49 protein-coding genes and 1 tRNA gene (1 of these 50 running past the window's edge) are annotated in these 57,671 nt (G+C 72.1%); 31 read left to right on the plus strand and 19 right to left on the minus strand.

Annotated elements, in window-relative coordinates; translation table 11 throughout:
* Positions 1-2,560 (plus strand): hypothetical protein (locus tag DEI98_RS15660; protein WP_220037089.1); only part of this gene is annotated, 2,560 nt, incomplete at its 5' end.
* 99 nt (positions 2,561-2,659) lie between these two features.
* Here DEI98_RS15660 and DEI98_RS15665 read toward each other — a convergent pair.
* Complete coding sequence (locus DEI98_RS15665; RefSeq protein ID WP_181438061.1) at positions 2,660-3,946, minus strand: glycosyltransferase; 1,287 nt, start codon at positions 3,944-3,946, stop codon at positions 2,660-2,662.
* A gap of 138 nt (positions 3,947-4,084) precedes the next feature.
* On the opposite strand from DEI98_RS15665, the gene DEI98_RS15670 reads away from it, so the two are divergent.
* Positions 4,085-6,571: a glycosyltransferase gene (locus DEI98_RS15670; RefSeq protein WP_071405761.1), complete on the plus strand. Its 2,487-nt coding sequence runs from the start codon at positions 4,085-4,087 to the stop codon at positions 6,569-6,571.
* Positions 6,568-7,314: a polyprenol monophosphomannose synthase gene (locus tag DEI98_RS15675; protein WP_111029478.1), complete on the plus strand. Its 747-nt coding sequence runs from the start codon at positions 6,568-6,570 to the stop codon at positions 7,312-7,314. The genes DEI98_RS15670 and DEI98_RS15675 overlap by 4 nt, the downstream gene beginning before the upstream one ends.
* Positions 7,315-7,564: 250 nt before the next feature.
* On the opposite strand, the gene DEI98_RS15680 is transcribed toward DEI98_RS15675, so the two are convergent.
* Positions 7,565-8,851: an O-antigen ligase gene (locus tag DEI98_RS15680; RefSeq protein ID WP_128780653.1), complete on the minus strand. Its 1,287-nt coding sequence runs from the start codon at positions 8,849-8,851 to the stop codon at positions 7,565-7,567.
* A gap of 107 nt (positions 8,852-8,958) precedes the next feature.
* On the opposite strand from DEI98_RS15680, the gene DEI98_RS15685 reads away from it, so the two are divergent.
* Positions 8,959-10,311 carry a hypothetical protein gene (locus DEI98_RS15685; protein WP_111101254.1) on the plus strand — a complete coding sequence of 451 codons (1,353 nt, stop codon included), beginning with the start codon at positions 8,959-8,961 and terminating at the stop codon, positions 10,309-10,311.
* 13 nt (positions 10,312-10,324) lie between these two features.
* Here DEI98_RS15685 and DEI98_RS15690 read toward each other — a convergent pair whose 3' ends face one another.
* Entirely contained in the window at positions 10,325-11,704 is a 1,380-nt protein-coding gene (locus DEI98_RS15690) for an O-antigen ligase (RefSeq protein WP_111101255.1), read from the minus strand.
* 66 nt (positions 11,705-11,770) lie between these two features.
* On the opposite strand from DEI98_RS15690, the gene manA reads away from it, so the two are divergent.
* The 5 genes from manA to DEI98_RS15715 all read left to right on the plus strand — a co-directional run bounded on the left by manA (position 11,771) and on the right by DEI98_RS15715 (position 18,985).
* The gene (gene manA / locus DEI98_RS15695) at positions 11,771-12,979 is read left to right on the plus strand and encodes a mannose-6-phosphate isomerase, class I (protein WP_111101256.1); all 1,209 of its coding nucleotides are present in this window, start codon (positions 11,771-11,773) and stop codon (positions 12,977-12,979) included.
* Positions 12,980-13,079: 100 nt separating this feature from the next.
* The gene (gene galE, locus DEI98_RS15700; RefSeq protein ID WP_110861386.1) at positions 13,080-14,042 is read left to right on the plus strand and encodes a UDP-glucose 4-epimerase GalE; all 963 of its coding nucleotides are present in this window, start codon (positions 13,080-13,082) and stop codon (positions 14,040-14,042) included.
* Positions 14,043-14,230: 188 nt separating this feature from the next.
* The gene (locus DEI98_RS15705) at positions 14,231-14,563 is read left to right on the plus strand and encodes a WhiB family transcriptional regulator (protein ID WP_081827389.1); all 333 of its coding nucleotides are present in this window, start codon (positions 14,231-14,233) and stop codon (positions 14,561-14,563) included.
* A 178-nt stretch (positions 14,564-14,741) separates the two neighbouring features.
* Positions 14,742-17,579, plus strand: coding sequence for a glycosyltransferase family 2 protein (locus DEI98_RS15710; protein WP_111101257.1), 2,838 nt, complete (start codon positions 14,742-14,744; stop codon positions 17,577-17,579).
* Positions 17,576-18,985 carry a DUF5719 family protein gene (locus DEI98_RS15715; RefSeq protein ID WP_111101258.1) on the plus strand — a complete coding sequence of 470 codons (1,410 nt, stop codon included), beginning with the start codon at positions 17,576-17,578 and terminating at the stop codon, positions 18,983-18,985. Before DEI98_RS15710 ends, DEI98_RS15715 begins: the two co-directional genes overlap by 4 nt.
* Before the next feature lie 22 nt (positions 18,986-19,007).
* Here DEI98_RS15715 and DEI98_RS15720 read toward each other — a convergent pair whose 3' ends face one another.
* Positions 19,008-19,448 (minus strand): metallopeptidase family protein, encoded by a 441-nt coding sequence (locus DEI98_RS15720; RefSeq protein ID WP_071405768.1) that lies wholly within the window; start codon positions 19,446-19,448, stop codon positions 19,008-19,010.
* Between the two features lie 59 nt (positions 19,449-19,507).
* Between DEI98_RS15720 and DEI98_RS15725 the strand changes: the two genes are divergently transcribed.
* Together DEI98_RS15725 and ahcY are read left to right on the plus strand one after the other, a co-directional pair.
* Positions 19,508-19,723 (plus strand): DUF3499 family protein, encoded by a 216-nt coding sequence (locus DEI98_RS15725; RefSeq protein WP_071405769.1) that lies wholly within the window; start codon positions 19,508-19,510, stop codon positions 19,721-19,723.
* A gap of 105 nt (positions 19,724-19,828) precedes the next feature.
* Positions 19,829-21,307 carry an adenosylhomocysteinase gene (ahcY, locus tag DEI98_RS15730; RefSeq protein ID WP_111101278.1) on the plus strand — a complete coding sequence of 493 codons (1,479 nt, stop codon included), beginning with the start codon at positions 19,829-19,831 and terminating at the stop codon, positions 21,305-21,307.
* 149 nt (positions 21,308-21,456) lie between these two features.
* Here ahcY and DEI98_RS15735 read toward each other — a convergent pair whose 3' ends face one another.
* Positions 21,457-22,326 carry an RDD family protein gene (locus DEI98_RS15735; RefSeq protein WP_110865372.1) on the minus strand — a complete coding sequence of 290 codons (870 nt, stop codon included), beginning with the start codon at positions 22,324-22,326 and terminating at the stop codon, positions 21,457-21,459.
* 42 nt (positions 22,327-22,368) lie between these two features.
* Here DEI98_RS15735 and DEI98_RS15740 point away from each other — a divergent pair, with 42 nt between their 5' ends.
* Positions 22,369-23,367, plus strand: coding sequence for a stage II sporulation protein M (locus DEI98_RS15740; protein WP_111101259.1), 999 nt, complete (start codon positions 22,369-22,371; stop codon positions 23,365-23,367).
* Between the two features lie 13 nt (positions 23,368-23,380).
* Here the strand turns inward: DEI98_RS15740 and DEI98_RS15745 are convergent, their stop codons facing one another.
* From DEI98_RS15745 to DEI98_RS15765, 5 genes are read right to left on the minus strand one after another with little or no spacing between them, the layout of a single operon-like run.
* Positions 23,381-24,733, minus strand: a complete 1,353-nt coding sequence (locus DEI98_RS15745; protein WP_111101260.1) for a DUF58 domain-containing protein — start codon at positions 24,731-24,733, stop codon at positions 23,381-23,383.
* Positions 24,733-25,740 (minus strand): AAA family ATPase, encoded by a 1,008-nt coding sequence (locus DEI98_RS15750; protein ID WP_375334821.1) that lies wholly within the window; start codon positions 25,738-25,740, stop codon positions 24,733-24,735. Before DEI98_RS15750 ends, DEI98_RS15745 begins: the two co-directional genes overlap by 1 nt.
* A 5-nt stretch (positions 25,741-25,745) precedes the next feature.
* A complete protein-coding gene (locus DEI98_RS15755; protein ID WP_111101261.1) occupies positions 25,746-26,993 on the minus strand; it encodes a DUF4350 domain-containing protein in 1,248 nt (415 codons plus the stop codon).
* On the minus strand, positions 26,990-27,673 hold the full coding sequence (locus tag DEI98_RS15760; RefSeq protein ID WP_146243541.1) for a DUF4129 domain-containing protein: 684 nt from the start codon (positions 27,671-27,673) through the stop codon (positions 26,990-26,992). The genes DEI98_RS15755 and DEI98_RS15760 overlap by 4 nt, the downstream gene beginning before the upstream one ends.
* The gene (locus DEI98_RS15765; RefSeq protein ID WP_111101263.1) at positions 27,628-28,836 is read right to left on the minus strand and encodes a glycerophosphoryl diester phosphodiesterase membrane domain-containing protein; all 1,209 of its coding nucleotides are present in this window, start codon (positions 28,834-28,836) and stop codon (positions 27,628-27,630) included. The genes DEI98_RS15760 and DEI98_RS15765 overlap by 46 nt, the downstream gene beginning before the upstream one ends.
* Before the next feature lie 329 nt (positions 28,837-29,165).
* On the opposite strand from DEI98_RS15765, the gene mtrA reads away from it, so the two are divergent.
* From mtrA to secA, 6 genes are all read left to right on the plus strand, one after another.
* Complete coding sequence (gene mtrA / locus DEI98_RS15770; protein ID WP_017888813.1) at positions 29,166-29,840, plus strand: MtrAB system response regulator MtrA; 675 nt, start codon at positions 29,166-29,168, stop codon at positions 29,838-29,840.
* A 5-nt stretch (positions 29,841-29,845) separates the two neighbouring features.
* Complete coding sequence (mtrB, locus tag DEI98_RS15775; RefSeq protein WP_253183753.1) at positions 29,846-31,612, plus strand: MtrAB system histidine kinase MtrB; 1,767 nt, start codon at positions 29,846-29,848, stop codon at positions 31,610-31,612.
* Entirely contained in the window at positions 31,612-33,294 is a 1,683-nt protein-coding gene (locus tag DEI98_RS15780) for a GerMN domain-containing protein (RefSeq protein WP_111101264.1), read from the plus strand. Before mtrB ends, DEI98_RS15780 begins: the two co-directional genes overlap by 1 nt.
* 97 nt (positions 33,295-33,391) lie before the next feature.
* Complete coding sequence (locus DEI98_RS15785; protein WP_146243542.1) at positions 33,392-34,054, plus strand: ComF family protein; 663 nt, start codon at positions 33,392-33,394, stop codon at positions 34,052-34,054.
* 158 nt (positions 34,055-34,212) lie between these two features.
* Positions 34,213-34,923, plus strand: a complete 711-nt coding sequence (hpf, locus tag DEI98_RS15790; RefSeq protein ID WP_111101265.1) for a ribosome hibernation-promoting factor, HPF/YfiA family — start codon at positions 34,213-34,215, stop codon at positions 34,921-34,923.
* Positions 34,924-35,093: 170 nt separating this feature from the next.
* Entirely contained in the window at positions 35,094-37,880 is a 2,787-nt protein-coding gene (gene secA / locus DEI98_RS15795; RefSeq protein WP_110865380.1) for a preprotein translocase subunit SecA, read from the plus strand.
* Between the two features lie 143 nt (positions 37,881-38,023).
* Here secA and DEI98_RS15800 read toward each other — a convergent pair whose 3' ends face one another.
* Complete coding sequence (locus tag DEI98_RS15800) at positions 38,024-38,464, minus strand: Rv3235 family protein (RefSeq protein WP_110865381.1); 441 nt, start codon at positions 38,462-38,464, stop codon at positions 38,024-38,026.
* A 118-nt stretch (positions 38,465-38,582) separates the two neighbouring features.
* Between DEI98_RS15800 and DEI98_RS15805 the strand changes: the two genes are divergently transcribed.
* Positions 38,583-40,085, plus strand: coding sequence for a sensor histidine kinase (locus DEI98_RS15805; protein WP_110865382.1), 1,503 nt, complete (start codon positions 38,583-38,585; stop codon positions 40,083-40,085).
* Between the two features lie 171 nt (positions 40,086-40,256).
* On the opposite strand, the gene DEI98_RS15810 is transcribed toward DEI98_RS15805, so the two are convergent.
* Positions 40,257-40,505 (minus strand): WhiB family transcriptional regulator, encoded by a 249-nt coding sequence (locus DEI98_RS15810; RefSeq protein WP_017888820.1) that lies wholly within the window; start codon positions 40,503-40,505, stop codon positions 40,257-40,259.
* Between the two features lie 261 nt (positions 40,506-40,766).
* On the opposite strand from DEI98_RS15810, the gene DEI98_RS15815 reads away from it, so the two are divergent.
* Positions 40,767-41,198 (plus strand): hypothetical protein, encoded by a 432-nt coding sequence (locus DEI98_RS15815; RefSeq protein WP_111101266.1) that lies wholly within the window; start codon positions 40,767-40,769, stop codon positions 41,196-41,198.
* Positions 41,199-41,277: 79 nt separating this feature from the next.
* Here DEI98_RS15815 and bcp read toward each other — a convergent pair whose 3' ends face one another.
* Positions 41,278-41,748, minus strand: coding sequence for a thioredoxin-dependent thiol peroxidase (bcp, locus tag DEI98_RS15820; RefSeq protein WP_027466512.1), 471 nt, complete (start codon positions 41,746-41,748; stop codon positions 41,278-41,280).
* A 95-nt stretch (positions 41,749-41,843) separates the two neighbouring features.
* On the opposite strand from bcp, the gene DEI98_RS15825 reads away from it, so the two are divergent.
* A tRNA-Lys gene (locus DEI98_RS15825) sits at positions 41,844-41,916 on the plus strand.
* A gap of 105 nt (positions 41,917-42,021) precedes the next feature.
* Here DEI98_RS15825 and DEI98_RS15830 read toward each other — a convergent pair.
* Positions 42,022-42,672 (minus strand): YigZ family protein, encoded by a 651-nt coding sequence (locus DEI98_RS15830; protein ID WP_375334820.1) that lies wholly within the window; start codon positions 42,670-42,672, stop codon positions 42,022-42,024.
* Positions 42,673-42,773: 101 nt separating this feature from the next.
* Between DEI98_RS15830 and DEI98_RS15835 the strand changes: the two genes are divergently transcribed.
* The 7 genes from DEI98_RS15835 (at position 42,774) to DEI98_RS15865 (ending at position 47,892) form a co-directional block, all read left to right on the plus strand.
* On the plus strand, positions 42,774-43,214 hold the full coding sequence (locus tag DEI98_RS15835; RefSeq protein ID WP_051596928.1) for a hypothetical protein: 441 nt from the start codon (positions 42,774-42,776) through the stop codon (positions 43,212-43,214).
* Positions 43,211-43,672, plus strand: coding sequence for an ImmA/IrrE family metallo-endopeptidase (locus tag DEI98_RS15840; RefSeq protein WP_111101267.1), 462 nt, complete (start codon positions 43,211-43,213; stop codon positions 43,670-43,672). The genes DEI98_RS15835 and DEI98_RS15840 overlap by 4 nt, the downstream gene beginning before the upstream one ends.
* Positions 43,669-44,595, plus strand: coding sequence for a hypothetical protein (locus DEI98_RS15845; RefSeq protein ID WP_111101268.1), 927 nt, complete (start codon positions 43,669-43,671; stop codon positions 44,593-44,595). Before DEI98_RS15840 ends, DEI98_RS15845 begins: the two co-directional genes overlap by 4 nt.
* 162 nt (positions 44,596-44,757) lie before the next feature.
* Entirely contained in the window at positions 44,758-44,970 is a 213-nt protein-coding gene (locus DEI98_RS15850) for an SCO4848 family membrane protein (protein WP_027466517.1), read from the plus strand.
* A 157-nt stretch (positions 44,971-45,127) separates the two neighbouring features.
* Complete coding sequence (locus DEI98_RS15855; RefSeq protein WP_110865386.1) at positions 45,128-45,805, plus strand: response regulator transcription factor; 678 nt, start codon at positions 45,128-45,130, stop codon at positions 45,803-45,805.
* Positions 45,798-47,195 carry a cell wall metabolism sensor histidine kinase WalK gene (locus DEI98_RS15860; RefSeq protein WP_111101269.1) on the plus strand — a complete coding sequence of 466 codons (1,398 nt, stop codon included), beginning with the start codon at positions 45,798-45,800 and terminating at the stop codon, positions 47,193-47,195. Before DEI98_RS15855 ends, DEI98_RS15860 begins: the two co-directional genes overlap by 8 nt.
* A gap of 49 nt (positions 47,196-47,244) precedes the next feature.
* Positions 47,245-47,892, plus strand: a complete 648-nt coding sequence (locus tag DEI98_RS15865; protein ID WP_181438062.1) for a PepSY domain-containing protein — start codon at positions 47,245-47,247, stop codon at positions 47,890-47,892.
* 64 nt (positions 47,893-47,956) lie between these two features.
* Here DEI98_RS15865 and DEI98_RS15870 read toward each other — a convergent pair whose 3' ends face one another.
* Complete coding sequence (locus DEI98_RS15870) at positions 47,957-48,256, minus strand: hypothetical protein (RefSeq protein WP_146243543.1); 300 nt, start codon at positions 48,254-48,256, stop codon at positions 47,957-47,959.
* Between the two features lie 77 nt (positions 48,257-48,333).
* Positions 48,334-49,866 carry an amino acid permease gene (locus DEI98_RS15875; RefSeq protein WP_111101272.1) on the minus strand — a complete coding sequence of 511 codons (1,533 nt, stop codon included), beginning with the start codon at positions 49,864-49,866 and terminating at the stop codon, positions 48,334-48,336.
* Positions 49,867-50,004: 138 nt separating this feature from the next.
* Between DEI98_RS15875 and DEI98_RS15880 the strand changes: the two genes are divergently transcribed.
* The gene (locus DEI98_RS15880) at positions 50,005-51,168 is read left to right on the plus strand and encodes a mechanosensitive ion channel family protein (protein ID WP_111101273.1); all 1,164 of its coding nucleotides are present in this window, start codon (positions 50,005-50,007) and stop codon (positions 51,166-51,168) included.
* Between the two features lie 105 nt (positions 51,169-51,273).
* Here DEI98_RS15880 and DEI98_RS15885 read toward each other — a convergent pair whose 3' ends face one another.
* Positions 51,274-51,465 carry a hypothetical protein gene (locus DEI98_RS15885; protein WP_111085947.1) on the minus strand — a complete coding sequence of 64 codons (192 nt, stop codon included), beginning with the start codon at positions 51,463-51,465 and terminating at the stop codon, positions 51,274-51,276.
* A gap of 93 nt (positions 51,466-51,558) precedes the next feature.
* Between DEI98_RS15885 and DEI98_RS15890 the strand changes: the two genes are divergently transcribed.
* Entirely contained in the window at positions 51,559-52,710 is a 1,152-nt protein-coding gene (locus DEI98_RS15890; RefSeq protein ID WP_111101280.1) for an SLC13 family permease, read from the plus strand.
* Between the two features lie 56 nt (positions 52,711-52,766).
* Here the strand turns inward: DEI98_RS15890 and DEI98_RS15895 are convergent, their stop codons facing one another.
* Positions 52,767-53,738: a magnesium transporter CorA family protein gene (locus tag DEI98_RS15895; protein WP_111029502.1), complete on the minus strand. Its 972-nt coding sequence runs from the start codon at positions 53,736-53,738 to the stop codon at positions 52,767-52,769.
* Positions 53,739-53,822: 84 nt separating this feature from the next.
* Positions 53,823-56,576, minus strand: coding sequence for a hypothetical protein (locus tag DEI98_RS15900; RefSeq protein ID WP_111101274.1), 2,754 nt, complete (start codon positions 56,574-56,576; stop codon positions 53,823-53,825).
* Between the two features lie 235 nt (positions 56,577-56,811).
* Between DEI98_RS15900 and otsA the strand changes: the two genes are divergently transcribed.
* Positions 56,812-57,671: the 5' portion of an alpha,alpha-trehalose-phosphate synthase (UDP-forming) gene (gene otsA, locus DEI98_RS15905; protein WP_071405817.1), read on the plus strand. The gene runs 733 nt beyond the window's last position; only the first 860 of its 1,593 coding nucleotides appear in the window; its start codon is at positions 56,812-56,814; its stop codon lies off the right edge, out of view.

A 57,671-nucleotide genomic window follows, 5' to 3' on the forward strand; every position in this document is an offset into this window, starting at 1 on the left:
CACCCGTTCCCCCCGTTCCCCCCGAGGAGCCCGCTCCCGTCGTTCCCTCCGGAGCTCCCTCGCCCTGGTGGCGGCCTTCGCCGTCGCGGTGAGCGGCCTGACCTTCGGCACGGTGCTCGCGGAGCAGACCACGACCCAGTCGGCCTCGGCCGCGGTCGCCTCGGACTTCGACCCGGGCAACATCATCAGCGACGCGAACTTCTACAACGGCTCGGCGATGAACGCCGCCGCCGTGCAGTCGTTCCTGACGAGCGTCGCGCCGAACTGCCGGAAGTCGTCGAGCGGCCCCGCCTGCCTCAAGGACTTCTCGCAGAAGATGAGCTCGATCGGCGCCGTCTCCGGCCGGTGCGCGGCCATCGCGGGTGGCACCAAGTCGGCTGCGACGATGATCGCCCAGGTCGGTGCCGCGTGCGGCATCAGCCAGAAGGTGCTGCTCGTGCTCCTGCAGAAGGAGCAGGGCATCGTCACGACATCCTCGCCGACGTCCTACATGTACCTGCATGCCACCGGCTTCGCGTGCCCGGACACCGCCCCGTGCGACCCGGCGTACTTCGGCTTCGGCCAGCAGGTCTACGCCGCGGCCCTGCAGTTCAAGCGGTACCAGGCGTCGCCGACCTCGTGGGCGTACCAGGCGGGCCGGACGAACTCGATCCTGCTCAACCCGAACGCGGCCTGCGGTCGGAAGTCCGTCTACATCCAGAACCAGGCCACCGCGAGCCTGTACATCTACACCCCGTACACCCCGAACGCCGCGGCCATGTCGAACCTCTACGGTTCCGGTGACAGCTGCTCCGCCTACGGCAACCGCAACTTCTGGCGCATGTACACCGACTGGTTCGGTGCTGCGGCCGGCGGCGGCAACCCCTACGGCGACGTCGACTCCGTGACCGCGACCTCCACCTCGTCGATCACGGTCACCGGCTGGGCGGCCGACCCGGACACCACCAACGCCCTGCGCGTCGCGTTCTACGTCGACGGCACCGGCGCGAAGACCGTCACGGCGGACAAGACCCGGAGCGACCTCGCCGGCACCCTCGGCGCGAACAACACCCGCCACGGGTTCTCGGCCGAACTGACCGGGCTGAGCCTCGGCGCGCACTCCGTCTGCAGCTACGCCATCAACCAGGGCCGCGGGGCGAACACCCTGCTCGGCTGTTACACCCGGACCATCACGAGCGCGGCCCCCAAGGGCGTCCTCGACTCGGTGACCGGCGGCGTCGGCACGATCTCGGCCACCGGCTGGGTCCTCGACCCCGACTCGTCCAAGCCCGGCTCGTGGAAGATCCTCGTCGACGGCGTGAGCAAGGCGACCGGCACGGCGGACAAGACCCGCACCGATGTCGCGAAGGTCTACCCGGGCGTCGGGAGCACCCTCGGCTTCTCGAAGACGATCGGCGGCATCAGCGCGGGCTCGCGCGCCGTGACGCTGTACGTGATGGACAAGCCCGGCACGAAGTACGTGAAGGTCGCGTCGAAGTCGGTCGTCGTGGACGCCCCGACCACCGGCAAGACCGGCAAGACCGGTGCCGTGCGCGGCTCGTACGACTCCGTCACCGGCGGCGTCGGCACGGCCACCGTGCGGGGCTGGGCGATCGACCCGGACGTGTGGGACCCGGTCAAGTACAAGATCCACGTCGACGGGGTGAGCACGAACAGCGGGGTCGCGGACGCCACCCGCACCGACGTCGAGGCGACGCACCCGACGTGGGGCTCCGACGTCGGTCTGACGCTCCGGCTCACCGGCCTGAAGGCGGGCAAGCACACCGTGCGCGTCTACTTCCAGGACCTGCAGGGCGGCAAGTACGTCAGCTTCGGCACCAAGTCCGTGACCGTGACCGCCGCGTCGACCGCCGAACCCGACGCGTCGGGGACGACCGGCAAGACGGGCAAGACCGGTTCGCTCAAGGGTGCGTTCGAGTCCGTGGTCGGTGGCGTGAACAGCGCCACGGTGCGCGGCTGGGCGATCGACCCCGACGTCTGGGACCCCGTCGCCTACAAGATCCACGTCGACGGTGTCGCCATCGCCCCCGGGACCGCGAACGCGAAGCGGACCGACGTCGAGGCCGTGCACCCCGCGTGGGGCTCCGACGTCGGCCTCTCGCTGAAGATCCCCGGGCTGACCGCCGGCACGCACACCGTGCGCGTGTACTTCCGGGAGCTGCCGAGCGGCACGTACAAGAGCTTCGGCACGAAGAGCGTGACGGTCACCGACCCGCCGACCACCGGCAAGACGGGCAAGACCGGCTCGGTCAAGGGCCTGTACGAGTCCGTCACCGGCGGCACGGGCACCATCACCGTGGCCGGCTGGGCGATCGACCCGGACGTCTGGGACCCGGTCAAGTACAAGATCCACCTGGACGGCGTGGCCGTCTCGCCCGGAACGGTCAACGCGACCCGCACCGACGTACAGGCCGTGCACCCGGACTGGGGTTCGGACGTCGGCCTGTCGCGGAAGCTCACCGGGGTGAAGAAGGGCACGCACACCGTGCGCGTCTACTTCCAGGACCTGCCGAGCGGCACCTACAAGAGCTTCGGCACGAAGACCGTCACCGTGCAGTAGACAGTCACCGTGCAGTAGACGGGCACCAGATGACGGACGGGAGGCCTGGTACCAGCTGGTACCGGGCCTCCCGTCCGTCTCCGGTCGCGTCGACCGCCGTCAGCGGCGCACGCGCCGCGCCATCAGGCCCACGCCGTGCAGCAGCCGGTACTCGGGGGAGCGCGTGAGGCCCTCGAAGCGGGCCGCGATCTGGTCGCGCTCCGCCTCGGCCAGGCGGCGGGCGGTGTCGTACGCGCCGACCTTCTGCTCCGACTCGACCAGGCGCGCGTTGATGTCGTGCACGCCGGCCAGGTGGACGTCGCGGTCGTGCTCGGTCTGCCGGAGCGTCTCGCGCTGGGCGGTGGCCCACCGCAGGAACGCGCCACGCTCGCCGCTCCGGCCCGAGGCGGCGGAGACGGCGGCATCGAGCGACGGACCGACCTGTTCGGCGCGGCTGCGGAACGAGTGTCGCTCGACCACGACGGCGCGGAGCCGGGCGACCAGGGCGGTGCGCTCGTCGCGGGGCATCGCGAGCACGCGCTCGAGCGAGGCGGCGTCGTCGAACACCGGCACGTCGGACAGGCCGAGCTCGTCGAGCCCGAGCGCGCAGTCGGTGACGGGCAGCGCACCGGACGCGAGCGACTCGTACAGGCGAGAGTTCAGGGTGCCGTACTCGGCGGCCGGCTCGATGACGTCGTCGACGACGAAACCGGCGGCGCGGTAGACCTCGGGCAGGGCGAAGTAGGGCACGGCGGGGCGGAGTTCGACGCCCGCGGAGGCCTCGACGTGGTCGACGTTCGCGGCGAACCAGACGATCGGTTCGGCCGGGGCGACCTCGGCGAGGACGTCCTGCACCCGGCGGCGGACGCCCCAGAAGTTGACCGTGGTCACGGCGCGGTCCGTGCGCTCGCGCGGTGCGGGGGCGTCGGTCGTGAACAGCTCGGTGTCGACGCCGATCGGCACCACCTCGACGGGGCCGGAGTACGCGGCCGCGATCGCGTCGCGGGCGATCCCGGACGACGTCCAGACCGCGTCGAACTCGTCGAGGTACGGCAGGGCTGCCCACTTGGCGGTCCAGTTCCGCACCCACGCCACCAGGGCGGTGCCGGCTGGGACGTACCCGGGCACGAAGGACTCGATCATGCTGACCACGACGGCGGTGTCGGCGGGGAGCTCCTCGCCCCAGCGCTCGAGCGGCCACATCGCGACGCCCCAGCCCTCGGCCCGGAGCGCCCGCGCCAGCCCGAGCGCGACGAACAGGTCGCCCTTGCCCTCGGCCGGGTCGGCGGTCGACACCGCGAAGCGGATCGTGCCGCGGGGGCCCTCGGCGTGCTCGTCGGCCGCGAGGGCCGCGTAGTCCTCGCGGAGGGGAGAGGACATGGGGGTGCTCGGGATCACTGCGGTCACGCACGCCATTCTGCACGAATCCGCAGCGGCGGCAGGGAGTCCCTGGGCGCGCCTTGTAGGGTGTCATCGGCCCGCGGCACCCCGTCGGCCGACCCATCGACCCGCGCCCGGTGCGCGGCAGCTGCTGGAGGAACTCGCGTGACAGAGCGCAAGCCGGGAGTCGTGTCCGTCATCCTCGTGAACTACAAGGGCACGGACGACACCCTGACGAGCATCGCGGAACTCCGCAAGCAGGACTGGCCGCAGGACAAGCTCGAGGTGATCGTCGTCGAGAACGGTTCGGGCCCCGAGCACCTCGGGCGTCTGAAGGCCTCGAGCCTCGACTTCACCCTGATCGACGCGGGTGCGAACCTCGGGTTCACCGGGGGGTGCAACCTCGGCGTCGAGAAGTCCTCCGGCGAGGTCGTGGCGTTCCTCAACAACGACGCCCGCCCGGACACCGGCTGGGTGCGCGAGGCGATGGCCACCTTCGCCTCCGGTGCCGACATCGGCGCCGTCGCCTCGAAGGTCCTCGACTGGGAAGGCGTCAACGTCGACTTCACCGAGGCCGCGATGACCTGGTACGGCATGGGCTACAAGCCCTTCGCCGGGTCGCCGGACACCGGCCGGTGGGAGAGCGAGACCGACGTCCTGTTCGGCACCGGCGCCGCGATGTTCATCCGCGCGGAGCTCTTCGAGCAGCTCGACGGCTTCGACGACCGCTACTTCATGTTCTACGAGGACGTCGACCTCGGCTGGCGGCTCAACCTGCTCGGCTGGCGCTTCCGGTACCAGCCGAAGTCGGTCGCGTTCCACAAGCACCACGCGTCGATGAACAAGTTCGGCGACTTCCGCGAGACCTACCTGCTCGAGCGGAACGCGCTGTTCACGCTCTACAAGAACCTCGGTGACGAGCAGCTCGCCGCGGCGCTGCCCGGTTCCCTGGCGCTCGCCGTCCGCCGTGCCGTGGGCCGCGGGGAGCTCGACTCCACCGAGCTCGACCTGCGCAACCCCGGCGACGACAGCGTCCCGACCATCCCGGTGCCGAAGACGAGCATGGCGGGCATCTACGGTGTCGACCAGTTCGTCGAGCAGCTGCCGTCGATGACCGAGTCCCGCCGCCAGATCCAGGCGACCCGCGTCCGGTCCGACCGCGAGCTCCTCCGCCTGTTCGGCAACCGCGATGAGCCCGCCTACCCGATCGAGAACTACCTGGCCGGCTACGACAAGATCGTGCACTCCCTCGGCGTGCTCGAGGTCGGTACCCGTCGCCGCGTCCTCATCATCACGGGCGACTCGATCGGCGCGAAGATGGCCGGTCCGGCGATCCGTGCCACCCAGATGGCCAAGCAGCTGGCGTCCGAGCACGACGTCCGCGTGGTCAGCCTGACCCGTTCGTCGCCGATCGACCCGTCGTACGAGGTCGTCACGGTCCCGCACCGTCACCCGCGCCAGATGGTCGAGCACGAGGGCTGGGCCGACGTCATCATCGTGCAGGGCCACGCGCTCCGGCTGTTCCCGGTGCTCGAGTCGACCAGCAAGATCCTGGTCGTCGACGTCTACGACCCGCTGCACCTCGAGCAGCTCGAACAGGGCCGCAGCGACGACGTCGACAAGTGGAACCGCCAGATCCTCGACGCCTCGGACACGCTGAACCACCAGCTCGAGCTCGGCGACTACTTCATCTGCGCCTCCGAGCGCCAGCGGATGTTCTGGCTCGGGCAGCTCGCCGGCTCCGGCCGTGTGAACGCCCGCACGTACTCGCGCGACGCCGACCTGCGCTCGCTCATCGGCGTCGTGCCGTTCGGCCTGTCCTCGACGCCGCCGGTCCACGACCAGCAGCGTGTCAAGGGCGTCGTGCCGGGCATCGGCAAGAACGACAAGCTCGTCGTCTGGGGCGGTGGGATCTACGACTGGTTCGACCCGATCACCCTGGTCCGCTCGATCGCCCAGCTCGCCGAGCGCCGCCCGTCGGTGAAGCTCTTCTTCATGGGCGTGCAGCACCCGAACCCCGACGTCCCCGAGATGGACATCGTCGCGAAGGTCCGCGCCGAGGCCGACGCCCTCGGGCTCACCGGCAAGCACGTGTTCTTCAACGACCAGTGGATCCCGTACGAGGAGCGCGGCGCCTACCTGCTCGAGGCCGACGCCGGCGTCTCGACGCACTACGAGCACCTCGAGACCACCTTCTCGTTCCGGACCCGCATCCTCGACTACCTGTGGGCACGCCTGCCGATCGTCACGACGGCCGGCGACTCGTTCGGTGACCTCGTCGCAGAAGAGAAGCTCGGCATCGCGGTGCACGAGCAGGACATCGACGGTCTGGCCACCGCGCTCGAGACGGCGCTCTTCGACAAGAAGGCCCGCACCGAGTTCATCGGCAACGTCGACCGCGTGCGCGAGCAGTTCACGTGGGAGAACGTCCTGGCCCCGCTCGTCGAGTTCTGCCGGAACCCGATCCGCGCTGCGGACAAGTCGGTGCGCGACACCGCGTCGTCGATCGAGCCGCACAAGATGCGCGTCCGCGTCCCGGAGCGCAAGAAGCTCTCCGGCGTCCGCTACGACCTCGGCCGTGCCGTGCACTACCTGCGCACCGAGGGTCCGCGCAGCGTCGCCGGCAAGGTGAAGCGGCGCCTGAACCGGTGACCCCGGGGGAGACCACCGCCCTCGTCATCGTCCCGACGTACGACGAGGCCGAGAACATCCGTGCGATCACCGCCGCCGTGCTGGCGGCGGTGCCCGGTGCCCACCTGCTCGTCGTCGACGACGGCAGCCCGGACGGCACCGGGGACATCGTGCGGTCCCTGGCGGCCGCGGACGACCGCGTGCACCTGCTGCAGCGCTCCGGCAAGCTCGGGCTCGGCACGGCGTACGTCGCGGGGTTCCGGTGGGGTCTGGAACGCGGGTACCCGCTGCTGGTCGAGATGGACGCCGACGGCTCGCACCCGGCCGACCGGTTGCCGGCCCTGGTCGACGCCGTGACCGCGTCCGACGACGTCCTGCTCGCCATCGGGTCCCGCTGGGTCCCCGGTGGGTCGGTCGTCGACTGGCCGCTCCGGCGCCAGGCGCTCAGCCGCGGGGCCAACACCTACGCCCGCCTGGTGCTCGGGCTCGACGTGCGGGACATCACCGCCGGCTACCGCGTGTACCGCTCGTCGGCGATCGCGCGGATGGACCTCGGGTCGGTGGATTCGAAGGGGTACTGCTTCCAGGTGGACATGACGCTGCGCGTGGACGCCCTCGGTGGCCGCATCGTCGAGGTGCCCATCCGCTTCCGTGACCGCGTGCACGGCGTCTCCAAGATGAGCCGGTCCATCGTCCTCGAGGCCATGCTCCGCGTCACCCAGTGGGGCGTGCAGCGCCGCCTCGGTCGCCGCACGCGCCCGTAGGGCGCCCGCTCGCTCGCTTCGTGAGCAGGAACGGTCGGGTCGCCTCCGCGGAAGCGACCTTTCCTGCCCACGAAGCGCGGGCCCGGAACGCTGGGCGTGACGGCCTGGAGGCGCGGTGCGGGGCCGCAACGGGCCTCCCGTCCGGCGGTGGGTCGCGCCGCACCGCCGCTTCGTGAGCAGCAACGGTCGGGTCGCCTCCGCAGAGGCGACCATTCCTGCTCACGAAGCGCCTCGGCGCGCAGCGCCCGCGCTAGACGCGCGGCAGGTGCCGGCGCCACGAGCGGCGCCGCGCGGCGATCACGAGGACCGTCACGAAGAACATCAGGCCCGCGCCGTGCAGCAGGTAGCTCTCCGCCGTGCTGGTGACGGCGAGCAGCACGAGCACGGCGGCCGGCCACACGTACGCCACCCCGGGGAACGTCGTCGCCGTGACCCAGGCGCGCGCGAACGCGAGCAACGCGGTGATGCCGAGGATGAGCGTGCCCGCGAACCCGATCTGCAGCCAGGCGTCCACGAAGGCGTTCAGGCCCGAGGTGAACCGGACGCCGGCGGGGTCGATGAGCGTGACGTAGGGCACGACGGGCTCGGTCGGCCACGTGCCCACCCAGCCCCAGCCCTGGATCGGGTAGCGCTCCACCAGGACACGGATCTGCGACCACAGGTCCGTCCGGGTGGCCGTGCCGCCGGCCGCCCCGATCTCGGCGAGCAGGCGGTGCCGGGCGAGCACCCCGACGGCGAGCGTCAGCAGGACGACCGCGCCGAGGACGCCGTTGACCACCGGTCTGGTCGCCGGTCGTGCGTGCCGGAGTGACCAGAGCGCCAGCGCGGTGACGGCGAGCGCGATCATCGCGAGCCCGGTGATGGGGGACTGCACGAGCATCAGGGCGATGACGGCGAGCGAGGTCGAGGCGATCGCGCGCCAGACAGTGACCGACCGGGTGAGGAACTCGACCACGAAGGTGACCAGGGCCATCGCGGCGATGAAGCCCATGAAGTTGCGGGTGCCACCGATTCCCTGGATCGGGCCGCCGTACGCGATGTCACCGCGGATGCCGAACGCCGGGAACGGGACGTCGAGGACCAGGCCGGACAGGACCTCGAGTCCGAGGGCCGTCACGAGCAGGATCCGGAAGGCGTCGCCCGAGGCCCGGATCACCTGCACCAGGTCGCGGCCGAGGGCCAGGTACAGCCCGAGGCCGATGAAGCACACGGTCTGCACCAGTCCGCGGAGCGCCACCCAGGAGTACTCGCTCCAGAGCACGCTCAACGCGCAGTAGCCGACGAAGGCCAGCAGCGAGAGGGGGAGGACCCCGTGCCACTCGATCCGGTAGCGCTGGCCGAGCAGGCTCAGCCCCGCGAGCACGAACAGCGTCACGAGCACCGCCCAGGTCCCCGCCCGGCCGACCAGGGCCTCGACGGTGGGCTGGCCGAACCCGAACAGCACGATGACCGTCGCGAGCGCCTGGCTGAACCGTCCACCGGCCGAGAAGCCGATCCAGGCGGAGAGGTACCGGCGCCCGAGCACCTGTCTGCTCACCCGGCCGTCCGTCACGCGTCCATCTTGGCGCACGACCTTGTGACGAGCACACCGCATCGCGGTGTGGCTGTATCGACGATGCGCGATGACCGAACTATCCTCACCGGATGGACCTCGCGCGCAGGGTCGCCGCCGTCCCCCTCGTCGCGGTCGTCGTCGGCCTGCTCACGACCGCCCTGGCCTGGTACCGGCTCGGCCCGGTGCCGCGGAACACCGTCTGGGCCGAGGACGGTGGCGTGTTCCTGCGCGAACGGATCGCGATGGGTCCCGTCGACACCCTGCTGCACCCCTACGCCGGGTACGTGCACCTGCTGCCGCGCCTCATCGTCGACCTCGGGTACACGCTGCCGCCCGAGCGGTACGCGCAGGTGGTGGCGCTCGCCGCGTGCGCGGTCGTCGGCGGGGTCTGCGCCCTGGTGTTCGTGCTGTCCCGCGACGTCGTCCGCCCGTGGCCGTTGCGGCTGGTGCTCGCCGCCGTCCCCGTCGTCCTGCCGCTCGCCCCGTACGAGATCAGCGGCAACGCGGCGAACCTGCACTGGTTCCTGCTCGTCCTGGTGCCGTGGGTCTTCGCGTGGCGTGCTCGGTCGTGGTGGGCGGCCGGGGCACTCGCCCTGGTCGCGGGTGCGGCCGTGCTCACGGAACCGCTCACCGCGCTGTTCGCGCCCCTGCTGCTCCTCGCCTGGACGCCGCGTGGACGTGCGCCCGGACCGGCCGGCCGGTGGACCGCGCTGCCGGTCACGCTCGTCGTGGTCGTCGCCCTGGCGGTGCAGGGCGTGACGACCCTGACGAGTCCGCGCGCCCTCGCCACGGGGTCGCCGGCGGCGCGCGACGTGCTCGCGGGGTACCTGCTGCGTCCCGTGGCGGGTGCCTGGGACCCGGACCTCGGTGCTGTGCTGACGGCGGTGGTCGAGCACGGCTGGGCGGTGGTCGTGGTGCCCGCAGCCCTGCTGCTCGTCGTCCTGGTGGCGGCCGTCGTGGTCGGGCCGGCCCGCACCCGGTGGATGGTCACAGCCCTCGCCGTCGGCTCCGTCGCGGTGTGGTGGGTGGCCCTGCTCGCCAACGGCGGTGACGGTCTCCGCTGGTCGGCGCCGGTCGCCGCGATGGCCGCCGTGCCGCCGCAGCGCTACGCCGCGGCCGCCGGCCTGCTGCTGGTGAGCGCCGCGGTGGTCGCCGCCGCCACGCTCGTGGACGCCCGCAGCTGGTCGCGTGCTGCCGGACGGACGGGAGGCCCTGGTCGCCTCGTCGGCGCGCTGGCCGGTTGGTGCGTGGTCACCGCCGTCGTCGCGTCGGCGGTCCTGCACGTCGCGCCGACGGACACGCGGCGGAGCGACGGGCCGGTGTGGGCGGGGCAGCTGCCGGCGGCGGTGGCGGCGTGCGACGCCGACCCGACGCTCGAGGTCGCCCGGGTGAAGTCGAACCCGTGGTCGTCCCCGGTGTCGTGCTCGTGGCTGTCGCGCTGAGGGAGCGTGCGGGTCAGCGCGTGCCGGCCCAGCGGAACTCGCGCTTGGCGGGCGGCGTGCGCGGACCGTCGCCGGTGGACACCGGTTCCTCGCCGGTCAGCACGATGCGCGTCTTGATGGCGAGCAGGGCGAAGAGCACCCAGTTCCCCTGGTAGAGCAGGCGGGACTCGGCGACGGACTGCACGAGCAGGGCGACGACGACCAGGAGTGGCAGGAGCGACACCGGGTCGAACGACCGCGGACGCAGCGCGGCGTCGTACCCGATGCGGGTCGCGCAGGCCCACGAGCGGGACAGCGTCGTGACCACGTAGATCGCGAAGAGCACCAGGCCGATGATGCCGGTCTGCATCCAGACGTCCAGGTAGGCGTCGTGGGCCTGCAGGTACGTGACGCCCTTGCGCTGCGCCAGGTCGGCGAGCGTCGGGATGCCCGGCCACCAGTACCCGATCCAGCCCCAGCCGCCCACGGGGTGCTGGTCGATCAGGCCGAGCACCTTGGCCCAGATCTCCCCGCGTCCGGTGGCGTCCGAGCCCTTGCCGAGCAGCTCGGACACCGGGCCGCGCAGCACGAACGCGGCGACGGCGACGACGACGGCACCCACGGCCAGCAACAGGTAGCGCGGGGTGCGGCGCTCGGTCGGGACACGGCGCATCCAGACGGCGGCGAGTGCGACCACGGCCACCACGAGTGCGGCGGCGATGACCGTCGACGAGCGGGTGAGGACGAAGCCGAGTGCCGCGACGACGAGCCAGCCGATCGCCTGGTTCCGGCGGATCCGACCCTCGGCGAACTGCACGGCGACCACGATCGCGACCAGCAGGGCCACCATCGCGAGCAGGTTGGCGTTGCCGGGCAGCCCCTGGATCCGGCCCCCGGTGAAGAGCTCGGCGCGCGAGTAATAGAAGGCGTCGGGGACGTCGCGGTCGCCGTAGTCCGTCCAGATCGGGGCGATCGGGTGCCGGACGAACACCGCGACGGCGGCCTCGAACAGGAGCGAGAGCATGAGGACCCAGCGGAGCGCGAGGCTCAGGGCGTCGGTGATCCGGCGCCACGTCAGGGTCGAGGCGATCGTGAAGGCCACGGCTGCGCAGATCACCTGTACGGTCAGGCTCGAGATCGTCGCGAAGCGCCAGTGCGACCAGATCAGGGTCACCAGGCACCAGCCGAGGAACGCCCAGAGCGCCCAGGGGGTGCGGACGAGCGGTGGCTTCGCCCGGACCAGGATCGTGACGCCCCACGCCGCGACGAGGGCCCAGAGGACGCCGGCCCCGACCCAGGTCAGGGTGTTCGGCACGGCGTCGCCCGCGAACAGCACGAACAGGGTCGTCGCTCCGAAGGCGAACGCCTCGCGCTCCGGTACGGTCCCGCGCGCCAGTGGCCAGGTGTTCGTCACGACGCCAGGCTACCGGCCGGTCGCCGTCCGCAGGACTCCACCGGCAGCGCCGGTAGGCTCTGGCCCATGTTCCTCGGCATCACGAACACCCCCCGCGACTACGCCTGGGGCTCGGTCACCGCGATCCCGGAGCTCCTCGGCCGCACCGTCACGGGTGCCCCGCAGGCGGAGCTCTGGCTCGGCGCCCACGCCGGCAGCCCCAGTGTCGTGGTCAACCCGGCCATGGTCGGCGGGGCCGACACGCTCCGCGACTGGATCGCCGACGAGCCGGAGACCGCACTCGGTCCGGACCGCACCGGCCTGCCCTTCCTGCTCAAGGTGCTCGCCGCTGCGGCACCGCTCTCGCTGCAGGCGCACCCGACCCCGGAGCAGGCGGAAGAAGGCTTCGCCCGCGAGGAGCGCGAGGGGATCCCGCTCGACGACCCGGCCCGCAACTACAAGGACCCGTTCCCGAAGCCCGAGCTCGTCGTCGCGCTGAGCGAGCGGTTCGAGGCGCTGAGCGGCTTCCGCTCGGTCGAGGAGACCCTGGCCGAGGTCCGCGTGCTCGACGCCGGTACCGGCCGCCTCGGTCCGCTCGAGGTGCACCTGCTGCACGGGCTCGAGGACACCGTCCGCTGGCTCGAGACCGCCGACGAGTCCGCGCTCGCCGTGGTGCAGGCCGCGAGCGACCTGGCCGTCTCGCTCGACGACGACCTGCTCACCCCGAACACCGCGACCGTCCGCGACCTGGCGACCAGCTGGCCCGGCGACCCCGGCATCGTCGTGTCCCTGCTCATGCACCGGGTGACGCTCACCGCGGGGCAGGCCATGTACCTGCCCGCCGGCAACATCCACGCGTACCTCGACGGGCTCGGCATCGAGCTGATGGCGCCGTCGGACAACGTGCTGCGCGGCGGGCTCACGCCGAAGCACGTCGACGTGCCGGAGCTCCTGCGGGTGCTCGACTTCACCGCGTACCCGGCACCGGTCCTCGAGCCCGAGCGCCTCGCCCCGGGCGTCGACCGGTTCGCGCCGGACGGCGTCGGCTTCGCGCTGCTGCGGGTGGACGGCGACGGTCGCCCGGTGGGACTGAGCACCGGCGGGGTCGCCCCGCTCGTGGGGCCGTCGATCGCGATCTGCACCGAGGGCGTCGTCACGCTCGTCGGCGCGCAGTCGGCGACCCTGCTCCGCAAGGGCGAGTCGTGCTTCATCACCCCGGACGAGGGCGACGTGACAGTCGAGGCGGACTCCTCCGACGGCATCACGTCGACCGTGTTCATCGCCACCGGCGCCTAGGGGTGCGGACCCGCACCGGGACCGGCGCGGGGCCGCACGCCGTGGCGTGGACCCGCACACCGCCACCGGGGCGTCGCCGACGTCCGCTAGCGTGGCGACCATGAGTTGGCTGGTCACCGGCGGTGCCGGGTACATCGGGTCCCACGTCGTCCGAGCACTGCGCTCGGCCGGCATCGACACGGTCGCGTTCGACGATCTGTCGAGCGGCTTCCGCGCGTTCGTCCCGGACGACGTGCCGTTCGTCGAGGGCACGATCCTCGACGGCGAGCTCGTCGCACGCACGCTGCGCGAGCACGAGGTCACCGGCGTGGTCCACGTCGCGGGGTTCAAGTACGCCGGCGTCTCGGTCGAGCGCCCGCTGCACACCTACGAGCAGAACGTCACCGGCATGGCGACCCTGCTGCGCGCGATGGCCGAGACCGGCGTCACCAAGGCGGTCTTCTCGTCCAGCGCGGCGGTCTACGGCACGCCGGACGTCGAGACCGTGGTCGAGTCCACCCCGAAGAACCCGGAGTCGCCGTACGGCGAGTCGAAGCTCATCGGCGAGTGGCTGCTGCGCGACATGGAGGTCGCCGCGGGCTTCACCACCACGTCGCTCCGGTACTTCAACGTCGTCGGTTCCGGGGAGCCCGACCTGTACGACGCCAGCCCGCACAACCTGTTCCCGCTGGTCTTCGACGCGCTGCTCGCCGGCCGGACCCCGCGGATCAACGGCGACGACTACGCCACCCCGGACGGCACCTGCGTCCGCGACTACGTGCACGTGGCCGACCTGGCGCACTCGCACGCGGTGGCCGCGCGGAAGCTCGAGGCGGGGGAGCCGCTCGAGCGTGCCTACAACCTCGGCAGCGGCGACGGCGTGAGCGTCCGGCAGATCATGGACGCGATGGCGGCGGGCACCGGGATCGCCTTCGACCCCGAGATCGCACCGCGGCGCCCCGGCGACCCGGCCCGCATCGTCGCGACCGGCGAAGCCGCCGCCCGTGACCTCGAGTGGGCCATGCGGCACTCCCTGGACGAGATGGTGTCGAGCGCCTGGGAGGCCCGTCGCAGCGCCTCGTGAGCGCCTGAGGACGAGTCAGTTGTCCCCCGGAAGGCCCACCCGAGTGGTGCGACACGCCCAAACGGGGGACATGACACGCTGGAGCGGTCAGTGCCTTCTATGATCCGCGACTTGACTCAGGCGAATGACACCGCTGTAATTACAGGCAACGGCCGCAAGAGTTGGGGTTCGTTGTCGAGGCGGCAGGGGTGATCAGGGTGAACGGTTCCGAGTTCCACGCCGGAGTTCCGGAGGACTGGCACGTCGATCCCGTGGCGCTCGGCGTCCCGGGTGTCCGACGTCCGGAGACCGACGACGAGGAGAACCCGCTCGCCTGGCAGGTCGACTCGCTCTGCGCGCAGACCGACCCCGAGGCGTTCTTCCCCGAGAAGGGCGGCTCCACGCGCGAGGCGAAGAAGATCTGCACCTCGTGCGAGGTCCGGGCACAGTGCCTCGAGTACGCGCTCGAGAACGACGAACGCTTCGGCATCTGGGGTGGCCTCTCCGAGCGTGAACGCCGCAAGTTGCGGAAAAGGGCGTAGGAGCGTTCACGGCGCGCCAGCGCCGTGCGACTGCGCCCCTGAGGAGCCTGCGACGAAGGCGCCGGAAGGCGACCACCTCCGCCCGCCCCGCACCGTGCAGTGAGCGCATCCAAAGGTTCACGGCGCGCCGCCGTCCGCAGCCGACACCGCGCCTCCAGACCGTAGAGTGACGCCCGTCATGCAGCCCAGAGTCACCGCGATCCTCGTCGCCGCCAACGGGGCGGCCCACCTCGACCGGACCCTGGACGCGCTCGCCGCCCAGACCCGCCACCCCGAGAACCTGGTGGTCGTCGACGTCGGCACGACCGACGGATCGACCGCCGAACTGTCCTTCGGCGGGTCCGCGCAGCTCGTCCGGCTGCCCGCCGGCACCGCGTTCGGTGACGCCGTCCGCCAGGGCGAGCGCAGCGCGCCGCCCGCGGCGACCGACGAGCCGGTCGACGAGTGGCTGTGGGTCCTCGGCCACGACAACGCGCCGGCACCGACCGCGCTCGCCGACCTGCTGTCCGCCGTCGAGATCGCGCCGTCGGTCGTCGTCGCCGGTCCGAAGCTCGTCGCCGACGACGACCCCTCGCTCATCCGCGCCTTCGGCGAGAGCATGACCCGCTTCGGCCGGTCGATCGTGCTGGTGCAGGACGAGCTCGACCAGGGCCAGCACGACCGCAACACCGACGTGCTCGGTGTCGCCGCGGGCGGCATGCTCGTGCGCCGCTCGGTCTGGAACGAACTCGGCGGCTTCGACCCGGCGCTGCCGGACGTCGACGCGGCCCTCGACTTCTCGGTGCGGGTCCGCCTCGCCGGACACCGTGTCGCCCTCGTGCCGGAGGCCAAGGTCACCAGCGCCGGACCGATCGAGGAGTTCGGCCGCAAGCGCGTGTCCGAGGCGCGGCGCGTCCGGATGCACCGGCAGGCGCAGCTGCACCGCCGGATGACCTACGCGCCCGCCGCGCTGGTCTGGCTGCACTGGCTCACGCTCGTGCCGTTCGCGATCGGCCGCGCGCTCGGTCACCTGGTCGCGAAGCACCCCGCCGCCGTGGTCCCCGAGCTCTCCGCCGCGTTCGCCGTCGCGTTCGGCGGCGGCACGGGGCGTGCGCGCAAGAACCTCGCCCGCACGAAGAAGCTCGGCTGGGCCGCCGTCGAACCGCTCCGTGTGAGCTGGCGTCGGGTGCACGAGCACCGCACCACCTCGCGGGACGTCGAACTCGCCCGGGCCGAGGACGCCCCGATCGCCCGGGCGTCGTTCCTGAGCGACGGCGGCATCTGGGTGGTCCTGGCCGCCGCGGTCCTCAGCGTCGTGACGCTCTACCCGCTGCTCGGGTCGCCGGCCCTGACCGGCGGGGGACTCCTGCCGCTCTCCGCGACCCCGGGACAGCTCTGGCAGAACGTCGGGTACGGCTTCCACTCGCTCGGCACGGGCTTCACCGGCCCGTCCGACCCCTTCGCCGCGGTGCTCGCCGTGCTCGGCTCGATCGTCTTCTGGTCGCCGTCCACCGCGGTCGTGCTGGTCATGCTCGTCGCGTTCCCGCTGTCCGCACTGGGGGCCTGGTTCGCGGTCCGCAAGGTCACGACCCGCACCTGGGTGCCGGTCATCGGTGCTTCGCTCTACGCGATCGCCCCGTCGCTCGTGGGCGCGGTGACGACCGGACACCTCGGCGCCGTGATCGCGCACCTGGTGCTGCCGTGGCTGTTCGTCGCCGTGCTCGAGGCGCACCGCTCGTGGGCCTGGGCCTCGGGAGCGTCGCTCCTGTTCGCCGTCGTCGCCGCCTCGGCACCGTCGCTGCTGCCGGTCCTGCTGGTCGGCTGGCTCGTGGCGCTCCTGGTCGGCTGGCGCCGGGCCCACCGTCGCCTGTTCATCCCGGTGCCGACCGCGGTGCTCTTCCTGCCGCTGATCCTGGCGCAGGCCGCACGCGGCAACCTGCTCGCCGTGTTCGCCGACCCGGGTGCGCCGTCCGCGACCCGGGCGCCGTCCGCGCTCCAGCTGGCCATCGGACAGCCCCTGCCCGACTGGAGCGGCTGGCTCCCCGCGACGTCCGGACTCGCGCTGGTCGCCACGGTCCTGCCGATCGTGATGGCCGTCCTCGCGCTCCCCGTGGCCGCCGCCGCGATCGGGGCGATGCTCGGCCACCGCTGGGCGGTCGCGGGCTCGGCGCTCGTCATCGCGCTCCTCGGCTTCGCCACGGCCTTCACCGCCACCCACGTCACGGTCACCGGTGTCGGGTCGACCACCACCATCGTCTGGCCCGGCAGCGGTCTGTCCGTGTACTGGCTCGCCCTCGTGGTCGCAGCCTGCATCGGCATCGACGTGCTGCCGAAGGCCGCTCCGGTCACCGGGCTGGTCGCGACCGTGCTCGCCGGTGTGGCCGTGGCTCCGGCCTTCGCGGCGTTCTACCTCGGCACCGCCACGATCGAGCCGACCACCGGCCGGGTGCTCAGCGCCTACGTGAACGCCGAGGCCCAGGCGAACCCGGACGTCGGCACGCTCGTGGTCGTCCCGCAGGACGACGGTTCGCTCGCCGTCACGCTCGAGCGCGGGCAGGGTTCCACCCTCGACGACCAGTCGACGCTCGACGCCACCGCACTCCGGCTGAGCGAGTCCGGCGCACGGCTGACGACGCTCGCCGGCAACCTGGCGAGCCGCAGCGGGTACGACCCCCGGCCGGCGCTCCGCGAGCTCGGCGTGAGCTTCGTGCTCATCGACGACGCCGGTGACGACCCCGAGGCGCAGACGGTGCACGACCGGGCCGCCGGCGCGATCGGTCAGAACGCGCTCTTCACGAGCATCGGCGAGACCACAAACGGTCAGCTGTTCCACTACGAGGGCGAGGTCGACCGCACCCGCTCCGGCTCCGCGGCGACCCAGGCCACCCACGTGCTGTACCTCGTCGTGCTCGGCGTGGTCTTCGGCGCCGCAGCACTCCTCGCGGTCCCGACGGCCCCGCGCCGCCGCCGTGCCACCTCGAACGTCATCGAGGCCGAGGAACCCGCCACCACCTTCGACGAGGAGCGCGACGAATGAGCACCAACCCCTCCTCGGTCCGGCGCTGGATCGTCCGCGGCACCGCCACGGCCGTCGCCGTCGTCGTCGCCGCGGGTGCCGTCACCGCGGCCCACGCCATCGGCACCGAGTCCGAACCGGGCCGACCGGCCGGGCGCACCGTCACGCCGGTCCCCGCGGCCGCCGAGCGTGTCTGCGCCGGCAGTGCGCTGCGCCTGTCCGACGACGCCGGCAACGACGCGACGCAGGCGAGCACCGTCGGCACCGCGACCGTCGCGACGGCGACGACCGGTTCGACGGTCGAGCGGTCCTCGCTCGACTCCTCGACCACCGGCGGCAGCGACCCCCGGCTCCTGACGGCGCCCGCTGGCGAGACGACGCCGCAGGTCGCGGGCAGCAGCTTCCAGAGTGTCTCGAGCGGCGACCTGGTGGGGGCGGGCGCTGCCTCGTGCGACGACCCGACCCAGTCCACGTGGCTCGTCGGCGGGTCGACGGAGACCGGTCGGACGAGCCTCGTCACGCTCTCGAACCCGACCGACGTGAACGCCACGGTCGACCTGACGATCTTCGACGGCTCGGGGACGGTCAGCGCGCCCGGGACCACCGGCATCGTCGTCGCGCCGAACACGCAGAAGGTCGTCCCGCTGTCGGGCTTCGTGTCCGACGCCGCCTCGACCGTCGTGCACGTCACGTCGTCCGGCGGCCAGATCGTCGCGCACATGCAGGAGTCCGTCGTCCGCACCCTCACCCCGGGCGGCTACGACATCGTCTCCGGTGGGGCCGCGCCGTCCCGTTCGCAGGTCATCCCCGCCGTCGCCCTCGCCGACGCGCAGGCCGCCCAGCGTGGCGACGACACGGCCGACGCAGCGCCGATCGTCCGGCTGTTCGTCCCCGGCACGAAGTCGGCCCGCGTCACCCTCGGCATCAGCACGGCCGACGGCGGCGGCACGACCGTCAACGCCACCGCCGAGCCCGGGGTCGTCACCGACGTCGCGCTCGACGACTTCCCGGACGGCCGGTACTCGTTCACCGTCACCTCGACCGAGCCGGTCGTCACCGGTGCACGCACCACGACGCCGACCGACGGTGCCAGCAGCGGCACCGACCTCGGGTGGTTCGCCTCGGCCGAGCCGCTGGGCAACCGGACGATCACCGCCATCGCCCCGGGCGAGGGCGTGCGGCTGAACTTCGTGAACCCCACCCGCCAGGACCGCTCCGTCACGGTGCGGTCGGGCGACGAGCGGCGCACGCTGAAGATCCTGTCCGGTGCGACCGTGACGCTCCCGGTGCAGACCGCGAAGCAGCTCACGCTGACCGGGACGGAGGGCATCGTGGCGGGCGTGACCTACCGTGGGGCCGACGGCATCGCCGGGTTCCCGGTGCGTCCGGCGACCGACGTCTCCACCCCGGTCCGCGTCTACCCCTGACGCCGGGCGCGGTCCGCCCGGCTCACCAGTGCCGGTAGCGGTCCGGCGCCAGGTCCCAGGGGTCCTTGCCGATCAGCTCGCCGACCGCGCGGAACACCGCGGTCTCGATGATGATGCGGCGGTCGGAGTCGTCCTTCTCGGGGCTCCGGTTCACCCGCTCGACGGGGATCCGGAAGACGGTCACGCGGCGGGTGTCGCGGTCGATCCGCCAGCGCGGCATCTCGTCCGGCAGGGTCGTGTCGCTCGGCATGTCCGCCACCTGGAACACGACGCCGGAGAGCTCCTCGGGCCAGAGTCCGAGCAGGTAGTGCGCGCTGTCGCCGACGATCCGGTCGAACGCCTCGGCGCGGGTGATGATCGGCGCGAGCTCGGGCCCGGTGACGCTCGAGCGCCCACCGCGGCCGTGCCGGGAGCGCCCCCGACCGCGGTCGACCGGGGTGACGAGGCGAGGCTTCCGACGCATCCCCACATCGTACGCGGGGACGGGTGCGCGCCGGACGCTCCGCTAGGCTCCCTGTCGAGATGGACGTGCGGATCTGCAGCAAGGTGGCGTGTGCCAACAGCGCTTCGTCGACCCTGACGTACGACTACGGCGACTCCATGGTGGTCGTCGGTCCGCTGTCGACCCGGGTCGAGCCGCACGGCTACGACCTCTGCGCCCGGCACGCTGCCGCCCTGCGTGTCCCACGCGGCTGGCAGGTGGTGCGGCGCGAGCCGCTCCCGCGCGACGTCGACTGACGGCTCGCGTCCACGACGTGGGTGCGGGGGTCGGTCTGGAGGCCCGGGGAACGTGACCGGGATCGGCTGGTGATCCGCGCCTCCCGGCATGGAAGACTGGTGGGCATGCCCACCGAAACCCGCACAGCTGCTGCGTTCCGCGTCGCCGACCTGTCCCTCGCCGAGGCCGGCCGGCACCAGATCCGCCTCGCCGAGAACGAGATGCCGGGCCTGATGTCCCTGCGTGACGAGTTCGCCGCGGCGCAGCCGCTCGCCGGCGCACGCATCGCCGGGTCCCTGCACATGACGGTGCAGACCGCGGTGCTCATCGAGACGCTCGTCGCCCTCGGCGCGCAGGTGCGCTGGGCCAGCTGCAACATCTTCTCCACCCAGGACGAGGCGGCGGCGGCCGTCGCCGTCGGGCCGACCGGCACTCCGGACGCCCCCGCCGGCGTCCCGGTGTTCGCGTGGAAGGGCGAGACGCTCGAGGAGTACTGGTGGTGCACCAGCCGCATCTTCGACTGGAGCGACGAGGCCGCCGCGGCGGGTGCCGACTGGACCGGGCCGAACCTGATCCTCGACGACGGCGGCGACGCCACGATGCTCGTGCACACCGGTGCCGACGCCGAGGCGGAGGGTGCCGCCCCGGTCGCCGAGCCGGACGCGAGCACCGAGTGGAAGATCGTGCTCGACACCGTCGCGCGGTCGCTCGAGACCTCGTCCGACCGCTGGACCCGCATCGCGGCCGACATCCAGGGCGTCACCGAGGAGACCACCACGGGCGTCCACCGTCTGTACGAGCTGTTCCGGAACGGCGAGCTGAAGTTCCCGGCGATCAACGTCAACGACTCGGTGACGAAGTCGAAGTTCGACAACAAGTACGGCATCCGGCACTCGCTGCCCGACGGCCTGAACCGGGCCACCGACGTGCTCATCGGCGGCAAGGTCGCCTTCGTCGTCGGCTACGGCGACGTCGGCAAGGGTGCGGCCGAGGCGCTCCGCGGGCAGGGCGCCCGCGTCATCGTCAGCGAGGTCGACCCGATCTGCGCGCTGCAGGCGGCGATGGACGGCTACCAGGTCGCGCGCCTGGCGGACGTCGTCGACACCGTCGACATGGTCATCACGTGCACCGGCAACCTGGGCGTCGTCGGGGTCGACGAGATGCTCGGGCTGAAGCACCTGGCGATCGTGGCGAACGTAGGGCACTTCGACAACGAGATCGACATGGCGGGGCTCGAAGCGCTGCCCGGCGTCTCGAAGGTCGAGATCAAGCCGCAGGTGCACGAGTGGCGGCTGCCGACCGGGCGGTCAATCCTGGTGCTGTCCGAGGGCCGGCTCATGAACCTCGGCAACGCGACCGGGCACCCGTCGTTCGTGATGAGCAACTCGTTCACGAACCAGGTGCTCGCGCAGATCGAGCTGCACACGCGGCGCGAGGAGTACCCGACCGGCGTGTACGTGCTGCCGAAGCACCTGGACGAGAAGGTCGCGCGCCTGCACCTCGACGCCCTCGGGGTGCAGCTGACGTCGCTGCGTCCGGAGCAGGCGGCGTACATCGGTGTGCCGGTCGAGGGTCCCTTCAAGCCGGACCACTACCGCTACTGAGCGCGGCGGGGCGGCCCGCTTCCGCTGAACACCGGTGTTCGCATGTTGAACCCCCGCACGCGGGTGTTCGGAGTGCGAACACCGGTGTCTTGCGAGCAGCCCGGTGGCGCGCCGCGCGTCAGCGCCGCGCGTCAGCGCCGCGCTCCGCGTCAGCGCGGGAAGCCCGGCGGGGGCGCCGCCGCGGTCGCCCCCGCGGCGGTCAGCAGCTCGGCGCGGGCACCCAGCGCCCGGACGTCCCGACGACGCCGCAGCACGACGACCCCGGCCAGGAAGACCTCCGGCGGGACGGGCGGCACCGGGTGTGCGAACGCGGACACCTCGGCCGCCAGGGTCTGCGCCGCCGCCTCGCGCAGTTCGGGGCGCATCAGCGCAGCCCCGCGGAAGAACGCACCGAGGCGGTTCTCCAACCGCTGCGGCAGCGCCGAGACGTCCGCGACACCGGCCCAGGCCGTCAGCTCCGGGGGCAGCAGCACCTCGGGGTCCCGCTGCTTCGGCAGGCGCTCGTGCTGCACGATCGTCCCCGCCAGCAGGTCGCCGAGGCGCCGCGGCCGACTGCCGAACAGCGCGACGAGCAGGGCGACCGAGCCGAACGTCATCCAGAGCTCGAACAGGCCGACGAGCGACCGGGTGAAGGCGTGCCGGAAGCCGATCGCGCCGCCGTCGAGCCGGACGACCCGGGTGCCGGTGGCGAACCGTCCGACGCTCCGCCCCTTCGTCACGGTCTCGACCGCCGCGGGGACCAGCACGAGCACGACGACGAGCAGCACGATGTTGAGCGCAGCACCCCAGGCCGGCTCGAGCCCCCTCGGCCAGAGCCGCCAGACGCCGAAGAGCGCCAGCACGAACAGGACGAGGACGCACAGGCCGTCCAGCAGCGCGGCCGCGAGCCGCAGCACGAGTCCGGCGGGCTGGACGTCGAGCGCGACGCCCTCGCCCACCACCAGCTCGTCGGCGCTCTCGTCGAGGTCGCGCGAGAACCGGGCGTCGGCGAGGTCACGCGGCGTGCGGGGCTTCGGCATGGGATCATTCTGTCGGAGATCGCGCGACCTGAGGGGGAACACGTGGACCTGGATGCCTACACCGAGGTGCACCGTGACCGGTGGCAGGAGCTCGACCGTCTGGCGCGTGCCCGGCACCGGTCCGGCGCGGACGTCGACCGGCTCGTCGCCGGCTACCAGGAGGCCGCGACCGACCTCGCCCGCATCCGGGGCGCCGCACCGCGCACCGTGACCGGCGACCGGCTCTCGCTCACGCTGTTCCGCGCCCGCCTGCGCTTCACCGGCACGCCCGTCGACCCGTTGACCGCCGTCGCCCTGTTCTTCACGCGCCAGCTGCCCGCGGCGCTCTACCGGATCCGCTGGGTGACCATCTGGGTCGCGGTCGCGACGGTGGCGATCGGGGCGATCGTCGCCGTCTGGATCACCACCACGCCGGGTGCGACGGCGACGTTCGGCAGCGAGGAGGCCCTGCGCCGGTACGCCACGCAGGACTTCGTCGACTACTACTCCGACCGTGGCCTCGGGGCCTTCACCGCGCAGGTCTGGACGAACAACGCCTACATCGCCGCGACGATGGTGGCGTTCGGCATCACCGGGGTCTTCGTGCCGTTCTCGATCATGCAGAACGCCGTCAGCCTCGGGGTCTCCGCGGCGATCATGCACTCCCAGGGCCGCCTTGCCGACTTCTTCCTCTACATCTCCCCGCACGGGCAGCTCGAGCTCTACTCGGTCTTCCTGGCCGGCGGTGCGGGGCTGATGATCTTCTGGTCGTGGGTGGCACCGGGGCCCGGACGCACGCGCGCCCAGGCCCTCGCCGAGGACGGCCGCGCACTCATCACCATCGCGATCGGCCTGACCCTGACCCTGCTGCTGTCCGGCATCGTCGAGGGCGTGGTGACGCGGCAGGACTGGCCGTGGCCGATCAAGATCGGCATCGGCACCCTCGCCCTGGTCGCGGTGCTCGCTTACCAGTGGGTGCTCGGCGGCCGCGCGTACCGAGCGGGGGAGCGCGGCGACCTCGAGGAGTTCGAGCGCGGCTCCACCGCCCTGGTGGCCGGCTGACGTCCGTCCCGGTTCAGAGCCGGCCGGTGGCCTTCGCCCGGATGTAGGCGTCGGCGACGAGCGGCGGGACGTCCGCCGGTGCGCCGCGCACGACCTCGGCGCCGGAGCGCCGTGCGACGTCAGCCGCACCGTCCGCGTCGAGCAGGGTGCGTTCGGCGGCCGCGCGTCGGTAGACGTCGCGCTCCGCGCCGGTCGGGAGGCCCGGCACCCGTCCGCCCCGCGCGGTGCGGATCGCCGTGTTCGGGTCCACCCCGCCGCGCGCCATCCGCTGGACGTCCGGGTCCTCGATGCTCGTCACGAGGACCGCGTGCCGTCGGGACAGTCGGGGGAGTACGGCGAGCAGGTCGCCCGAGGCGCCGACGGAGTCGAGGCTCGAGGCGAGGACGACCATGGCGCGCGAGGTCGTGATCGAGTCGACGAGCGCGGGGACGGATGCCCAGTCGGTCGCGGCGAGCCCGGGTTCGGCCATCGCGAGTGCCTCGCCGAAGCGCTGCACGACGTCGGTGCGGGTGGCGCCGTGCACGCGGTCGTGTGCCGTGTCGTCGAGGACCACCAGGTCGACGCGGTCACCGGCGGCTGCCGCGAGGGCACCGAGGAGCAGCGCCGACTCGATGAAGGTGTCGAGTCGGGGTTCGTCGGCGACGCGGCCGGCACCCGCCCGGCCCGCGTCGACCACGACGACGACGCGCCGGTCGCGTTCCGGTCGCCAGGTGCGGACGACGAGGTCCTGCCGCCGCGCGGTGGCGCGCCAGTCGATCGACCGCACGTCGTCGCCGCGCACGTAGTCGCGCAGCGAGTCGAACTCGGTGCCGTGCCCGCGGAGCTGCAGCGTGGTCTCGCCGTCGAGTTCGCGGAGCCGTGCCAACCGTGACGGCAGGTGCCGCCGGGAGCGGAACGGCGGCGTCACGACGAGTTCGCCCGGTGCTGCGACGACCCGCTGCCGTGCGGCGAGGCCCAGGGGACCGAAGGACCGCACGGCGACCCCGGTGGTGCGGCGTCGACCACGACGGAACGGGGTGAAGCGCATCCGGGCCGTCCGTCGCTCCCCGGCGGGGACCGTCATCCGGATCCGACGGGGACGGTGGCCGGCCGACGGCTCCCACATGTCACGGACCACACCGCGGACCGTCCGGGAGCCGTCGTTGGCGAGCACGAGGGTGCCGTCCGCGGTGCTGTCGCGTCGAGCGAGCCGGGGCATCCGCCGCTCCACGCGGACCCGTCGCAGGTCGGCGGCGAGCACGACGTCGAGCGCCGCGGCGAGCAGCACCACCCCGACCCACGCCAGACCGGCCCACCCGCTGCCGAGCAGCACGGTGGGCACGAGGGCGACGGCGAGGAGCGCGACGAACCGGCCGGAGACCGCCACTAGATCGGCACCCGCACCTGCTCGAGCACCTGCTGGAGCACGCCGTCGGCTCCGACGCCCTCGAGCTCGGCGTCGGCGGCGACCCGCAGGCGGTGCCGCCAGACCGGCAGGGCCATGGCCTGCACGTGGTCCGGGGTGATCGCGTCGTAGCCGGTGAGCCAGGCCCAGGCCTTGGCGGCCGCGAGCAGTGCCGTCGCTCCGCGGGGGCTCACCCCGACGCGGACGGACGGTGCCTGCCGGGTGGCCCGGGCGAGGTCGACGATGTACGCGAGCACGTCGTCGCGGGCCCCGACGCCGCGGACGGCACGCTGCGCACGGACGACCTCGTCGACGCCGACCACCGGGGTGATGCCGGCCGACCGGACGTCGCGCGGGACGAACCCGTCGGCGTGGCGCCGGAGCACCTGCCACTCGACGTCGCGCGGCGGGATGTCGAGCGTCAGCTTCATCAGGAACCGGTCGAGCTGCGCCTCGGGCAGCGTGTACGTGCCCTCGAACTCGATCGGGTTCATCGTCGCGGCGACGAAGAAGGGGTCCGGCAGCGCCCGGGCGTCGCCGTCGACGCTCACCTGGCGTTCCTCCATCGCCTCGAGCAGGGCCGACTGGGTCTTCGGCGGCGTGCGGTTGACCTCGTCGGCGAGCAGGACGTTCGTGAAGACGGGGCCCTCGCGGAACGGGAACGTGCCGGTCGAGGCGTCGTAGACGAGCGACCCGGTGACGTCGCCGGGCATCAGGTCCGGTGTGAACTGGATGCGCTTCGTGTCGAGCGTCATCGCGGCGGCGAGGCTGCGGACGAGCAGGGTCTTCGCGACACCGGGGACACCCTCGAGCAGCACGTGCCCCTGTGCGAGGAGTCCGACGATCATGCCGGAGACCGCGCCCTCCTGGCCGACGACGGCCTTGGCGACCTCGGTGCGGACCCGGCCGAACGCGTCGCGCAGGTCGGTGCCGGCCGCGGTCGTGGGGTCGTGCTCCGGTGCGGCGTGCTCGGTGGTGGCAGGGGGCAGGTCGGTCACGGTCGTGCTCCTGGTCGGTCGGGGTCGGAGGTCGGTCGGTCACCGGAGGTCGCCCGGCGGACGGCGCGTTCGAGGTCGTCGAGCGCGGCGGTGCCGTCGACGAGTGCACGGTCGTCGTCGGTGGTCCCGCCGACGAGCACGGCGCCGACACGGGTGTGCGGGATGCCGGTGGCCTGGGCCGCGGTCCGGACGACCTCGTCGACGTGGGCCGATCGGGGCAGACCGAGCATCCGGCCGATGCGGCGGACGGCGGCGACGCGCAGGGTGTCGAGGGCGTGGGTGCGGTCACGGGTGCGGGCGTACATGCGGGCGCGACCCTCGGTGGTCTCCGCGGCACGGACGACGACGGGCAACCGCTCGACGACGAGCGGGCCGAGCCGTCGGCCCCGCCAGACGCCGGCCGCCACGGCGACGAGGGCGAGCAGTGCGAGGGCGCTCGGGACCCACGGCGGGGCGAGCTCGCCGAGGGTCGGTGCGGCGTCGGGGGTGCCGACGGCCGGGGTGTACCAGACGAGTCGCTCGTCGGCGCCGAGCAGCCCGAGGGCGAGTGCGGCGTTCCCGGCGGTGGCGATCGTGTCGTTCCGGAACGCCGAGGTCGTGCCGAGCAGTGTGACGTCGCCGCCCTGGGTCGCGGTGCGCACGAGGCCCCAGACCCGGGAGCCGCCCTCGCCGGTCGGCGCACACCGTTCGGCGGTCGCGTCCTGCACGGTGTACCCGGAGCCGGCGGTGGTGACCCGGGCAGCCGAGGCCGCCGCCGGGATCCCGCACGAGGCCGTCGAGACGGTGGCGTCGCCGTCGACCTGGACGGCCGGGTCGACCGGGAACCCGAGCAGTGCCTCGAGTCCGGCGCCGCTCGTGCCGACGACCACGACGTGCCGCGCCGTGCGGGCGATCCGTTCCGCGACGTCGGGGTCGAGCGCCCCGTCGGCGTCGTCGATGAACACCGTGCCGCCGTCGATCCCACCGACGCCGTCGACGGTGTCGGTGACGGAGACCGCGGTGCCCCGCTGCTCGAGCACCCGGACCAGGGCGGCCGAACCACTGGCCGTCGTCGAGGTCGGGTCGAGCACACGCGGTGCGTCCGGGTCGGTGCCCTGCACGAGGGCGGTCAGGGCGGCGAGCAGGACGCCGACCAGGACGATGGCGACCCAGAACCCGACGCGGAACCGGCGTCCCTCGGCCGGAATTGGAGCCGGAGCAGGAGTCGGCCCGGTGCTCGTCCGCGTGGCGGTGTCAGTCGTCATGCCGGTACCGCCGGTCCCTCGGCCCGGGCGGGACGGGCCTGCCGGACGGAGCGCTCGGTGTCGAGCACGCGGAGGGCCGCGGCCTCGTCGGCCTCGGCACCGAGGTACCGGACCGCGTCGAAGGCGGTCGCTGCCGCGTCGAGTGCACCGGCCGACGCGGGGAACGGCACGGCGCCCCGTGCGGCGATCCTCCGCGCGGTGGCTCCGGGCACGTCGGGCACCAGGTCGCGCTCGCCGAGGCCCCTGGCGATCGCGCGGAACCCGTCGAGCACCGCTGCCGACCAGTCGGCGCGACGGACGGCGGCCTGGGCCGCTTCGAGGAGTTCCCGGGCGGAGCGCAGGTCGTCGGCGTCGAACACCCCGCCGGTGTCACCGTCACCGGCCCGCGCGCGCCGGCGGGGGAGTCCGCGGGCGACGACGACGAGCACGACGACCGCGACGAGCACCACGATCGCGATCACCAGCGCGGTGCGGGCCGCCGCGGGGGAGTCGATGCCGTCGGCGCGGAGCGACCCGAGCCAGTCGAGGAAGGAGCGCGAGGCACGGTCCCACCACGTCGGCCGGGCACCGTCGTAGGCGGACCGTTCGAGTTCGCGCTCGAGCAGGCGACGCGCTTCGTCCGGGTCGACCGCCGTCACGCGGAGCCGTTCGGCGGCGCCTGGCCCGGACCCTGCTGCCACGGCTGCTGCTGACCGGGCTGCCAGGGTTGCTGCTGGTGACCGGGCTGCCAGGGTTGCTGCTGCTGACCGGGCTGCCACTGCTGCTGCCCCGGCCACGGCTGCTGCTGCGCCTGCCACTGCTGGCCACCCCACTGCTGCTGCGGCGGCCACGGCGGGCGTGCGACGGGCTCGGACGGGGCGAACGGGTCGGTCGGCTGCCCGGAGTCCAGGTGCGACGCGATCCGCTGGTCGAGCGCCTCGGTGCGGATCCGCCGGTCGATGGCGAGGAACGTCGTGATCGAGGCGCTCAGCACGTCGGTGATGCACTGCACCGCGATCGCGAGCAGGCTCCCGACGACGATGGCGATGACCGCACCGGTGCCGGCTCCCGACGTGCCGCCCGTCTGCCCGAGCGGGTCGAACGTGCCCCCGACGAGCACGGCGCCGATGGTGAGCGGGATCGACGCGATGGACGCCGCGAACCCGAACATGAGTTGGACGAGCAGCAGGATGCCGAAGGTCCGCCAGAAGGCCCCGCGGGTCAGGCGCCACGACTGTGCGGCTGCGGCGAAGACCGGTCGGCCCTCGAGCGCGATGGTCGGGACGGTGAGCACGAAGCGCGTGGCGAGCCACACGACGACGACACCGATGCCGAGCACGAACAGCACCAGCGCCAGCACGAACCACCCGGTGCCGGAGTCGGCGGCGCCCATGGCCGCGAACACCCCGAAGAACACGAGTCCGGCCAGGATCGCGAGGACCGCACCGGCCCCGATCTGCACGAGCATCCACGCGACGACGGACCACCGGCGGCCGGCGAGCAGCGCCCACAGCCCCCGGAACGTGGCGCGACGGCCGAGGACCCGCTGCCCGGTGTCGGCGGCGACCGGCGCCACCAGGAACCCGCGACCGAGGTAGGCGAGGAACGGCAGCACGACCGAGAGCAGTGCCGTGAGCGTCAGCGTGCCAGCGACCACCGAGTCGGCACCACTGCCGCCGTCGAGGGCCGAGAACATCCGCGACTGCAACGCCTGCTGCCCGAAGGTGCTGGCCAGCGTCGAGAGCAGGCCGAGCACACCGCTCAGCAGCACGCTCCAGAGCAGCAGCACGCGGGCGTTCCGGCGGAAGACCGTGAACGCCCCGGCCAGGATGTCCCCGAGACCGAGCGGGCGCAGCGGGATCACCGGACGCGAGCCACCGGACGGACCGCCCGGTCGCCCCGGACCCGGCCCCGGGGCGGGCTGCGGCGGCACGGAGAAGCGGGGCGGGCCTCCAGGCTGGGGTCCTGGTCCCTGCGCCGGTCCGGACGCCGGCGGCGTCGGCGCACCCTGCTGCCCACCGCCCGGTGTGTGCCAATCGGACATGACTCCAGCCCCCTCGTCGTGTCGGACCGAGCCAGCGATGCACGGTCCACCCCCATCCTGGCGGAAAACCCGGCGCGGCGGGGCCTCGGCTATCGTGTGGGGACACGTGCCGACCACGGCACCCGCACGCCACCCGGAGTCCAGATCACATGACACCGCGCATCCTCGTCGTCGACGACGACCAGGCCCTCTCCGAGATGATCGGCATCGTGCTCCGCTCCGAGGGGTACGAACCCGAGTTCAGCGCCGACGGCAACGACGCCGTCGACGCGTTCCACGCCACCAAGCCGGACCTCGTCCTGCTCGACGTCATGCTGCCCGGCATCGACGGCATCGAGGTGTGCAAGCGCATCCGTGCCGAGAGTGGCACGCCGATCATCATGCTCACGGCGAAGAGCGACACCGCCGACGTCGTCCTCGGGCTCGAGAACGGTGCCGACGACTACGTCGTGAAGCCCTTCAACCCGAAGGAGCTCGTCGCGCGCATCCGGACCCGCCTGCGGCCGAGCGCGTCCGACGCCACCGTGCTGCACGTCGGCGACGTCACGGTCGACGTCGCCGGGCACGAGGTGCGCCGCGGTGACACCGTGATCGCGCTCACGCCGCTCGAGTTCGACCTGCTCCGGGCGCTCGCCGAGAAGCCGAACCAGGTGTTCACCCGCGAGATGCTGCTCGAGCAGGTCTGGGGCTACCACTACAAGGCGGACACCCGTCTGGTGAACGTGCACGTGCAGCGGCTCCGCGCGAAGATCGAGCACGACCCGGACAACCCGAAGACCGTCACCACGGTCCGCGGCGTCGGGTACCGCGCCGGAGGAGCCTGAGCACCGTGCCGCCCTCGACGCGCCCGCCGGGCTCGGCACGCTCCGGCCGGGTCGGCGGCGCCGGCCGGGCCACCGGCGCCGGTGGGTCCGGCGGTGCCGGTGGGGCCGGCAGCACCACCGTCTCGATCGGCGTCGTCGACCGCAGCCGTCGCCGGATGCGGCGCTGGCTCCGACGCGCCTGGCGTCCGATCGCCTACCTGTGGCGGCGCTCGCTCATGTTCCGCTCGGTCGCCATCACCGTGATGACGACCGGGCTCGCGGTGGGGATCATCGGCACCGCGGTCATGGTGAGCATCTCGACGAACGTCTACTCGCAGCGCCGCGACCAGATCGAGTCCGAGTCCGCACGGGCCACCATCGTCGCCCAGGGGATCTTCGACGCGGCGACGGCGGCCGAGGACAACAACCAGTCCGAGCTCGAGACCCTGCAGAACGAGGCGCAGCAGGCGATCCTGTCGAACACGACGAGTCCGGGCGGCACGAGCATCGCCATCGAGCGGAGCCCGGACCAGTCCACGCCGCAGACGCTGCAGACCATCGCCAGCCAGGACTTCCCGGACGCGGTGATCACCGACGCCCTGCGCAAGGAGGTCGCGCAGAACACCGGTCGGCTCAGCCTGCAGCCGGTCGAACTCGACGACGACGGGCGCCGGGTGCCGGGGCTCGCCGTCGGGTCCACGCTGCAGATCCCGAGCGCCGGCCAGTACGAGCTGTACCTGGTCTACGACCTCTCCGACGCCCAGCAGACCCTGGACTTCGTCTCCCAGACCCTCTCCATCGGCGGTGTGGCGCTGATGGTGCTCATCGCCCTGGTCACCTCGCTCGTCGTCCGGCTCGTCGTCGTACCGATCCGCGGTGCCGCCGAGACGAGCCGGAAGATCGCCGCGGGCCGCCTCGACGAACGCATCCCCGTGCGCGGCCAGGACGACCTGGCGACCCTGGCACGGAGCTTCAACGGCATGGCCGAGGCGGTCAGCCGCCAGATCACCCAGCTCGCCGAGCTCTCCCGCGTGCAGCAGCGGTTCGTGTCCGACGTGTCGCACGAGCTCCGTACCCCGCTCACCACGATCCGGCTCGCCGGCGACATGCTCTACGACTCCCGCCACGCGTTCGAACCGTCGGTCGGCCGGTCCGCCGAGCTCCTGCACGCCCAGGTGGAGCGCTTCGAGATGCTCCTCGCCGACCTGCTCGAGATCTCCCGGTACGACGCCCAGGCGGTGCAGCTCGACACCGCACCCGTCGTGCCGGCCTCCCTCGCCGCGGACATCGTCGAGGAGTTCCGCCCGCTGGCCGAACGCGCCGGCATCGACCTGCAGCTCGCGACCCCCGGCGGCCACACCACGATGCGGCTCGACGCCAAGCGGGTCCGACGGATCCTGCGCAACCTCGTCGGCAACGCCATCGAGCACGGCGACGCGAAGCCCGTGCAGGTCGTCGTCGACAGTGACGCCCGCACCGTCGCCATCGCCGTCCGCGACCAGGGTGTCGGCATGCCGCCGGAGGACGCCGCACGGGTGTTCGACCGCTTCTGGCGGGCCGACCCGAGCCGCAAGCGCACCATCGGCGGCACCGGCCTCGGCCTCGCGATCAGCCTCGGCGACGCGAAGCTCCACGGCGGGCGCATCGACGTGTGGTCCCGACCGGGCGCGGGATCGACGTTCGTGCTCACCCTGCCCCGCAACGAGCAGGGCACCACCGCCACCTCGGCCATCCCGCTGCCCGAGCTCGACGAGTCGTACGACGGCCCCCGCGCCGTGCGAGAGGAGTCCTGATGCGCCACCGGATCCGCCACGTCCTCACCGTCGCGCTCGCCGCGGTCAGCCTGCTCGCGGTCACCGCCTGCGCGGCCATCCCGACCGACGGTGCCGTGCGCACCGGGCAGACGATCAAGGACGAGTCGCTCTCGGGCGTCGACTTCCGGCCGGACAAGCCGATCACCGGGTCCGACCAGACGGCGATCCTCCGCGGGTTCATCGCCGCCGCCACCGGCGCCCAGGACAACTACGCGATCGCCCGGCAGTTCCTGGCCGCCGACTTCGCCCAGCGGTGGAACCCCCGGCAGGGCGTCACGATCCGGGACGGCAGCGGCACCGTCGAGCGCGCCGACGACCGCGAGCTCACCTACACGATGACGGCCAGCGCCACGGTCGACTCCGACGGGGAGTACACCCAGGCGGTCCGCCCGACCTCGTCGACGCTGACGTTCCAGTTCGTCCGCGAGGACGGCGAGTGGCGCATCGCCTACGCCCCGGACGGCATCATCCTGTCGCCGGTCAGCTTCGAGTCGGTGTTCCAGTCGCACGCCCTGTACTTCTACGACCCGACCTACCGCTTCCTGGTGCCCGACCAGCGCTGGTTCCTCGCTCGGTCCTCCACCAGCACCCGCATCGCCAGCGCCCTGCTCGCCGGCCCCGCCGACTGGCTGAAGGGCGCCGTCGTCTCGTCGTTCCCGGAGGGCACCCAGCTGTCCCTCAACGCGGTGACGATCGACAGCGGCACCGCGCTGGTCGACCTGTCGAGCGACGCCCTGCGTGCGAGCACGGTCGACAAGGTCCGGATGCGCGAACAGCTCAGCAAGTCCCTCGCCTCGGTCGCCACCATCTCGTCGGTCTCGATGACGATCGAGGGAGCGACGCTGTCGGTGCCGGACTCCGGGGGAGCAGACGCCCAGCAGAACCCCGACGTCGACCCCCGCCCCCTGGTCGACGAGGACGGCGTCGTCGGCTACGCCGCCTCGGGCACCGGCAAGGTCGCCGAGCTCGGCAGCGGCGTCGGGGCCGCGATCGCCGGCCTCGACCCGACCTCGATCGCCCTGTCGGCGTCCGGCACCACCGCCGCCGTCGGCAACCGGGACGGCGTCGTGGTCGTGCGCGGCAAGGACCGCCTGCGCGTCGACGCCCGCGAGGACCTCGTCGCGCCCGCCGTCGACGACCTCGGCTTCGTCTGGGTGGGGCAGCAGTCCGACACCCGTCACGTCACCGCGTACGGCCTCGGCGGCGACCCCCACCAGGTGCGCACCACGTTGCCGCGCGGCGACCTCGTGTCGTTCCAGGTGTCCCGCGACTCCACCAGGGCCCTCGCGCTCATCGAGACCGCGGACGGCCCCGGCCTGTACGTGATGGCGATCATCCGCGGTTCCGACCGGTCACCGACCTCGTTCGGCGCCCCGGTCCGGGTGCAGGCCGCCAGCGGCACCGCGGTCGACGCCACGTGGGTGAACGACACCGACGTCGCCTCGGTCGGGCAGACGCCGACCGGTCCGAACATCGTCCGCACCACCATCGGCGGCAAGTCGAGCACCCTGCCGAAGCCCGACGGTCGCGCCACCGCGATCAGCGGCGGCAGCGGTGGCGCGCTGCTGCTCCGGATGTCGAGCGGCGACGTCCTGCAGTCCACCGGGGGCGGCTGGGACTCGACGGGCGTCACCGCCGACGTGCTCGGCGTCCAGCGCTGACGCCACCGTCCTCCACACCCCGCCCTGCCTGGAGGCCCGTCCACCGTCCGGCACGCCGGCCCACCGCCGTCGTCCGATCACCACCACAGTCGTGGGCATGCCCCCTGACGACGCCCCCACCCCGTGGCGTGACGCCCTGCTCGCCGTGCTCGGGCTCTTCCTGCCCGTCGCCTGCCTGGGCTGCGGCCGCCCGGACCGCGCGCTCTGCCCACCGTGCCGCGCGGCGCTCGACGCACGGCCCCGGCGGGTCCGGCTGGTCGCCGGCGTCCGGCTCGACGCGGCCTTCGAGTACGAGGGGCTGGTCCGCACCCTGGTGCTCGAACTCAAGCTCCGGGGCCGGGTCGACGTCGCCCGTCCGCTCGGCGTCCGCTTCGGTGTCCTCGTCCGCGCGGCGCTCGCCGCGGCCCCGGACGGCACCGTGGTGCTCCGGGTGCCGCCGTCCCGCGCGGGTGCCCGACGCCGCGGGTTCGACCCGGTGGTGCTGCTGCTCGCCCGTGGTGGTGTCCGGCACACGGGGCGCCTCGGCCGGACCCCTGCCGGACGACGGCGATCCGGACCGGGGCAGAAGGAGCGGTCGGCGGTGGAACGCGTCGCCGCGACCGTCGGGACCCTGCGGGCGACCGGTGTCGACGGCCGCGACGTCGTGCTCGTCGACGACGTCGTGACGACGGGCGTCACGATGGCCGAGGGCGTCCGCGCGGTGCGGGCGGCGGGCGGTCGGGTGGTGCGCTGCGTCGCCGTGGCGAGCGTCGACGACTGATGCTCGGTGAACACCCGGTGGCCGCTGTGTGTCCGGTGAGTGTCCGGCGGACTCGCCGCCTCCCCGTGACGCCGAGGGTGCGCCGGGTCTAGCCTCGCGACAAGGCGTTCGGGTCGCCGGACGGAGGCGACGCGCCGACACTGGATGGGAGCCGCCACATGGACGTGACGATCACGGGCCGGAACGTCGGGGTCACCGACCGTTTCCGCACCTACGTCGAACAGAAGTCCGAGAAGATCGACGTGCTCGCCGACCGCGCCCTCGCCTTCGAGGTGCGCATCAGCCGCCACCACGAGAAGTCGAGCGGCAGCCAGGGCGAGGACCGCGTGGAGCTCACGCTGATCGGACCGGGGCCGCTCGTACGGGCCGAGTCCGCGGCGTCGGACAAGTACGCCGCCTTCGACCTCGCCTTCGCGCGGATCATGGAACGTCTCCGTCGGGCGCGTGACCGCCGCAAGGTGCACCACGGTCGGCACCGCCCCACCTCGGTCGCCGAGGCCGCCGGCAGCGGGTTCGACGGCATGGGCGTCGTCCCGGCCGACGGCAAGCTCATCGAGGACGTCGCGACCGGTGCCGTCCCGGTCGTCGATCAAGAGGCCGCCGAGGACGAGAACGAGGTCTACAGCCCGGTCGTCATCCGGCACAAGGTCTTCGAGGCCGCCCCGATGACGGTCGACGACGCCCTGTACTACATGGAACTCGTCGGGCACGACTTCTACCTGTTCCTCGACGCCGAGACCCGCCGTCCGAGTGTCGTGTACCGACGCAAGGGCTGGGACTACGGCGTGATCGGCATCGACGAGGTGCCCGCCGGCCAGGCGCCGGCCGCGGTCGACTCCGACGCGGAGCGCGCAGCCGCGATCGCCTGATCCGACTCGGGGCCTTCGGTCCCGCACCGTGTGCGCGGTCCGTTCGCGGGCCGCGCACACCCGTGTCCGCGACAGCCGCGCCGCTCACAGCGCCGTGGGTTCGCGGGTTGCTAGCATGACTGGTCGATCGGGCGTGCAGGTCGCGCGCGACGACCTCGTAAGGAGTTCACGTGGCAAACGTGCTGGAGAAGGTCCTCCGCATCGGCGAAGGACGAACCCTCCGCCGGCTGAAGGCGTACGCCTCGGCCATCAACGACCTCGAGGACGACTTCTCGAGCCTCACCGACGAGGAACTCCACGACGAGACCAAGGAGCTGCGCGAGCGGTACGCCAACGGCGAGACCCTCGACGACCTCCTGCCCGAGGCGTTCGCCGCCGTGCGTGAAGCCGCGAAGCGGACCCTGGGCATGCGGCACTTCGACGTGCAGCTCATGGGTGGCGCGGCACTGCACCTCGGCAACATCGCCGAGATGAAGACCGGTGAGGGCAAGACCCTCGTCGCGACGACCGCCGCCTACCTCAACGCGATCCCGTCGCGCGGTGTGCACGTCATCACGGTCAACGACTACCTGGCGTCGTACCAGTCCGAGATCATGGGCCGCGTCTTCCGCGCGCTGGGCATGACCACCGGCTGCATCATCGCGAACCAGACCCCGGCCGAGCGCCGCGAGCAGTACGCCGCCGACATCACGTACGGCACCAACAACGAGTTCGGCTTCGACTACCTGCGCGACAACATGGCGTGGCAGGCATCCGACATGGTGCAGCGTGGTCACTTCTTCGCCGTCGTGGACGAGGTCGACTCGATCCTCATCGACGAGGCCCGCACGCCGCTCATCATCTCCGGTCCGTCCTCGGGCGAGGCCAACCGCTGGTTCACCGAGTTCGCCTCGATCGCCAAGCGCCTCACCCCGGGCGAGGACTACGAGGTCGACGAGAAGAAGCGCACCGTCGGTGTCCTCGAGCCCGGGATCGAGAAGGTCGAGGACTACCTCGGCATCGAGAACCTGTACGAGTCGGCGAACACCCCGCTCATCTCGTTCCTGAACAACTCCATCAAGGCCGTCGCCCTGTTCAAGAAGGACAAGGACTACGTCGTGATGAACGGCGAGGTGCTCATCGTCGACGAGCACACCGGCCGCATCCTGATGGGCCGCCGCTACAACGAGGGCATCCACCAGGCGATCGAGGCGAAGGAAGGTGTCGAGGTCAAGGCCGAGAACCAGACCCTCGCCACCGTCACGCTGCAGAACTACTTCCGCCTCTACCAGAAGCTCTCCGGCATGACCGGTACCGCCGAGACCGAGGCGGCCGAGTTCATGTCGACCTACAAGCTCGGCGTCGTGCCCATCCCGACGAACAAGCCGATGCAGCGCATCGACCAGACCGACCTCGTCTACAAGAACGAGAAGGCGAAGTTCGAGCAGGTCGCCGAGGACATCGCGGAGCGCCACGAGAAGGGCCAGCCCGTCCTCGTCGGCACCACGAGCGTCGAGAAGTCCGAGTACCTGTCGAAGCTCCTCGCCAAGCAGGGCGTCAAGCACGAGGTCCTCAACGCGAAGAACCACGCACGTGAAGCCGCGATCGTCGCCCAGGCCGGTCGCTTCGGCGCCGTGACCGTCGCGACGAACATGGCCGGTCGTGGTACCGACATCATGCTCGGTGGCAACGCGGAGTTCCTCGCCGTGCAGGAGATGCACGCCAAGGGCCTGTCGCCGACCGAGACCCCCGACGAGTACGAGGCCGAGTGGGACGACGTGTTCGCCCGCGTCAAGGCCGAGGTCGAGGAAGAGGGCGACAAGGTCCGCGCCGTCGGCGGCCTGTACGTGCTCGGCACCGAGCGCCACGAGTCACGCCGCATCGACAACCAGCTGCGTGGTCGTTCCGGCCGCCAGGGTGACCCGGGCGAGAGCCGCTTCTACCTGTCGCTGACCGACGACCTGATGCGCCTGTTCAACTCCGGTGCCGCCGAGAGTCTGATGGGCCGCTCGAACGTGCCGGACGACCTGGCGATCGAGAACAAGCTCGTCGGCCGTGCGATCCGGTCCGCCCAGGCGCAGGTCGAGGGCCGCAACGCCGAGATCCGCAAGAACGTGCTGAAGTACGACGACGTCCTGAACCGCCAGCGCGAAGCGATCTACAGCGACCGCCGCCACATCCTCGAGGGCGACGACCTGCACGACCGCGCGCAGTCGTTCCTCAAGGCCGTCATCGACGACGTGATCGACAGCCACACCGGCGAAGGCTCCCCGGACGACTGGGACCTCGACGCCATGTGGACCGAGCTCGGCACGCTCTACCCGATCTCGATCTCCATCGACGAGGTCATCACCGAGGCCGGCTCGAAGGGCAAGGCGTCGCGTGACTTCCTGGCCCGCGAGATCCTCTCCGACGCCAAGTTGGCCTACCAGCAGCGCGAGGAACTCCTCGGCGACGAGGCGATGCGTGAGCTCGAGCGTCGCGTGGTGCTCTCGGTGATCGACCGCCGCTGGCGCGACCACCTGTACGAGATGGACTACCTCAAGGACGGCATCGGCCTCCGCGCGATGGCGCAGCGCGACCCGCTGGTCGAGTACCAGCGCGAGGGCTACGCCCTGTTCCAGACGATGATGGGGCAGATCCGCGAAGAGTCCGTGGGCTACCTCTTCAACCTCGAGGTCCAGGTGCAGTCCGACGGCGAGAACGCGGTGATCGAGGCCAAGGGTCTCGGCGAGGATGAGGTCTCCGGCCTCGAGTACTCGGCACCGTCGATCGACGGCGAGGTCGAGGTCCGCGACGAGAAGGGTCGCCTCGAGCAGGCCGCGACCGCTCGTGCGCAGCGCGCCCAGGCCGAGGCTGAGGCCGAAGCGGTCGCCGAGCCCGAGCAGGGCTCCGCGTTCGGCAACGCGGCCACCGCCTCCGGTCAGGCCGCGGCGAGCAACCGCGCCGAGCGTCGCCAGGCGGCCAAGAAGAACTAGCGACCGCGCGCGAGCGCATCGTGAGCAGGAGTGGTCGGGTCCCACGTCGGGACCCGACCATTCCTGCTCACCGAGCGTGACCGACGACGGACGGGAGGCCCGGTGCCAGCTGGCACCGGGCCTCCCGTCCGTCCGCCACTCGGCTACAGGACCCCGATCGCGGTCGCCTGCCAGCGTCCGTGTCGCTCTTCGAGCCGCATGGCGACCGCCCGCGCGTGGCTGCGCGCGTGCACGACCACCGTCGCCTCGGCGACGCCCGCCGCGGGGCGGCAGACGAGCACGCTGCCGACCCGGAGCACCGGGCGTCCGCGTGCCCGCCGACCGGAGCCCCGGGCGTGCGCTGCCACCGCGGCGCGCTGCTGCAGGTGGCGCTGCACGTCGTCGCTGATCCAGCGGGCGATGCTGTCGACCTCCCGCGCGCCGGTGAGCACCTCGGCGACGCAGAGCCCGAGCGCTCGTGCGGTCGTCGCCGGGTCCGGGGGACCGGTCACCGTGGCGGGCTCCGGCGCCGGTTCGACGATCCGCAGCGGCGGTGGGTGCGCCGTCGTCGTCTCGTGATCGATGCGGCGTGCCTGCTCTGCCACCCCTGCCCCTTCCGTCGTTGGAGCGAGCGTATGGGGCGTGCGACATACGAAATACACACCGGTCTACCCTGTGGAGAGGGCGACGTTCTCCACAAGGCAGCGGACCTAGACTGGCTGGGTGTCGACCCTCAGTGACCTCGTCCTCGCGCAAGGCCGTTCCTCGGAAGCAGACGTGGAGTGGCTCCACCTGCTCGTGGGGGACTGGCAGCTCCTCGCCGACCTGTCCTTCGCCGACATGGTGCTCTGGGTCCCGACCGCCGAGGACGGCTCGTTCGTGGCCGTCGCACACGCCCGGCCGAGCTCCGCGGCGACGCTGTTCTACCGCGACATCGTCGGGCAGGAGATCCGTGAGGAGTGGCGCGGCCAGGTGACCGAGAGCTTCGCCGGGTCACGGGTCGTCGACTCCGCCGAGCCGGACTGGTACGAGGACACCCCGACCCGTGTCCGCGCGATCCCGGTGCTCCGCCGCCTGAGCGCGAAGAGCGCCGAGACCACCGAGCGACCGATCGCCGTCGTCACCCGGCACTCCAACCAGGACGAGATGCGGACCCCGAGCCGTCAGGAACTCAACTTCACCGCGAGCGCGAACGACCTGTTCGGCATGATCGCCACCGGTGACTTCCCCGACCTCGGTGCACCGGCGGGCCCCCGTCGTGGCGCGCCCCGTGCCAGCGACGGCCTGCTGCGGCTCGACACCGCCGGCATCGTCACGTTCGCGAGCCCGAACGGCCTGAGCGCGTTCAACCGCATGGGCTTCGAGGGCGAGCTCGAGCGGAAGTCCCTCGCCGAGGTCACCACCGAGCTCATCGGCGCCCAGCTCGACGTCGACGAGTCCCTGCCGCTCGTCGTCACCGGTCGCGCACCGTGGCGTGCGGACATCGAGTCGAAGGGCGTCACGGTGTCGCTCCGCTCGATCCCGCTCCGCGACCACGGTGAGCGCATCGGTGCCATCGTGCTCTGCCGCGACGTGTCCGAGCTTCGGCACCAGGAGCGCGAGCTCATCACCAAGGACGCCACGATCCGCGAGATCCACCACCGTGTGAAGAACAACCTGCAGACCGTGGCGTCCCTGCTGCGGATCCAGGCGCGTCGTACGCACTCGGACGAAGCGCGGACCTCGCTGCAGAACGCCATGCGCCGCGTCGCCGCCATCGCCGTCGTGCACGACACCCTGTCGAGCGGGCTCAGCCAAACCGTGGACTTCGACGAGGTGTTCGACTCGGTGCTCAAGCTCGTGACCGAGGTCGCCGCGTCGCACAACACCACCGTGCACCCGAAGAAGACCGGCGAGTTCGGGGTGCTGCCCTCCGAGGCCGCGACGCCGCTCGCCCTCGGCCTCACCGAGCTCGTGACGAACGCCGTCGAGCACGGGCTGGACGGCCGCGACGGCGAGGTCGAGATCGTCGCCCGCCGCTTCGACGACCACCTGGAGATCGAGGTCCGCGACAACGGCGTGGGGCTCCCCGAGGGGAAGGTCGGCTCGGGCCTCGGCACGCAGATCGTCCGCACGCTCATCCAGGGCGAGCTCGGCGGCACCATCGACTGGCACACCCTGACGGGCAGCGGCACCGAGGTGACGATCACCATCCCGTTCCGCTGGTTGACCGCCCCCGCCGCCTGACGCCGCCCGGCGGTTCGAGATCGCAAAACACCGGTGTTCACCGGTCGCACACCCGAGTTCCGGTGTTCGATGCGTGAACACCGGTGTCTTGCAGGACCGCCGCCCCGCACGCACGACGACGCCCGCCGCCCCCGAGGGGACGACGGGCGTCGTGGTGTCAGACGACCGGGGTCAGGACGCGCGGCGAGCGCGGGCGGCGCGACGCTTCAGTGCACGACGCTCGTCCTCGCTGAGACCACCCCAGACACCCGAGTCCTGGTTGTTCTCGAGTGCGTACTGCAGGCACATCTCGGTGACCGTGCAACGCGCACAGACCGACTTGGCCTTCTCGATCTGATCGACGGCGGGCCCGGTGTTCCCGACGGGGAAGAAGAGCTCGGGGTCTGCGGTGAGGCAGGCAGCCTTGTCACGCCAGTCCATGTGTGGTGCTCCTTGATGTCGATGCTCGAACGGCAGGCCGGGGCCGTGGTTCGGGGTATCGGACCGCTGACCATGCATGCGGCATGGAGGGGACAACTGTGGGGAGGAGTCCGCAGGAAGCGTGTCTGACGCCCGCGAGACGCTCGGGGGAGGAGCGATGAACCACGGGAGACGCACACCACATCGTGCCGTCCAAACGACCTCCAATATCGTTCCATACTGGTAGGGCCAAATCAAGGGTTCCGATGCTGGAGGATCACTGTGCACGACGACACCCCGAACGACACCGAACCCTCCACGCCCGTCGCGCGCCGGTCGCCGGCGATGCTGGGGCTGCTCGCCGTGGTCGGCCTCGAGTTCCTCGCGCTGGTGGTCGTGACCGTCGTCCTGGTCGTCGAACTGCTCGTCGCCCCGGCCACGAGCATCGCCTCAGGCATCGCCCTCACCGTCCTCGTCGCCATCGCTGCGCTCTGGCTCGGTGCGCTGCTGAACGGCCTGTGGCAGGGCCGGCCGTGGGTGCGCTCCGGGATCATCGTCTGGCAGGTCCTGCAGGGCGCCATCGCGATCGGGGCGTTCCAGGGCGTCTTCCGCGTCGCCGCGGTCGGCTGGGTACTGCTCGTCCCGGCCCTGCTCGGCATCACGCTGGTGCTGTCGCGGTCGGTGACGGCCGCGCTCGTGCGTCCGGCCGAGTAGACGGTCTGGTCCGCCACGCACTGGAGGCCCGGTGCCGGTTCTCGGAACCGGCACCGGGCCTCCAGTGCGTGGCCGGCCCTCAGACCAGGCCGAGCTTCTTCCGCAGGCTCGCCACGTGCCCGGTGGCCTTGACGTTGTAGAGCGGCAGCTGGACGGTGCCGTCCTCGTCGACCACGATCGTGGACCGGATCGTGCCGGTGACGATCTTGCCGTAGTTGTTCTTCTCACCCCACGCCGCGTACGCCTTGTGCACGGCGAGGTCGGGGTCGCTCAGCAGCGGGAAGGTCAGCGCCTGCTCGTGCTGGAACGTCTTGAGCTTCGCCTGCTCGTCCTTCGAGACGCCGAGGACCTCGTAACCGGCGGCCTGCAGCGAGGACATGTTGTCGCGGAAGTCGCAGGCCTCGGTGGTGCAGCCCGGGGTGGACGCCGCCGGGTAGAAGTACACGATGACCTTCTTGCCGCGGAGGGCAGCGAGGGAGTGCTCGACGCCGTCCTGGTCGGGCAGCGTGAAGTCGGGGGCGGTGTCGCCGGGGACGAGACGGTCGGTCATGGTGCTCCTGTTCGCGTCGTGCGCCCGCGAGTGGTCGTGGGCGCGCGAAACCCATGCTATTGTTGATTCCCGTTGCGGCACGGAAGCCGGAACATGCACCTCTAGCTCAATTGGCAGAGCAACTGACTCTTAATCAGTGGGTTCTCGGTTCAAGTCCGAGGGGGTGCACCGCAGGACGAACGCCCCGGCTCATCGAGTCGGGGCGTTCGTGCGTTCCGGGCAGGTTTCCACGCCGATGCCGAGACACGCCCGAGGTGTGCAGGAACTGCGAATTCAGTCGGCGCGGACGTCGACGATCCGCTCCTCGCCGATGACGGGTTCGAGCGAACCGGCCGACGCGGCGGCGAGGTCGGCGGTCAGGGCGCCGAGCGCCTCGTGGGGGACCCACACCTCGAAGGTCGCCTCCTGCCCGTAGTCGGTCGGGCCGAGCGTCGCGTGGTGGTGCCGGACCCAGTCGCGCAGCACGTTGTCGAGCCGCCCGGCGTCGGCGTGGTCGACGTCGAAGCGCACCTGCGTCAGGGCTTCGCGACGGACGAGGACCGCCGTGTCGAGCGCCTCGGACACCGAGGTCGAGTAGGCCCGGACCAGTCCGCCGGCACCGAGCTTGACCCCGCCGAAGTACCGCGTGACGACCGCGACGACGTCGGTCAGCCCGCGGCGTCGCAGGACCTCGAGCATCGGGACGCCCGCGGTGCCGGAGGGCTCGCCGTCGTCCGAGGAACGGGCCTGGTCGCCGAGCACGCCGGTGACCATCGCCGTGCAGTTGTGCCGGGCGTCCCAGTACCGACGGCGGACCTCGGCGATCACGCGGTCGGCGTCCTCGACCCCGGACACCGGCGCGACGGTCGTGATGAACCGCGACTTCGTGATGACGATCTCGTGCTCGACCGGTACCGCGACGGTGGCGGGGAAGCGGCGGGGCATGCCCACGAGGGTAGCGGCGCGCGTGCCGGGCACCCGCGCTAGCATGGCGTCCACGCGCCGGACCCACAGGTCGCGCGGACACGGCTGGGGAGGAGTCCGAGATGGACACGGGTGATCTGAAGGGCGGGGCGCTCGACGCCGCCGAGCTCGCGCGCCGCCTCAACCTGCTCCTCGACTTCGAGGAGTCGCAGCGTGGCGCTCCGGTGCCGTTCTCCTCGATCGAGGAGTACGTCGCGGCGCACGGCGGGTCGCTGTCGCGGGCGAAGTGGACCTACATGCTCTCCGGCGACGGCCGCCGCAACCGCGACACCGAGCTCCTGCGCCTGCTGGCCGGGTACTTCGAGGTCGACGAACGCTTCCTGCTCGAGGACAGCGAGGTACCGGAACGGATCGGTGCCCAGCTCGCCCTCGTCCGGTCCCTGCGGTCCGCCCGCGTGAGCGGCTTCGCGGCCCGGACGTTCCCCGGCGAACTCTCACCCGACGCGCTGCGGCGCATCGCCGAGGTGCTCGAGGAGGAATCGCAGCGGGGGAGCGTCGCATGACCGACGCCCTCGTCGAGGCGTTCTGGGCTCGTGGTGCCGCCGAGGGGTGGTCGGACGTCGACCAGGCCGTCGCCGCCGCCGCGGACGTCGTCGGCAAGCCGATCGTGGTGCGCGAGGAGTCGTTCCTGGCCGCCGAACCGGTGTGTGGCTTCGTGGCCACCCTCGAGCATGCGCACCTGGTGATGATCTCGCCGACGACCTCGCCGACGTTCCGCTCGTTCGTGATCGGGCACGAGCTCGGGCACGTCCTGCACCGGCACCAGGAGCACGCCCCGCAGAGCGCCTACATCCGTGACGTCATCCCCGACCTGCCCGAGTACAGGGTCGAGCGTGCGCTGGCCCGGGGGATGTTCTCGAACACCTACGAGCACGAGGCCGAGGTCTTCGCCGACCGCCTGGCCACCGTGATCCGCCAGCACCGCGGCCGCCCGAGCGCCTTCCGCGGGGTCTTCGGGTGATCATCGCCGTCGTCCAGGCGGTGCTGCTCATCGTCGGGACGATCGTGCTGTTGGTCCTGCAACGCGGGCAGGACCGCACCCTGGCGTTCACGTTCCTGCTCTTCGCCGCCACCATCGTGACGAACGTCGACCCGCTGTACCGGTGGCTCGACCCGCTGCTCGGCGGGTTCAACGTCGTCACCGTCATCAGCGACTGCCTCATGGTGGCCGGCACGAGCACGCTGCTGTGGGGCGTGGCGAAGGCGGTCGGCGCGGCGCGGCCCTGGCTCCGGAACGCGGTCGTGGTGTCGTTCGCCGTGGTCGTCGTGGTGGTCGTCGTCGTGTTCACCGTGCTCGACAAGCCGGCGACGACGACGACCTTCATGCTCGACGCCGGCTCGCACCCGGCTGCCACCGTCTACTCGATCGCGCAGACCGTGTACCTCGGAGTGGCCCTCGGCGCGACGGGGCTCATCTGCGTGCTCCGGCTGCGCGAGGCCCGGACGACCACCGACCTGGTGGGGCTGTGGGTCCTGGTCCTCGGCGGGGTGCTCGGGGTCGTCCGCATGGTCGTGGTCGTCGTGATGGACGTCGCCCACGTCGCCGGCGACCTGGACGTCACGCACGCGCTCTCGCTGCCCTACGACATCACCACGCCGGGGGCCGTGCTGTGCGTGGCGTCCGGCATGCTCCTGCTCGTCTTCGGGCACCGGATCTCCCGCCGCCGCCGTGCCCGCCGTGTAGACGATGCGCTCCGCCGCCTGGCACCGCTGCACGAACGGATCGGCGTGGACAACGCCTACCCGCCGACCGACGACCCCGCGACCCGGCTCAGCCGCCGCATCGTCGAGATCAACGACGGCGTCCGGGGTGCACGGGCGTCCCTGACCGACGCCGAGCGTGCCGCCCTCGCCGACGCCGAGGCCGCGCTCGAGACCGTGTAGTCCCTCGACGCTGCCGGACAGGCCGTGTACAGTCTGTAGCAAGTGCTACAGATCCTGTGGCCTGCCGGGTCGGGACTCGGCCGCGTTGGGGGCGGCCGAGCACCACCCGCCCGGCGTCGCCGTACCGGCATCGTCGCCGCGTACGTTCACTAGGATCGTCCCGTGCTCGTCTTCGCCGCAGTCGTCCTGTTCATCGGCGCCGTCTTCAACGTCGTCACCTGGCCGCGCTTCTTCCAGCGCGTCGCGAAGGACTCCCGTGCCCGCGACGCCGCCGGCAAGCCGACGACGTTCTACACGGTGCACCTCGTGCTCCTGCTCATCGCGCTCGCCATCGCCGTCGCGTCCGTGATCGCCGGGATCCTGCTGCTGGTCTGAGCACGCCGGGTCGGCGCGGCCCTGGTCCGGACCACCGCCGGACGGGAGGCCCGTGGCGCCGCCGCCACGGGCCTCCCGTCCGCCCCGGTCACCGTCGCGAGCCGCGCTGGCGGGCCGCTTCAGCCCTGCTTCAGCGGGGCACGGCAGGATCGACCCCATGCGTGTGCTGGTGGTCGACGACGAGGTCCGGCTCGCCGACGGCGTGCGCCGCGGCCTCGAGGCCGAGGGGTGGGCGGTCGACGTCGCGAACGACGGCGTGGACGGTCTGTGGCACGCGCGTGAGTTCCGCTACGACGCGATCGTGCTCGACCTGATGATGCCCGGCCTGAGCGGCTGGGCCGTGTGCGCGCAGCTCCGCGCCGATGGCGACTGGACCCCCGTGCTCATGCTGACGGCCAAGGACGGTGAGTGGGACCAGGTCGAGGCGCTCGACGCGGGGGCCGACGACTACGTCACCAAGCCGTTCTCGCACCCGGTGCTCGTCGCACGGTTGCGGGCGCTCGTCCGACGCGGTGCCCGTGAGCGCCCCACCGTGCTGACGCTCGGCGACCTCGTGGTCGACCCCGCGGCGCGCACCGTGGCCCGCGGTGAGACCCCCGTCGAGCTGACCAGCCGCGAGTTCGCCGTGCTCGAGTACCTCGCACGGCACCCGGGGCAGGTCCGGTCGAAGCGCGACGTCATCGAGAACGTCTGGGACGTCGACTTCGAGGGCGACCCGAACATCGTCGAGGTCTACGTCGGGCACCTCCGCCGGAAGCTCGACCGACCGTTCGGGCGTGCCGCGATCGAGACGGTCCGTGGTGCCGGGTACCGCTTGGCGGCGGACGGTGGCTGAGCGGCCGAAGCCCAGTGCAAGCGGAGTCGCACCGGCCCGGCCACGGCGCGCCCGGTCGGTCCGGGCCCGCACCACGCTCGGCGCCGGTGCCGTCGTCCTCGCGGCCCTGGTCATCGGTGCCGTCGCCTTCGTCGTCGTGCTGCGGCTCGTGCTGCTCGACGGCGTGCGGACCTCGGCCGAGGCGGGTCTCGAGCAGGTGTCCTCCCGGGTCGAGGCGGACGGTGCGGCCGCGGTGACCGGCTACGAGGACGTCCTGGTGCAGGTTATCGGCGACGGCGGAGTGGTCCTGGCGCACGGCGAGGACGCCGACGGGGACGCCCTCCCGACCGCCGACGAGTCCCGGTGGACCCACGACGGCGAACGCTGGCTGCTCGTGGCGGACGACGTGGACCTGCCCGGCGGCGGCGAGGCGACGCTCGTCTACGGCGCCACGCTCGACCAGGCCGACACCGCGGTCCGCACCGCCGTCGTGCTCCTCGCCGTGGGGGTGCCCGTGCTGGTGCTCCTGCTGGTCGCGGTCACCTGGGCCGTCGCCGGGCGCTCGCTGCGGCCGGTGGAACGGATGCGCACCGAGGTCGAGACGATCCGGGCGGCCCGTCCGGACGCCCGGGTCGAGGTTCCGGACACCGGCGACGAGGTCGCCCGGCTCGCGAGCACCATGAACGCCATGCTCGATCGCCTCGAACGGTCCGCCGAGAGCCAGCGACGGTTCGTGTCCGATGCCTCCCACGAACTCCGGTCGCCGATCGCGTCGATCCGGCAGCACGCCGAGGTCGCCGTCGCGCACCCGGAGCGGACCGAGGTGGCCGACCTCGCCGACATCGTCCGGTCCGAGGCGGTGCGCCTGCAGGACCTGGTCACCGGGCTGCTCGAGCTCTCCCGCCTCGACGAGGGCGGGATCCGCACGCGGCGCCCCGTCGACCTCGACGACCTGGCGTTGGACGCGGTGGCCCGCGCGCGGGCACGGTCGACGGCCGGTGTCACGCCCGCGCGGGACGGCGACGCCCCGGCGGTCCGGGTGGACGGCTCGGCGATCTCGGCAGCGCGGGTCCTCGGCGACGAGCGCGTGCTGGCGGGGGTGGTCCGGAACCTCGTCGACAACGCCGTCCGGCACGCGAGCACACGCGTCGCCGTGTCGCTGACCGAGCACGACGGGTCCGCCGTGCTCACGGTCGACGACGACGGCACCGGCGTCCCCGAGGACGAGCGCGAGCGCGTCTTCGAACGGTTCGTCCGTCTCGACGAGGCCCGTAGCCGGGACGCCGGCGGCGCGGGGCTCGGCCTCGCCATCGTCCGTGATGCCGTGCGGGCCCACGGCGGCGACACGACCGTGGTCACGTCCCCGCTCGGCGGCGCGCGGTTCGTCGTCCGCATCGCACTCGGCGGCTGAACAGGCGGCTTCAGGGTTGCTTCAGCACCCCGACGCGATGCTCGTCCACATGAACTTCCGAACCCAGCACCAGAAGCCCTCCGCCCGCCGCATCGCCGCGTTCGCCGCCCTGCCGATCGTCGCGGCGCTCGCACTCACCGGGTGCGCCAGCGACGACTCCGACGACGACACCCGCTCGGCCGGCTCCGGCTCGGTCGGCTCGTCGGCGACGGACTCGGCCGGCACCGGCACCGGTGCGTCCGGCGCCGCGTCCGCCGGCTCGAACAAGGCCCTGCTCGCCGCCGTCGCCACCGCACGCGGCGAGGTCGGCTCGGGCACCGTCATCTCGGTCGAGCAGGAGCAGGGCGCCTCCGCCTACGAGGTCCTCGTCGTGACCAAGGACGGCACCGAGCACGAGGTGCACACGAACGCCGCCGGCACCTCGGTCGCCGGCACCCCGCAGACCGAGGCACCCGACGCGGACGACAAGGCCGAGCACGAGCGCTTCGTCGCCGCCGCCGACCTGAGCGTCAAGCAGGCCGTCGACGCCTTCCAGGACCTGCACGCGGGGACCGTGACCGAGCTCGGCCTCGACGACCACGTCGGCACGGTCGTCTGGGAGGGCGACGTGCTCGACTCCTCCGGCACCAAGCACAGCGTGCGCATCGACGCCGGCTCCGGTGACGTCGTCACCGACCGCGTCGACACCGACGACTGACCGGCCCCCGGGGCCCCCACCCCGCAACCGGGCCGCGGGCTCCCGCGGCCGGGCGCCTGCGTCCTCAGGACCCCAGCGGCGGTCCGAGCACCTTTCGGATCGCCAGCGCAGCGAGCTGCTCGTCCGGGCTGTCCAACAGGACCCGGTAGGTGTCCTGTCCGGCGAGGAACTCCACGCAGACGGCGTCCTCGTCGCACGGTCCGAGGCGCCACCCCTGCACCGCGTCCATCGGCACCACGGTGCGGGTCTCGCGCTGGTAGTCGGTCTCGGCCTCGAGACGATCCGCGAACACCCGGAGGCGTCCGTAGGCACCTCGCCAGCTGAGCTGCAGGTCGAGGGTGGGAGAAGGAGAGCGGTCCGGCACCCGCTGATGGTAGCGACGGGTGCCGGACCGCTCGTGTTCGGTGCCGGGGGCCTTGCGTTCCGGGGACAAGCGGAGCGCTAGCTCCCGTCGCCGTCGCGTCGCACCGAGGCGGCGGGGTCGCGGACGCCGATCGGGTAGGGGCCGGTGACGCCCTCGCGCAGGGCGGCGATGCGCAGGATGCGGTCACGCTGCAGGAACCAGCCGACGACGAGCAGCGGGATGATGATGACGAGCGACGCGATCGTGTACGTGCCGACGGGGTAGTCGATCGCCATCAGGACGATGACCGATGCGAGGAACGCCAGGGTCAGCCACGCCGTGACCGGCGCCCCGGGGAGCTTGAACGAGGGTTCCTTCGCGAGCCCCTGCTTGGCCCACTGGCGCAGCCGCATCTGGCACAGGATGATCGTGCCCCACGCGGTGATGATGCCGAGGCTGGCGATGTTCAGGGCGATCTCGAACGCCTGGCTCGGGACGAAGTAGTTCAGCACGACGCCCGCGACGGTGAACGCCGCGGTGAGCAGGATGCCGGCGTAGGGGACGCCGCCCTTCGACATCTTCGTGGTCCACTTCGGCGCCGAACCGTTCATGCCCATCGAGTGGAGCGCGCGTCCGGTGGAGTACAGGCCGGCGTTCAGCGACGACAGGGCGGCGGTGAGCACGACGAAGTTCATGATGCCGCCGACGATCGCGCCGACGTGCGGGTTGCCGAGCGACGAGAAGAACGTCACGAAGGGGCTCTCGCCCTCCTTGTAGGCCGTGTACGGCAGCAGCAGGGAGAGCAGGACGATCGACCCGACGTAGAAGACCGCGATGCGGAAGACGACGGAGTTGATCGCGCGCGGGATGACCTTCTCGGCGTTCTGCGTCTCACCCGATGCCGTGCCGACGAGCTCGATCGCGGCGTAGGCGAAGACGACACCCTGGATCACGATGACCGCGGGGAGCAGCCCGTTCGGGAACAGCCCGCCGTTGTCGCCCCAGATCGAGAAGCCGGTGCGCACGGCCTCGCCACCGGCCTCGACCGGGAACGCGAAGACGAGCCAGATGATCGCGACGACGAGGAACGCCACCAGTGCGGCGACCTTGATCAGGGCGAACCAGAACTCGAGCTCGCCGAACACCTTCACGGCGACCATGTTCGCCGCGAGGACGACGATCAGGGCGATCAGCGCCAGCAGCCACTGCGGCGCCGCGGTGAAGGCCGACCAGTACTGCAGGTAGATCGCGACGGCGGTGGTGTCGACGATCGAGGTCATCGCCCAGTTCAGGAAGTACATCCAGCCGGCGGCGTACGCGAACTTCTCGCCGTAGAACTCGCGGGCGTACGAGATGAACGACCCCGAGGACGGGCGGTGCAGCACCAGCTCGCCCAGGGCCCGCAGGATGAAGAAGGCGAAGATCCCGGCGACCAGGTAGGTCAGCGCGAGCGCGGGGCCCGCGGTGTGCAGGCGTCCACCGGCACCGAGGAAGAGGCCGGTGCCGATCGCGCCGCCGATCGCGATCATCTGCAGTTGCCGGGGCTTCAGACCGTGCTGGTAGCCCTCCTGCTCGTGCGAGAAGTCGTTCGCCGGCGCTCGGTTGCCACCCGTGTCGTTCTGCGCTGTCATGCGAGAGAACCTACATGCGCACCGGACCGGGGCGTCACGCAAAACCCGGTTCGGTCGAACCGCGGCGACTGAACGTCCGCACAGCCGACGGCGGCCCGAACCTGAACGACGACCGTCGTCCGTTGCTTGCATGGAGGGATGGACATCCTCCTCCGACTCCTCGTCGCGATCGGGTTCGCCCTGCTCGTCACCGCCGTCGTCGCCCTCGTCCTGCACCTGGTCCTCCGGGCGATCGCGCGCCGGGAACGCTGGGCCGGCGTGCTCTCACGGCGGACGAGGCACCCCTTCCGCACCGTGCTGCTGGTGGTCCTGCTCTGGATCGCGTTCACGTCGAGCATCCCGCGGGACCCCGACACCTACCCGTGGCGCGACGAGGTCGCGCACGCCTTCCTGATCGTCACGATCGCGACCGGTTGCTGGCTCGCGTGCCAGGTCGCGATCTTCCTCGAGGACCTCGGGCTGCACCGCTTCCGCATCGACGTGCCCGACAACCGGCAGGCGCGTCGGATCCGCACCCAGGTGCTCATCATCCGGCGGCTCACCGTCGCCGTGCTCGTCATCATCGCGGTCGGCGCGATCCTGTTGACCTTCGACGGGGTCGAGGCCGCGGGCGCGAGCGTGCTCGCCAGTGCCGGTCTCATCTCCGTGGTCGCGGGCCTCGCCGCGCAGTCCACGCTCGGCAACGTGTTCGCCGGCATGCAGCTGGCGTTCTCCGGGTCGATCCGCGTCGACGACGTCGTCGTGGTCGAGCAGCAGTGGGGACGGATCGAGGAGATCACGCTGACCTACGTCGTCGTGCACCTGTGGGACGACCGTCGGTTCGTGCTGCCGTCGACGTACTTCACGAGCACGCCGTTCGAGAACTGGACCCGGACCGGCAGCGAACTGCTCGGTGCCGTCGAGTTCGACCTCGACTGGCGGGTGAGCCCGGCCGACATGCGGGCGGAGCTCGACCGGATCCTCGACACCTCGACGATCTGGGACCGCCGCGTCAAGGTGCTGCAGGTCACCGATGCCGTCGGGGGACTGGTCCGGGTCCGCATCCTCGTGACCGCGCCCGACGCCGGCGGCTTGTTCGACCTCCGCTGCTACGTGCGTGAGGAGATGGTCGAGTGGATCCAGCGCACCCACCCGGACGCCCTGCCGGTCCAGCGCGTGCAGCTCTCCGAGCCGACCGCGGCGGCGCCGCGCCGCCGCGGACGAACTGCGGAGGGGGACTCACAGCTGTTCGGCGACGACGAGCGCGGCGCGCTCTTCACCGGACCGATCCAGACCTCCGGGATCCCGGAGTCCGAGCGCTGACCCGGTGACGTGACTGACGTGCCGTGCACGGGACGGACGACGGACGGGAGGCCCGTGGCGGATCCGCCACGGGCCTCCCGTCATCTCGGTGGTCGCGTTCGCGACCTACGGCTGGCGCGCCTTGACGGCGCGGTCGTCCTCGACGACCGTGCCGATCGCCACGATCGTCGTGGCGATCCACGCGACCCAGGTCAGCGCGAGCCGCCAGTCACGCGGTCCCTGGCGGGTGGTCTGGAGCACGCTGTAGCCGCTGATGAGCGAACTCCACACCGCACCGTTGAACATGAACTTGCGCACAGAGGCCTCCTGTCGTCGTGCTGACAACGCTACCGGCCCGTACATTGGAGCGCCGCCGGTCACCCTGCCGCGGTGTCTGCCGGAGGAGTGTTCGTGCGTCAAGCGGTGATCGGAGCGGCCCTGCTCGTGGTCGGCGCGGTCTGCGTCGTGTTCGGGCTGCTGCCCCTCGACGACCTCGCCGTCCTCGCCGACCGGGTCCTGCCGGTCCTCGGGTTCGTGCTCGGGCTGACCGTCGTCGCCGAGCTCGCCGCGGACGCCGGGGTGTTCGACCGCCTCGCCGACGTCGCCGCCCGGGTCGGTGGCGGGCGCACGATCGGCCTCTGGGGCGCGGTCGTCGTCCTCGCCGTGCTCTGCACCGTCTTCCTGTCGATCGACACCACCGCGGTGCTCCTCACCCCCATCGTCATCTCGCTCGCACGGCGTGTGGGGCTGCCCCCGATGCCGTTCGCCCTGACCACGGTCTGGCTCGCGAACACGGCCTCGCTGCTGCTGCCGGTGTCGAACCTGACGAACCTGCTCGCCGTCGACCGGATGGGGCTCGGCGGCCCGCTGCCGTTCGCCGGGCTGATGGCCTGGCCCGCGGTCGCCGGGGTGGTCGTGCCGTGCGTCGTCCTGCTCGTTGTGTTCCGCGGCAAGCTGTTCGGCCGCTACTCGCCGGTGTCCGTCCGCACGCCGAAGGACCCGGTGTTCTTCTGGGCGGCCTCCGCGGTGCTCGTCGCGCTCGTCGTCGCCCTGACGGCCGGGGTGACCGTGTGGATCGCCGCGGTCCTGGCTGCCGTGGTGCTCGTCGTGGTCGCGGCGTTCCGGTCACCGTCCGAACTCCGGGTGTCCCGCGTGCCGTGGTCGACCCTGCTGTTCGCCGCCGGGCTCTTCGTGGTGGTCGAGGCGCTGCACACGACGGGCATCACCGACCCGATCGTGCACGCGCTGCAGGGCGGCACCGGGACCGGCCCGCTGCTGCTGCTCGGCGGTGCGGGCGCGTTCGCCGCGAACGGCATCGACAACCTGCCGGCGTACCTGGTGCTCGAACCGGCCACCGGGCACGAGGCCGTCCGGTACGCGGCGCTGCTCATCGGCGTCAACGCCGGCTGCCTCATCACGCCGTGGGCCTCGCTCGCGACGCTGCTGTGGCACGCACGGCTGTCGGCCGAGGGCGTGCACCTGTCCTGGGGCCGGTACATGGCGCTCGGGTGCGTCGTCGCGCCGCTCACCGTCGTCGCCGGGGTCCTGGCGCTCGCGCTCTGACGCCGGCGGAGCCCGGTGCCGAGCCGGTCCCGAGCCGGTGCCGGTGCCGTGCGCGGTCAGAGCCAGTCGCGGGTCTTGAAGACGCGGTAGAGCACGAGCGACGACGCGGTGATGATCGCGAGCGAGGCCCAGAGACCACTCCAGGCGCCCTCGCCCGGGAACTCCACGTTCTGCCCGAAGAAGCTCGTCACACCGGTCGGGATCGCGATGATCGCCGCCCAGCTCGTGACCTTCTTCATGACGGTGTTCTGCCGGTTCGACGCCAGGTTCAGAGTCGTGTCGAGCACGCTCGACACGGCGTCACGGAGCTGTTCGACGGAGTCGGCGATCGAGACCAGGTGGTCCTCGACGTCGCGGAAGTAGGGCCGGATGCCGTTCGAGATCGTCTCCGCGTCACCGTGCAGCAACGAGGCGACGCTGTCCCGCGTCGGGACGACCAGGCGCCGGAGCACCCCGAGGGTCTTGCGGAGCCGGAACGACCGCCGCTGGATCTGCTGCTCGCGGGGGTCGCCCGGTTCGAACAGGTCGTCCTCGAGCGCATCGATCTGCCGCTCGAGGTCCTCGACGGTGTCCGTGGCCCGGTCGACGACGGCGTCGAGCAGCGCCCAGACGAGCCAGGGCACGCCGTGTTCGGCGATGTCGGAGTTCGCCGTGAGCCGGTGTTCCATCGGGGCGGTGTCGACGTCGGACCCGTGGATGGTGACGAGCGCCCGTTCGGTGACGAAGGCCTTGACCTCGTGCGTGATCAGGTCACCCTCGTCGTCCGTGCCGCCCACGTCGTAGACGACCAGGAACAGGCTGTCCCGGTACCGGTCGAGCTTCGGGCGCTGACCGTGCTCGACGGCGTCCTCGACGGCGAGCGCGTGGATGCCGAGCTCCTCCTCGATCTGCTCGAGGTCGGCCGACGTCGGGTCGGTGTAGTCGATCCAGACGAAGGTGTCCGGGTCGGCGACGAGGTCGGAGATCCGGTCGACGGGGAAGTCCCGCTCGACCGTGTCGCCCTTGCACCACGCCCGTGTCCTGACCATGCTCGTCAGCCTACTGAGACGGCCGACCCGGGAGATCCCGGGTCGGCCGTCGTGGTGCTGCGGAGCCGCTCGGTCGGCTCCTGCTCAGTAGGCGGAGACGAGCTTGCCGTCCTCCACCTTCAGGTACTGGTTCACACTGAACGAGTCCTCGCCGCGCTTCTTGTCACCCAGGTACGAGGTGTAGCCGTACGAGACGCTCCCGTCCTTCGTGCTCGTCACCATCACGGTGCCGGCGCGGGACGCCTCGACCTCCAGCTCGGGCATCGACGTGACGTCGTACTGCACGCCGCCGTCGGCGTCGTAGGGCCCGTACCAGGGGCAGCCGCTCAGGGCCCGGAGCTCGGTCTTCTCGGCGCAGTCGTCGATGAGGTCGGTCACGTACTGCTCGGCGTCCTGCTCGAGTGCCTTGGTCGCCTTCGGCGCGAAATCGACGTAGCCCGACGTGACCGCACCCACGGCGACCTTCTCGGTACCGCCGGTGAAGTACTTCGTCCCGCCGACCGAGACCTGGTAGGTGCCGGGGTAGGCGAGGGACGTGAACTTGCCGTCGCTGATCTTCCCGATCTCCTTGCCGCCGACGGTCACCGGAGCGCCCTCGAGGACGTCGGAGGCCGTCAGGGTGACCTGCTGGGCCAGCGGCTGCGTGACACGCCACTCGTCCTTCACCAGGAACGAGGTGCCCGTGCGCCGCAGCGACACCTGGCCGGAGCGGTTCTTGCCGTCCTGGGTGTAGCTCAGGGTGGCGATGGCGGTGTCACCGGTCCGGGCGACCCGGCCGACGCGGATGTCCGACGGGCGGTCCTTCGCGCTCCCGAGCACCTTCGAGTCGAGCATCGCCGCGTCGTCGGGGATCTCGCTCAGGTCGGCGGCGGTGTCGGCGTCACCGCTGGCGATGGCCTGCACGTAGGACTTCACCGTCGGGGCCGGACCCCAGACGTTGGCGCGGAGGACGCTCGTCGTGACCGCACCGGCGATGACGACGACGATCACGGCGCCACCGGCGATGAGCGAACGGACGAGGATCTTCTTGGCCCGCGGGGACATCGGTGCCGGAGCCGGGGCACCACCGCCGATGAACGGCTGCGACCCGTCGGCCGGTTGTGCGCCGTACGGGGGCTGCGTGCCGTAGGGCGGCTGCGACCCGGCCGCCGGCTGCGCGCCGGAGATCGACTGCACGCCGTACGCGGGTTCCTGGGCAGGCCCGGCCGGCGGGTACGGCACGTGCTGGTCAGCGGCCGGGGGAGTGTTCCACGCGGCGGCAGCCGGCGCATCCGCGGCGACTGGCGCGCCGGGTGCAACGGGAGCGCTGGGCGCACCCTGGGCCGCGGCGGGCCCGGCCTGGCCGGCTGCGGGCCCGGCCGGGAACGCCGGCGGCACGACGGGGCGGGGGTCCGCTCCGACCAGGCGGGACGTCCGGAGCACCACGGCTCCGCCGAGGCGGGGCAGGAGCACCGGGGCGAGGTACCGGGCGACGACCTCGATCGCGCCGCCCCACAGGGCGAAGACGATCGGCGTCCACGGCGTGATGCCGATCGACCCCGAGCCGTCCACGGAGCTCGTGCTGCTCACCTGGTACGAGACGACGCCGGTGCCGAGGACGAAGCAGAGCAGACCGAATGCGAACCACACCAGCGGCGTGACGACCCAGTCGAGCGTGGTGCGGATCCGGTCGTTGCGACGGACGGCGAGGGCGAGCCCGGCCGCGACCGAGGTCACGACGACGAACAGCACGACGAGCCAGGTCCATCCGCCGGCTCCGCTGAACACCGAGGCGGTGTCGCTGGCGGACCCGAAGCCGGACGTCCCCACACCACCGAAGAACCCGAGCGCGGTCAGTCCGATCGCGACGTTCCCGAGCAGCAGCGGCAACGCGGAGCCGTAGGACGGTTGCGCGATCAGGGCGACGACGATGACGACGAGGGCGACCAGCACGACGAGGACCGTGAGCTGCGACGCGGCGACGCGGAGCGTGCCGAGCAGCCGGGCGGCGAAGACGTTGCGCCCGGCGAGGACGGAGGGCCGGGCGAGGAGTGCCGCCAGGGCCCCGATGACGAACGCACCGATGATGCTGCCGAGACCGACGGCGTGCACCGGCTCGATGACCGCGCCGGACACCGACGGGAACCGGATCGCGAAGAGGCCAGCGGCGACGTTCGTGAGCACGGTGGTGACGAGGCCGGAGACCACCGCGGTGACGAGCACCTGCGTGCGGCCGAGGCCACGCGTGCGGATCCGGCGGGTGAGCACGACGGCCAGGACGACCTGCGCGGCGAGCACCAGCGCGGGCACCACGGCGAGCGAGCCCGAGCCGGAACCGAGGAACCCGATCGACCCGGACAGGTGCAGTCGGCCGAGGTCGGCGAGGGCCACGAGCTGCGCCGGCGCACCGAGCAGGACGCTCACGCCGGAGAGCAGGGACTCCACGTCGGGGGCCGAGCCCGCGCCGAGGTCGGTGCCGGACCCGGTGGACGGAGCGGCCGACCCGCTGCCGCCCGACGCGAGCAGTCCGACGGTGATGAGCAGCGAGAGCCCGGCGACGACGTACGCCGCGACCCAGCCGCCGACGGCGGCGAGCACGGCCGCCAGCCAGTCGCGGCCGGACACGGACCGCAGGAAGCGACCGAACGCATCGGACGGCTGCGCGGCGGGGGCGGGCTGACCCGACCACTGCTGCGGGCCTCCAGGCTGCTGCTGCCAGGCGGGCTGGCCGTTCCAGGCGGGCTGGCCGGCACCGGGCTGGCCCGAAGTGGGCTGGCCCGATCCGGGCTGGCCGGCACCGGGCTGGCCCGGACCGGGCTGCGACGGCGGGACGGGCTGGTTGGGCGGGTTCTCGCTCACGGCTGGGGGTCCTCTCCGACCGGGAGGCCGGCGCCGCACTCCAGCACCCGTGTCCCCCCGACACGTGCCTGCAGCGTAGCGGAACCGTCGATCCGCCGTGAATGCGCTGTCCCCACGCTGGTAACTTCGGCAGCGCGCCCGGCGCACCACGCCGGCCGTCGCACCCGTCGCACCCGACGCACGACGCACCGACGCACCCGGCCCCGGCCGGGCGGAACGGAGATCACACCACCCCATGCCTGCAGACCGCACCGAACAGACCCGCTACTCGTTCGTCGTCGCCTCCAACCGACTCCCGGTGGACCGCGTCGTCGACCAGGACGGCAACGAGGGCTGGCGGCACTCGCCGGGTGGCCTCGTGACCGCCCTCGAACCCGTGATGCGCGCGAACGACGGAGCCTGGGTCGGCTGGGTGGGGCAGGCCGAGGTCGAGGTCGCACCGTTCGACAACGAGGGCATCCACATCGTCCCCGTCCCGCTCTCCGACGACGACGTCGAGGAGTACTACGAGGGCTTCAGCAACGACACGCTCTGGCCGCTGTACCACGACGTCATCGAGCACCCGAGCTACCACCGCGACTGGTGGAACGCGTACAAGCGCGTGAACGAGCGCTTCGCCGCGCAGATCGCCGAGATCGTCGAGCAGGACGGCATCGTCTGGGTGCAGGACTACCAGCTGCAGCTCGTGCCGGCCCTGCTCCGCGCCAAGCGCCCCGACCTGACGATCGGCTTCTTCAACCACATCCCGTTCCCGCCGGTCGGCATCTACGCGCAGCTGCCGTGGCGTGCGCAGATCCTCGACGGGCTGCTCGGCGCCGACGTCATCGGCTTCCAGCGCCACGACGACGCCAGCGACTTCCTCCGAGCGGTCCGCCACATCAAGGGCTACACGACCAAGGGCACCACGATCGACGTCCCGGTGGACGATCCGGCAGCCCCGCGCAGCCGCAAGGGCATCACGGTCCGCCACGTCGAGGCCAGGCACTTCCCGATCTCCATCGACGCCGAGAGCTTCGAGGCGATCGCCCGCAAGCCCGAGGTGCAGGAGCGTGCGCGCGAGATCCGCGAGAGCCTCGGCAACCCGAAGACGGTGCT

Source organism: Curtobacterium sp. MCLR17_034 (assembly GCF_003234485.1).
GTDB lineage: Bacteria > Actinomycetota > Actinomycetes > Actinomycetales > Microbacteriaceae > Curtobacterium > Curtobacterium flaccumfaciens.

Bases quoted from the DNA above. Each gene is read 5' to 3' on its own strand.
- DEI98_RS15685 (WP_111101254.1), top strand. From the start codon at position 8,959: ATGGACCTCGCGCGCAGGGTCGCCGCCGTCCCCCTCGTCGCGGTCGTC.
- manA (WP_111101256.1), top strand. From the start codon at position 11,771: ATGTTCCTCGGCATCACGAACACCCCCCGCGACTACGCCTGGGGCTCG.
- galE (WP_110861386.1), top strand. From the start codon at position 13,080: ATGAGTTGGCTGGTCACCGGCGGTGCCGGGTACATCGGGTCCCACGTC.
- DEI98_RS15710 (WP_111101257.1), top strand. From the start codon at position 14,742: ATGCAGCCCAGAGTCACCGCGATCCTCGTCGCCGCCAACGGGGCGGCC.
- DEI98_RS15715 (WP_111101258.1), top strand. From the start codon at position 17,576: ATGAGCACCAACCCCTCCTCGGTCCGGCGCTGGATCGTCCGCGGCACC.
- DEI98_RS15720 (WP_071405768.1), bottom strand. From the start codon at position 19,448: ATGCGTCGGAAGCCTCGCCTCGTCACCCCGGTCGACCGCGGTCGGGGG.
- DEI98_RS15725 (WP_071405769.1), top strand. From the start codon at position 19,508: ATGGACGTGCGGATCTGCAGCAAGGTGGCGTGTGCCAACAGCGCTTCG.
- ahcY (WP_111101278.1), top strand. From the start codon at position 19,829: ATGCCCACCGAAACCCGCACAGCTGCTGCGTTCCGCGTCGCCGACCTG.
- DEI98_RS15735 (WP_110865372.1), bottom strand. From the start codon at position 22,326: ATGCCGAAGCCCCGCACGCCGCGTGACCTCGCCGACGCCCGGTTCTCG.
- DEI98_RS15755 (WP_111101261.1), bottom strand. From the start codon at position 26,993: ATGACGACTGACACCGCCACGCGGACGAGCACCGGGCCGACTCCTGCT.
- mtrA (WP_017888813.1), top strand. From the start codon at position 29,166: ATGACACCGCGCATCCTCGTCGTCGACGACGACCAGGCCCTCTCCGAG.
- DEI98_RS15780 (WP_111101264.1), top strand. From the start codon at position 31,612: ATGCGCCACCGGATCCGCCACGTCCTCACCGTCGCGCTCGCCGCGGTC.
- DEI98_RS15785 (WP_146243542.1), top strand. From the start codon at position 33,392: ATGCCCCCTGACGACGCCCCCACCCCGTGGCGTGACGCCCTGCTCGCC.
- hpf (WP_111101265.1), top strand. From the start codon at position 34,213: ATGGACGTGACGATCACGGGCCGGAACGTCGGGGTCACCGACCGTTTC.
- DEI98_RS15810 (WP_017888820.1), bottom strand. From the start codon at position 40,505: ATGGACTGGCGTGACAAGGCTGCCTGCCTCACCGCAGACCCCGAGCTC.
- bcp (WP_027466512.1), bottom strand. From the start codon at position 41,748: ATGACCGACCGTCTCGTCCCCGGCGACACCGCCCCCGACTTCACGCTG.
- DEI98_RS15830 (WP_375334820.1), bottom strand. From the start codon at position 42,672: ATGCCCCGCCGCTTCCCCGCCACCGTCGCGGTACCGGTCGAGCACGAG.
- DEI98_RS15835 (WP_051596928.1), top strand. From the start codon at position 42,774: ATGGACACGGGTGATCTGAAGGGCGGGGCGCTCGACGCCGCCGAGCTC.
- DEI98_RS15840 (WP_111101267.1), top strand. From the start codon at position 43,211: ATGACCGACGCCCTCGTCGAGGCGTTCTGGGCTCGTGGTGCCGCCGAG.
- DEI98_RS15855 (WP_110865386.1), top strand. From the start codon at position 45,128: ATGCGTGTGCTGGTGGTCGACGACGAGGTCCGGCTCGCCGACGGCGTG.
- DEI98_RS15865 (WP_181438062.1), top strand. From the start codon at position 47,245: ATGAACTTCCGAACCCAGCACCAGAAGCCCTCCGCCCGCCGCATCGCC.
- DEI98_RS15875 (WP_111101272.1), bottom strand. From the start codon at position 49,866: ATGACAGCGCAGAACGACACGGGTGGCAACCGAGCGCCGGCGAACGAC.
- DEI98_RS15880 (WP_111101273.1), top strand. From the start codon at position 50,005: ATGGACATCCTCCTCCGACTCCTCGTCGCGATCGGGTTCGCCCTGCTC.
- DEI98_RS15895 (WP_111029502.1), bottom strand. From the start codon at position 53,738: ATGGTCAGGACACGGGCGTGGTGCAAGGGCGACACGGTCGAGCGGGAC.